Origin of the sequence: Clostridium algifaecis (genome assembly GCF_017874415.1) — a bacterium.
GTDB classification, from domain to species: domain Bacteria; phylum Bacillota; class Clostridia; order Clostridiales; family Clostridiaceae; genus Clostridium_B; species Clostridium_B algifaecis.
Genome location: NZ_JAGGLM010000018.1, coordinates 1 through 48,365, shown reverse-complemented (window position 1 = coordinate 48,365; position 48,365 = coordinate 1). Strand labels below are relative to the sequence as shown.

The following is a 48,365-nucleotide window of genomic DNA, read 5'->3' as shown; positions in this document are numbered from 1 at the left end:
AAAATCGGAATTTATTAATTCTACTAAAAATGCTCATAAACCTTTATAATCTAGAGGACTACCGTCCTAAAAATTTTTTAAGTGCTAAACTTCTGACTAATATGTTTGCCTCCTGATCACTCAGTTCATCTTTTAAAGATTTTTCCATTTCAAGGATGAAATAATATACCTTTTTTTGAATTTCCAAACCCTTTTCTGTAATTATTATCTTCTTAAGTCTTGCATCTTTTGAAACACTTATTCTATTTATATATCCATTTTTCTCCATTAGTTGGAGTACGCTAGTTACTGAAGAACGTCTAATATCAAGTTCTTCTTCTATATCCCTTTGGAATATATCTTTTTTATTCGACTTGCAATATATAAAACCAAGTATTCTAGCTTGAACCGCAGTTAGTCCATACTGTGATGCCTCTTTATCTATTCCCCTATGAATTCTCCTAGCAAGTATGCTAATTTTTTTTCCAATGTATATTTCTATTTTATCGTTCATTTTCATACCTCTGATGTTTGTTAGATTTCTAATTGTAAGATTTCTAACTAATTATAATTTTAATTATCCTTAGTGTCAATAAGTTTTTTACAAAAGCATAAGACTGGTTTTCGACACCAGTCTTCTCTAGGTTATATTTGGCGAAAGATAACCTTGAACTAAAGCGCACTTTATCACTTTATCTACTTTTATTAGTATCAACGTAAGCTGCTGCTTCTGATTTTGTATAGTCTATATTCCACTGTTTATAGTTTTTATCATTACGATGATCTTTTAAATTATAATTTTCATTTAAATAATTTCCAAAGTTCATAGTAACTTTATAAGCACCCCAAATGTTCAAATGTCCCAAATTATTCATGTCATTTTTAAAATCTAAACCTATCTTATTCATTTCATCATTATAATTTATGAATGGAATATTATTTTTTTTAGCAATTTCTGAAACCTTATTATACATTTTAGCCTGCTCTTGAACCCAGCCTGCTTCACCTTTCTCTTCATTATAATCAAATGGAAGGTTTACCAAAATTAATTTCAAATTATTTTGCTTACATAAATCTATAATTTTATTTAAATACTCTAATGACTTAGTTGGAACATCTACTGTTCCAGAAACTGTATGTGAAGTTTGGTTGGCAGTTGAATCCTGTTTTCCATATTTATCGGTTCCAGAATCAAAGCCTTTTAAATAATAATATTCAGCACTATTGTAATTGAAATCATTTTGAGTTAACTCATTCCATCTATAATGATATTTTAAAAATGGAAAGAAGTAACTTAACCTGTCCCAAAATGGCACACAATTAGTAATAGCCTCTATTTTATTTATAGAAAATTTCATATTATCAATAGTATTACTTATATAGCCTTGATCTCCATATTCAGCACTTTGCGCTAAATAACCCGCATCAACTACAACAATGGGGTTTTTATGATTTTTTAAAACTTCTTTTAGCATATAATAAGTTACATCTATAGATTGCCCTCCTGTTGCATAGTTAAAGCTGGTTATTCCATAGTTATGCCATAGCACATTTGGATCAATGCCCCCATTCATATGGCTGCCTCCCATTAGGACAACATCATATACATCTCCTGTATGGTTATATAGGCCTTCAATTAATTGACTACGATGTTCCATTTTTAATATAAATATAGGAGAGGCAAGAAATTATAATCGCTAATAAAGCTAAAAAAATTATACCTTTTATTACTGCTTTTCTAACCATAGATATTCCTCCTAAAATTGAGTATAAATAAAATTTTGAGGAGCGTACTGATCTCCATATATCCCTAACATCAATATACCTACTACGAATGTCAAATATACAAACCATCTAAATTCCATATTTTTTCTGCATAATTCACTTCGTAGGTTTCGAGTTCTTTGCAGCAAATTAACAGCTAGAATTGCACATATACCTAATAATGCTACTAAAAAATTCAGTGGATCTAATCCAAGCTTATATATAGAACCATCAGTAAATACCCATGGATTAAAATAAGTCATATTCCTAATTAATGTTATTGCATCTTTAAATGAGTTTGCTCTGAAAAATATCCACGCAAAATCAACTAAAGCAAATGTAATCAACACCTGAATCAACTTATAGCTGAAAACATTTGTTTTAATTTTAAGTGTTTTTATAAAATTTTTCTTAATAGGCTTTAGCAAGTTTCCAGTTATATGATATATACCATGTAAAGCCCCCCAAATCACAAAAGTAAGAGCTGCACCATGCCATAGACCACTTACTACAAATACAACCATTACATTAAAATAAGTTCTTAACTTACTACATCTACTTCCACCCAGAGGAAAATATAAGTAATCCATAAACCAATAAGTAAGTGACATATGCCATCTTGTCCAAAACTCCTTTATTGATTTTGAAAAATATGGTCTTTCAAAGTTCTTAGATAATTTAAAGCCCATAACCTCTGCTGCACCAACTGCTATATCTGAGAGTGATGAAAAATCACAATAAATCTGGAAAGCATAAAATACTACAGCTATTATTACTTCAAATCCCTTATATTTTGCAGGGTTATCAAATACAGTATTCACAAACTGACCTAATCTGTCAGCAATTATAACTTTCTGAAAATACCCCCATAACATTAAAAGTAATCCGTTTTTCACTCTATCATAATCAAAATGATGTTTTTCATCAATCTGATGCAGATAATTTTTTGACTTTTGAATAGGACCTGCTATCAATTGTGGGAAGAATGATACAAATAAAGCATATTTGACTAAATTTCTTTCCACCTTAACATCATTTCTATAAACATCTATGACATAGCTTAAAGCTTGAAATGTATAGAACGAAATTCCTATAGGCAGCAGATGGTCAAAAAGCGGCATATTTATTGAAATATGAAAATATGAAAAAAGCTCTTTCAAAATAGTACTAAAAAAATTATAATACTTAAACATAAACAAAATACCTAAGTTACTGAATATACTTAGGAAAAGCAATAATTTACTTATCTTAATTGATTGCTTTTCATCTTTTATTTCCTTTGCTTTTCCCATTAATAAGCCGCCAACATATGTTATTATTGTAGAAGTAGCAATTAAAAGTACATATTTTGGATTCCAGCACATATAAAAAAAATAACTTGCTATAAGTAGCCAAACCAAACGCACTTTATGTGGTATTGCAAAATAGAAAATAGCGACAATTGGGAAAAATAATAAAAATTGTATTGAGTTGAACGACAAATCCGCGTACCTCCTATTTGCTACAAAAAATTAAACACTATTTTTATAATATTAAATAGTGTTTTAGCTTAATAAAATATATATTAACTTAACTATATTTCAAGTATGTGTCAATTACGCAATAATAGTATTAATAAAATGTTAATACAAATAATGCCAATAGGTTTTGTTATTAGCAAACCCTATCTACATTATATCCATGATCATTCAATGCTTTAACTATTGCTTCTATGTGTTCATATCCATTTGTTTCTACTGTTACTTCCAAAACAACATGTTTTAATCTATCAACAGCCTTAAATTGATTGTGATCTAATTTTATTACATTAGCTCCTTTTTCTGCTAGTATTTGAGATATTTTAAGAAGTTGTCCTGGAGTATCCTTAAGCTTAACTGAAAAGCAAAATATTCTTCCCCTTGAAAATAATCCATTATTTAAAAGTGATGCCATTGTTACTACATCTATATTTCCTCCGCTTATTAAAGAGACTACCTTCTTTCCTTTAAAGTTCAATCTCTTTAATGCTGCAAGTGACATTACTCCTGTTGCTTCTGCCACAAGTTTGTGTTTTTCCAAAACAACAAACACAGCTTCCATAAGCTCCCTGTCACTTACTGTAACAATTTCATCTACATATTTCTTTATCACTTCAAAAGTAAGATCTCCAGGTTGTTTTACTGCTGCACCATCAGCAATGGTATCAACTTCATCTGCATAAGTAAGTTTTCCTGTATCAAAAGAAATTTTCATAGGATTTGCACCTTCAGCCTGAACTCCTATTATTTTTATATTAGGATTGATGGATTTAGCAGCTACTGCTATTCCACTTATTAATCCGCCGCCACCTATTGGTACTAATATGGCATCTACATCCTTTAGTTCTTCTATTATCTCAAGTGCTATGGTTCCCTGACCTGCCATTACATCTACATCATTAAAAGGATGAACAAAGGTATACCCATTTTCTTTTTCTAATCTTTTAGCTTCTTCATAAGCTTCATCATAAACTTTTCCTTTAAGTACTACATTAGCCCCATAATTTTTAGTAGCTTGGACCTTTATAAGTGGTGTGCTTTCAGGCATAACAATTGTTGCCTTAATTCCAAATTTTTGTGCAGAATATGCCACACCCTGAGCATGATTTCCTGCAGATGATGCTATCAATCCTTTTGCTTTTTGTTCGTCACTTAATTTAGCGACTTTATTTGATGCCCCTCTTAACTTGAATGCACCGGTAATCTGAAGATTTTCCGGTTTTATGTATACATCATTACCACTTTCCCTACTGAATTCTGAACTATATATCAATTTAGTTTTTACACATATTCCTTCTATTCTTTTGCTAGCCTCTACTACATCCTTTAATGTCAAATTTACTTTCATAATTTTAAAGCCCCCTTGTTTTATGTAACCATATTATTAAAACTTTTCCATTACAAAATTAAAATCACCTCCATTATTCTCTTCAGCCTCATAAATAAAAAAATCTTTCATTCTTATAAACATATATTTAATATGCTTATAAGGACGAAAGATTATATTTCCGTGGTACCACCTCATTTGCAATTAGCTGTATATACCAATTGCCTCTCAATTTCAGGTCAACATTTAATCAATTGTGAACCCTAACCATATATCGCTGGTATACGTCTTTGTTTACTTGGCAAAAGCCTTTCTACTTGGAAGCTCCGGAGTGATAATTACATATTCACATTAACACCAGCTTACACCAACGCTGACTCTCTATAGTTAATATATTGAATATTCCCTTCTCCATCAAAGCTCATATTATTTTTAATATAATTTTAAGTATATTATCTTTTTTACAAGTTGTCAAATTATTTTTTTATTTTATAAATATTCTACTTACCAATTTGTATAAGTTCATCTTTTACCCAATCTTTTTTAAAGAAATATGTAGCTCCAAGTGCTTCGCATATTCCAAGTTCATTTGAGAAATTCTGTTTTCCTCCATCAGAAAGAACAATTATTTTTAAATCTTTATATTCTTTCTTTAATTCTATTACAACTTCCAATCCACTTTTTTTAGGCATATATATATCAGTAATTATCAGATCAATATTGCCATTTGACTTAAATACTTCAATTCCTTCTTCACCATCACCCGCCTCATATACTTTATAGCCTGCTTCTTCTAAAATTTCTCTTATAAATTTTCTAACACTTACAGAATCATCAATAACTAATATATTTTTTTGACTCATTTTTCTTTAAGCCCCCATTTTTATAAATTTTGTCTATATGCTATATTTCTATTCCATTAAGAATTTATTTATTTTTAAAGTAATTATAAAAGTTACCTCAACATACAAATAATCACAGAATTATAATATAATTATACAAAATATTAACATAATTTTCTACACATTAACTGCAGTAATTTTAATATGCATCTCACATACTCCATATTGCATCTTAAAGAAAACACATAGTTTAAATTTTAAAAAGTTAATACAATAGAATTGTAATGAATAGGAGATGAATTTGTTTTATGTTCAAAGGCTTTATTTTAGGATTTTTAACAGGTATAAATGTATGTCCACCATTTATTTTAGCTTTTTCTGATGCTGCTTTCTTCACTAATATCTTAAGCAGTATTTTATACTTTATTGCTTTTTTCATAGGTACTGCTGTTTATTTTATGCCTATTCCATAAATCAATATTAGCTTGTATACCAATATTATTATTAAGTCTTGTTTTATTAAGCGGTGGCAGTTCCCTTCCAAAGGAACCTTTAATGGAAATTTCTTTCTTCATAGGCTATATATTTATAAATATAGGAAAATATTTATTGATTTTGATGGTAATGGTAAAAATGATTTTCATATTAAATATGATACCATAAATAATAAATCTGAATTTAAATCTGAATTTAAATCTTTAAATAAGAACGTAACTTCTCTGCAGAGAGTTTATAAAGTAAAAACTGGCTATGCTGTAAAAGTAATTTTAAAGAAGTAGCTAATATTTACTTTAGATAATTGTGTTAACTTTTTGTTCTTATTTTATCATATTGTCTTTAATAATTGATTTACTCCTTGTATGTAGTAACTCAATCGTAAAATTCCATATAGGTAAAGCATAAAGATATACAGCATAAATTAAGCAACCAGACGTTGCTCCAATCGTAGCAATTGGCACAGCACCAGCAATACTCCATGGAATTAATGGTGCAATTATAATAGCAGTATTTTCAAGTACCATAGCAAACTCATTCTGATCATTATAGAGCTCATTGCCCATCTGTGCAGTTAGAATAACAGCTAACGTCTGATTGCAGCTTACCCCACTTGCAAAAATTGATGTAACACTAACTCCACCAAACGGAGTTATATATTGCGCAATTCTCTGAATCAAATGTTTCACACCATTCAATAACCTAGTATGTGAAAAAATACCAGAATAAGAAGACGAAATCATAACAATAGCTCCAACACGAAGCATAGATATTAATCCTCCACCATTAAGAAGTTTCGCAAGTTGTGGATTATTTACTGCATGATATCCAAAAATCAAACAATAAATCAATTTTGAAACCGTCAATCCCTGTACTGTAACACAAATTACGCAGCATATCAAAATACTTACCCCCATTGCATATTTCACATCTATATGTAAAACTGCCAGCAATAAAATCACTGCAGCAGGAATAACAGTAATCCAGTGAAGGTTAAATGATTTCGGAAATAATTCTGCTTGAGAAATATCCACCACATTTAGGCCACTACCCCCGGATGCAAATGCATAAAATATACATGTAAATAATAGTGGTACAATAGAAATTTTCATCATGCCTTTTATATTCTCATAAATATCTGTTTGTGTAAGAGTGCATACAAGCTGGGCACTGGAAGACATAGGAGAACATCGGTCTCCAAAGTATATTCCAGATAATACTGCACCACCAGTAACAAGTGGATTAAGTCCCGCTGAATTAGAAAGCATCATGCAAATTACACCCATAGTACTTGCCGTACCAAATGATGTCCCTGTTAAAAATGACATTATACAGCATAGTAGAAATGTACAAAGGATAAAAATTTTTGGATGAATCATGTTAATTGCATAATAAAGAATAAAAGGTATTGTTCCACCAGCACGCCACACAGCAGTTAGAAATCCAATCAATATAAAAACGATTAAAATAGTTTTTATATTTTCGATACCTTCCCAAAGCATGTCCAATGTTTCTCTTAGAGAATTTCCCTGTTGAATACTATATCCAGTAAAACAAAGCAGCCCAAATATTAATGCATACAATACTTGTATATTACCAATAATACAAATGCACAGTCCTATGAGAAACATACCTAAAGTTGTAATTTCCGCCATTCTATTTCCTCTTTTCATTTTTATATACTCTAATCTTCACCACTACATAAAACAATTCTTTTACAGTCTTATTGTACCAAACTACACAAGCTAAGACTATAGGCTTCTTTTAACTTGCAATATTTAATATTTATAATACATTATAAATCAGTATGCAAAAGCAAAAACAATTAAAGCAGCTAATAATAACTTAAGATATTATTAAGCTGCTTTAATTGTTTTTATTTTATAGCTATATATATATCTAATTCAGATTTTTCACTACCATCACATTTTCTTCCATAAAGTTCAAAATCTCCTGTGTATGTTCTTTCAATATCTGAATTCCATATATGTGCCCATGCTCTTCCTATGCTTTCTGGCATTTTTCCTTTTGCAGTTACCACATAATATTTTGATGCTGGTATTACTTTAACTGTCATTCCTTCTGGCAAAGAACTTGCACTTGACACCTGAAAACCAACTACATAAGAATATAATCCAAACTCTTTATTTTCATAATCAGTGTATAGCCCTAAAATCTCTTTATCATTTATTTTATTTTGTATCTTGTCTCCAAGTTTTTCTTTCATAAACTCTCTCCACAATTTTTCAATTGCAACTTTACATTGACAACCTTCATTATTTGTTCTTATTTCCTTTCCAACTAATATAATTTTATCTTTGTTTACTATTTTAGAGACTACCTCGTTTTTATTCCATCTTTTTAAATTAGGTAAGCAATTTTTCATTAACTCTCTTGCTTCCTCTTCTTTCATACCCTTTTGTTTCATAAAAGGTATGCTTACTTCAATCATTTCATCCATAGTTAAATTTGGCTGCTTAAACTTTCCATTTTCATAACAGTAAATACAATAATCATGGCTTTTGCTATTATCCTTTTCAGTTCCATAAAGTTCCTCATTCATTGGCATGCCGCAGCTCTGACAATATCTCTGTTCCATAAAACATTTCTCCTTCCACATATTTATAAACCTATTATATAGGAAGGGTTTGACATCATTATGTCATGTTTAAATTTATTTATATATATTACTAATTTTTTTGCATTTTTCCTTTATAATATTTCTTATACGCTGCGGTTTAAGTACTTCTACACCCTCACCATAGCTCAGTATCATTGAGTAAACCCAGTCATCTTCAATAACTTCAGTATTTACTATAACGTTCCCGTCTTCAAGAAATTTAATATCATCATCATCAAAGTAATCCTGTATTCTATATCTAGATTTACTAGAAAATTTCAATGAAATCTTTGTAGGTTTTTTTTCAATCTCATCTGCATTTTTATATTCCTCATACGAAATTCTATATTTATTAACTTTTTCATTTAAAATCTTTAGATTGTCCATTCTTGATAATTTAAATATTCTATAGTCATTTCTCAACTTACAAAATGAAAATAAATACCATGCAAAGCCTTTAAAAACAAGAGTGCTTGGCTCTACTTTTCTTGAAATATATTCACCTTTTGCATTTCTATAATTAAAGCCTATACACTTATTTTCTTTCAACGCCTCATATATAATATTATATTTTGCATTTTCTTTTTCAGATTTCTTAAATCCCCAAGGCAGAGTGTCTATAAATATGTGCTTGAAATGTAAATCAAATACATTCTTTTTATTGCAGGGTATAATGTTTTTAACCTTTTCCATAGCTATCTCCACATTTTTATTATTCAAAACACCACTGATATTTTTTAACGCTTCTACTATAGAAATCATATCTTCGAATGTTAAAAACTGATGATTTATTTTATAATTATCCAAAATATAAAATCCTCCATCATTTCCCTGCTTTGAAACTACAGGAATCCCTGACATATTAATTGCTTCCATATCTCTATAAATTGTTCTCACAGAAACTTCAAATTTTTCAGCTAGTTCTAGTGCAGATATTTTTTCTCTATTTAAAAGCATAATGACAATTGCCAGCAATCTATTTATTTTCAAAATTTATAAACCCCCGCATATTCTTTAAATCAAATTTTTACATTTTACAAATAAATAACAAAAAGCCCCCATCTCTAGGGGTATACATTTTTTTCAATTATTCACCTGTAAGTTCTACATGTTTTTCTTCAACCTTAGAAAGTACACCAAATATCTTTACAATGTTTTCTTCATGAATTTCTTTTTCATACTTTTTATAATACTCTACAGCATGCTTTTCTCTTTGACAAGCTGCAGCAAGCAAGGCCTCATCTGTATTATATTTTGAATAATCCATATCTTTAAGTACTGGCATTTCTTTGATACCTGCTATTTTCTTATGAATTCTAGCATGCATATATTCTACGCTTGATAAAGCCTTAAACATACTTTTTATTTTTTCATCTTCTGCCATATCTGAAGCTTTCTTATAAAAGTCTCCATTAAAGACTTCCAATTTAACTGCATGATCTATTATTTTCAAATCATTTTGATTCAATTTATTTCTATCATATTTTATTTCTTGTCCATTTTTTATTAAATATTCAATTGGTGCTCCACAAAATGGGCAATACATTATTTTTTCTTTACTATTTGAATTTATAAATGCTTCTTTATTAAAGTTATAATTTTTTTCATTTATCTCCATACCACAAACGATACAAGTCATTTTAACCATGATAAACATTCCTTTCTAAATAACTTTTAATCTTAGTATAGCACAAAATAAGTATTACATAGTTATGTCATTTTACACAAAATTTTTTAATATTAAAATGCCACCAACTTTTAACTAAAGTCAGCAGCATTTTTATTTCACCTAATAAGGTCTGTTAAATCTAAATTTATATTGGCTTTCTTCCTTGAATCCACATTTTTCATAAAACTTTTGAGCATACGTTGTCCAAAGAACTTTGCTGGTACTTTTTATACTTGGGTAATTAACAATAATTTCAATAAGTTTTTCTCCAAGTCCCTTATCTCTATATCTTTCATCAATTATTACATCTGATATCAAGCTATATACTGCATAATCACTTACTACTCTGGCAAATCCTACCTGAACATCTTTTCTAAATATCCCAAAGCAAAGTGAATTTTTAATAGTTCTTTCAATAATTTCTTTAGGTCTATCCTTGGCCCAATGCGATTGTCTTAATAAATTACAAACTGCATCTAATTTAATTTTAGTTATATCATCAGTAATTATATATTCTCCCTCTATAATTTCCATGAAACAGGACTCCCTAATAAAAACTTTTATAATAATATTTAAGCCATTATTTTTTCTCCCATCATATTAATAATCTTTCTCATATCTCCTATCATGTAAAGAGAACCTGATATTAATATGATATCATCCTCCGAAGCACATGAAAGTGCCTTCTTGTAAGCTTCTTCATAGCTTTCAAAATACTCACAATTTGGATTGTACTCAGATACAATTTTGCTTAATTCGGCTGCAGTTTCAGCCCTGTCACTGTTAGGTGTAACACATATTACTCTATCTGAAATAGGAACTATACAATCTGCCATCTTGTGCACTTCTTTATCCGCTAATATGCCAAGTACAAGTATAAGCTTTCTATACTTAAAATAGTGCTGGACATTATATTTAAGCTTTTCTATTCCATCAATATTATGTGCTCCATCTATCACAACAATCGGCTTCCTATTTAAAACTTCAAGCCTTCCTATCCATTTGACCCTAGACAGTGCATAAATTGTCTTTTCTTTTTTAATATCTACTCCCATACTTTTTAATTCATCTATAGCAAATAATGCTGTAGCACAGTTTAGGAGCTGGTGTTTTCCAAGAAGTGAAAGCTCTACATCATATATATCATTTTTGACTGAGACTTCTATATGCTGACAAAAATTTTCACTATTTTTGTCTATCCTTTTACACCCAATGATTTTAACTGAATCCTCTTCCACCTTTATTAGCTTGGAATTTCTTTTTCTGCATATATCTTCTATAACTTTTTCTGCCTCAGGCTTTTGAGGATAAAGCACCACTGGAATTCCATTCTTTATTATCCCTGCTTTTTCATAGGCGATTTTTTCTAAAGTATCACCTAAAATATGCATATGGTCATAGCTTATGGAGGCAATTATACTGAGCATAACTCCCCCACCAGACTTTTTATCAAAACCAGGCATCGCATTTGTTGCATCAAGTCTTCCTCCAAGTCCAACCTCAACTACAGCAAAATCAACTTTCTTAATATAGAAATAGTAAAACATAGCTGCTGTCTCTATTTCAAATTCAGTTGGATTATCATAACCGGCATCAAGAACTTTATCAACAGCCTTTGATACTTCAGTTACACAATATGCCAGATCTTCTTTTGATATATTTTCTCCATTTATCTGAATCCTCTCTTCAAATACTTCCAGATGTGGTGAAGTATACATTCCAACTTTATATCCATTTTCTTGAAGTATTCTGGCTGTCATTGAAACTATAGAACCTTTGCCATTCGTACCAGCTGCATGTATAGTTTTTATTTTCTTATGTTGATTGCCTAAAAATTCAAGTATTTTCTCCACTCGTTCAAGTCCTAAGTTGGTTCCAAATTTAGCTGTACTCTGTATATAATTTAATGATTCTTCATAATTCATTTTTTTCACATCCTGCTTAATTTAAGCTGTCTATTCTATCCAAAACTGCCTGAAGCATCTGCTCGTATTTTTTACCCTTTTCTCTTTCAGCATCTACTACATCTTTAGGTGCCTTGGATACAAATTTTTCATTCTTTAATTTTTTATCTACCCTCTGTATTTCTCCATTAAGTTTATCTTTTTCCTTGTTAAGTCTCTCTATTTCCTTATCTTTATCTACTAAATCCAAAAGTGGAATAAATAATTCTGCTCCTCTTGTAACTGCTGATACTGCATTTTCAGGTGCTTCATTTTTATCCTTTAAGAATTCAACTTCACTAGCTGAAGCTAATTTTTTAAAGTAATCTTCACCATTTTTAAATGCTTCTGCTGCATCTTGTTCAGTTATATATGCCATTACCTTAGCCTTTCTTGAAAATGGTACGTTCATATCAATTCTTATATTTCTTACAGATTTAATAGCTTCTATAACATAATCCATATCCTGCTCTGCCTTTTTGTCTTCCAGCTTTTCATCATACTCAGGCCATTTTGATATAACTATAGATTCATACTCAGTATTATAAAGATGAGTGTATATTTCCTCTGTTATAAAAGGCATTATAGGGTGCAGAAGCTGCAAACTTACAGTTAATACTTTATTGAGTACGTTATAAGCTACCCCTTTTGCTTCTTCATCTTCACCATACATAATAGGCTTTACAAGTTCTATATACCAATCACAGAATTCTCCCCAGATGAAATCATATATTTTCTGTGCTGCTATTCCAAGTTCGAATTTTTCTATATTATCTGTAATTTCTTTTACAAGAGTATTTAATTTAGAAAGTATCCACTTATCAGCTGCAGTGTAATTTTTGCAATCTTTATACTTATTTATTATGTCTTCATCCATATTCATAAGTACAAATCTTGAAGCATTCCATATCTTGTTTGCAAAATTTCTTGAAGCTTCTACTCTTTCTGGATAATATCTTGTATCATTTCCTGGGGCATTTCCTGTTATAAGTGTAAATCTAAGTGCATCTGAACCATACTTATCTATAACATCTATTGGATCAACACCATTTCCAAGTGATTTTGACATTTTTCTTCCCTCTGAATCCCTTACTATACCATGAATAAGTACATTTTCAAATGGAATATCATCCATGCAGTAAAGTCCTGAGAATACCATTCTAGCTACCCAGAAGAATATTATATCATAACCTGTAACAAGTGTATTTGTAGGATAATAATACTTTAAATCCTCTGTTTTATCTGGCCAGCCAAGTGTTGAAAATGGCCAAAGTGCAGAACTAAACCAGGTATCTAGTACATCTTTATCCTGCTCTAAATTAGTTGAACCACATTTTGTACACTTCTTTGGTTCATCTACAGAAACTATAACTTCTCCGCAATCTTTACAGTACCATACAGGAATTCTGTGTCCCCACCAAAGCTGTCTTGATATACACCAGTCTTGAATATTCTCCATCCAGTTGAAATAAGTTTTTTCAAATCTTTCAGGTACAAATTTAACTTTTTTATTTTTTACTACATCAATAGCAGGTTTTGCTAGTGACTTCATTTTTACAAACCACTGTTTTGAAAGCATTGGTTCAATAGTAGTTCCACATCTATCGTGGCAGCCTACATTATGTGAATGTTCTTTTATCTTAACTAAATATCCCTGCTCCTTTAAATCCTCTACAACTAATTTTCTAGCTTCATATCTATCAAGCCCATCGTATTTAGTACCAGAAAGTTTTATAGTTCCATCTTCATTCATTATTATAATTTCAGGTAAATTGTGTCTCTTTCCTACATTATAATCGTTAGGGTCATGAGCTGGAGTTATCTTAACTGCTCCTGTTCCAAATTCCATATCAACATAATCATCTGAAACTATAGGAATTTCTCTATTTATTATTGGAAGTATTGCCTTTTTTCCTACCAAATGCTTATATCTATCATCTTTAGGATTTACGGCAATAGCTGTATCACCAAATAATGTTTCTGGTCTCGTTGTTGCTATCTCTAAGAATTCATCACTGCCTACTATAGGATATTTTATATGCCAGAAATGTCCTGCCTGTTCTTCATATTCTATTTCTGCATCAGATATTGCTGTCTGACATTTAGGGCACCAGTTTATTATTCTATTTCCTTGATATATTAATCCTTCATTATATAATTTAACGAAAAAGTTTCTTACGGCCTTGTTTAATCCCTCATCCATAGTAAATCTTTCTCTTGTAAAATCTACGGATGATCCAAGCTTGCTTATCTGATTTCTTATTCTACTCCTGTATTCATGAGTCCAATCCCATGTCTTTTCTAAGAATTTTTCTCTTCCTATTTCATTTTTCTTAATTCCATCTTTAAGAAGTTCTTTCTCAACTTTTACTTCTGTAGCTATACTCGCATGATCCTCACCAGGAAGCCATAGTGTGCTATAACCCTGCATTCTTTTTGTTCTTATAAGAATATCCTGTATGGTTTCATCAAGTGCATGACCTATGTGAAGCTTTCCTGTAATATTTGGTGGTGGTATTACTATAGTATATGGTTTTTTATTTTTATCCGGCTTAGGTGTAAAATACTTTTTTTCCTGCCAGTTTTTATAAATTCTGTCTTCGAATTCTTTTGGGTTATATGTAGTTGCTATTTCTTTCTTTTGTGACATAAAAACTCCTCCTAAAATATTTTAAACTTGAACTAATTATCAATCTTAATTATTCCTATATAAATAAAAAGAGCCTTCATCCATACAATAAAGGACGAAGACCCGCGTTACCACCTTTTTTTCTGCAAAATGCAGACTCTTATACCTAACGATTAAAAACCGTCTTTACCTACTTGATTCGGAAAAGAAACTCCAAAGCTACTTTCAAGACAACTCATATAGAAAATTTCTCAACTAACAAATTTTCCTCTCTTTATACTACACTGCCCTTACTCCTCTTTTTCACAGCCGATTATATTTATTTCAATTTATACTATATAATTATAACGTTAAAATAAATACTGTCAACAATTTTTAAAAATTTAATTTCCTATTTTCTATTACTTGAAATCTTCTATTCTTATTATATTCTCTATTTTATCTACGCACTTCAAATTAGTAATTTCTTTAATTGCAGCATTTATATCCGCTTCCATGGTCTTATGCGTAACAAGTACAATCATTACTTCACATTCTGAATTTTTGCTTCCTCTTTGTATTACCGAACGCAAACTTACATTATGTCTTCCAAGAACTGTTGTTATTTCCGCAAGTACTCCCGGTTGATCCAATACAGTAGCCCTAATATAAAATTTGCTCTGACTTTCTTCTATATTTTTTATTTTTCTGTGCCATAGATTATTTTTCACTACCGGATTATCATTTTCTATATCAACATTGCTTCTAAGTATGGCAATAATATCACTTACTACTGCACTGCCTGTAGGTAAGCTTCCTGCACCTCTTCCATAAAACATTAAATCTCCAACAGCATTACCTTTTATAAATATTGCATTAAAAGAATCATATACATTTGCAAGCGGATGCTCTTTAGGAATCATTGTAGGATGAACTTTAAGTTCAAGCTCGCCATCGCTCTCTTTTGCAATTGCAAGCAGTTTAATTACAAGATTAAACTTTTTTGCATATTTCATATCTACAGATTTAATCTTCGTAATGCCTTCTCTATAGACATTATTTACATTAATTTTAGTTCCAAATGCTAAAGATGATAGTATTGCCAATTTATATTGTGCGTCAAACCCTTCAATATCCGATGTAGGATCGGCTTCGGCATATCCCTTGTCCTGTGCTTGTTTCAAAGCTATATCAAAATTCAAGCCATCAAGCTGCATTTTAGTTAAAATATAATTTGTAGTACCATTTACTATACCATATAATTCTTCAATCTTATTCGCCGTCAAGCTTTCATCTATTCCATTTATTATTGGAATTCCGCCTGCTACACTTGCTTCATAATTAAACATTACGCCCATGCTGTCTGCCTTTTCAAAAAGTTCATCACCGCCAGTTGCAAGTAACATTTTGTTTGCAGTTACTATATGCTTTTTTCTGTCCATGCATTTAAGCATATATTCCCTTGCAGGCTCCAATCCTCCCATAACTTCAACCACAATTTTGATTGAATCATCCTCCAGTATGTCATTAAAATTAGTAGTTATAATTTCACCAGGGACTTCAACATCTCTTGGCTTATTCTTATCTCTTACAAGTATTTTTGCAACTTCTACCTCGTAGCCGGACCTTTTCATTATTTCTTTTTTATTGGAGTTTAAAATCATCCAGACTCCCTTACCAACGTTTCCAAGCCCCATTAACGCTATTCTAACCTTTTTCATCTTTTGCCCTCCTGATTATTTATCCTAAACTTCTTTCTCAAGTATGATTTCAAAATATGCAGCAGCAACCATAAGCACCTGTCGGAGGAGTTAAAATTTGAACAAGTCTCCATCCTTCCCGAGCTTTTTCATCTATTATTTGATGATAATCTTCTCTAGTTTAATAAACTGATATTGATACATATAATCATCCATTTGTTTAGTACATTATATCATAATATAAATCACAAAAATACTGACTCTATCAGCACAATTATATAAAGTTAAACTGAATCAGTATTTTTGCATAATTTTAAAATAAATACTTTTCTATTTTATGGCTTCCTTTGAAAAAGAGTTGTTTACTATTTTATCAAAAGGAGGTCTTGCAGTTATTAGACTTGCTTTATAGGTCTGAATTATATCCATAAGTCTATTTAAATTTTCCTGTTTTATCTCTGGTGTAACTGCAAAAGCATTTATACTCCTGTAATTCTTGACAACAGATGTAAGTATTCCAGTATCTGTTCCCGGGAAAAATGATTTTATAGACTTTGCTACTTCCTCATCACTGTGTTTTTGAACCCAAATCTGTCCTTCATAAATAGCTTTAGTGAATTTCTTGATTACATCTGGATTTTTAGCCATATATGATTTAGTTGAAAAATAGCATGTATATGGTAAAGATCCTGATTCTTTTCCAACTGAACCAACAATATATCCATTTTTATCTTTCTCAAGCATACTTCCCGTAGGTTCAAATAATGCAGCGTAGTCTCCTGTTCCTGCTTTAAATGCTCCAGCAGTTGCTGTAAAAGCAAGGTTTGTTATTAAATTTACATCCTTACCTGGTTTTAGGTTATTTTTCTTTAGAGCATATTCAAGTGCCATTTCAGGAACTCCTCCAGGTCTTCCACCTATTATGGTTTTTCCTTTTAAGCTCTTCCAATCAAAGTTTTTTTCAGCCTTTCTTCCAACTAAAAATGAACCATCAGTTGTAGTTAACTGTGCAAATAATACAGGATAGTCTTCTCTTTTTTGATTATATATATATACTACCTGCTCTGGTCCACAAAAACCTATGTCAGCATTTTTACTAAGTACAGTTTGCATAGTCTTATCTGCTCCTTGACCTGTTGTAAGATCAATTTCCAATCCCTGTTCTTTGAACATACCTTGATTTATAGCTACATACATAGGTGCATAGAATACAGATCTTGCTACTTCGTTCAATCTAACTTTTTTCAGTGCCTTTCCACTACTTTTACTACCACAGCCAGCAAACATAACAGCCACAAATATAAAGCTCAAACACAATACTAAAATACTAAGTTTGTTTTTCTTCATATTGTCCCCCAAAATAATTTTTATATCAATTTATATTATGAAATGCACTGTATTTTTGTTAAAAATTAAAAATGGCCTATAAAGTCAGAATCACTCTATAAGACCATCTTTAATTTTGATATTATTTATTTAAATCATGTGCCAGCACTGGTTCACCTACAAATTCTTTTCTTCTAACTTTAACCTCTTTTTCATCTTTAAAAGATTTAAAGGCTACAGAAAGCATAAGTTTTAATCTATTTAGCTGGTTTACTTCACTTGCACCAGGGTCATAATCAATAGCAGCTATGTTGCTTCCTGGATATTTTCTCTTAAGTTCCTTTATCATTCCTTTTCCTGTAACATGGTTTGGAAGGCATGCAAAAGGCTGCATACATACTATATTTTTTGTTCCGCTTTTTATAAGTTCTATCATTTCTGCAGTCAAGAACCAGCCTTCTCCTGTTTGATTTCCAAGAGATAATACCTGTGATGCTCCATCTGCAAGTTCTTCTATTTGAGATGGTGGTGAAAATCTTTTACTGTTTTTAAGTGCATTTTTCATATGTTTTCTAAAGTGTTCAATAAACTTTATACCTGCACCTTTTAAAATACTGCTTCCAAGTGTTCCTGATAAATATTCATGTTTAAACTTGGCATCATATGCACAATAAAGTAGAAAGTCTGTTAAGTCAGGTACTACTGCCTCCGCCCCTTCACTTTCAAGTACATGTACAATATTATTATTTGCTGTCGGATGGAATTTAACAAGTATTTCTCCTACTACTCCAACCTTTGGCTTTTTAATATCGCTTATTTCAAGATTATCAAAATCTTCCACTATAGCATATATGTTTTTCTTAAATTCATTATGGTTTCCATTTCTAACATTTTCCTTGCATTTTTCAATCCAATTGTTGTAAAGCATATTTGCAGAACCAGGTATCTTTTCATATGGTCTCACTCTGTAGAGAACTCTCATAAACAAGTCTCCATAAATAAGTCCCATAATGGATTTATTCACAAGACCTGGTGATATTTTAAAGCCAGGGTTTTTTTCCATTCCAACTACATTTAAGGATATTACAGGGACTTTCTCCATTCCAGCTTCTTTTAATGCCTTCCTTATAAATCCAATATAGTTTGTAGCTCTACATCCTCCTCCTGTTTGAGATATTAAAACAGATGTATTATCAATGTCATATTTTCCGGATTTAAGTGCTTCTATTATTTGTCCTACAACCATTATAGAAGGATAACAAGCATCATTATTTACATATTTAAGTCCTTCATCCACTGCTTTTTTATCTACAGATGGAAGAATTTTTAATTTATAACCAGATGCATTGAAAGCTTCTTCAATAAACTGAAAATGAATTGGTGCCATTTGAGGACATAATATAGTATGTTTCTTCCTCATTTCTTTTGTAAAAATAACCTTTTTATCAACCTCAGTGATTTTATGAGGCTTAAATCCTGACGCATTTCTCTCATCAAGAGCAGCCTTTAACGAACGTATTCTTATAGTTATAGCGCCTAAGTTGCTTACCTCGTCTATTTTAAGAACTGTATATAGTTTTTCGTATCTATTAAGTATTTCCTGTGTCTGGTCTGTTGTAACTGCGTCAAGTCCACATCCGAATGAATTAAGTTGAATAAGCTCTAAATTGTTCTGTTTAGCTACAAAGCTTGCAGCTGCATACAATCTTGAGTGATAAACCCATTGATCTACTACTCTAAGAGGTCTTTCTACCTCTCCAAAGCTTGCGACAGAATCCTCAGTTAAAACAGCCATACCATATGAGGTTATTATATTAGGTATACCATGATTAATCTCAGGATCTATGTGATATGGTCTTCCAGCAAGCACTATTCCCTTCTTACCCGTTTTATTTAAATATTCTACTACTTCTTTTCCTTTATTTTTGATATCCTGTTTTACTTTTCTATCTTCTGCGTAGGCAGCTTCAACAGCACCTTTAATCTCTTTTTCACTTATATTAAAAGCACTTAATTCCTCAGTTAACCTCTTTATAAGCCTATTTTTGTTGTCTAGTGGTAAAAATGGATTCCTAAAATCTACATTTTGTTCAGCAAGTACATCCATATTATTTTTTATAACCTCTGGATAAGAAGTTACCATTGGACAATTATAGTGGTTGTCAGCTTCTGCCTGTTCCTTCTGTTCATATGGTATACATGGATAAAATATAAATTTAACTCCTCTATTTACAAGACTCATTATATGTCCATGTACTAATTTTGCAGGATAGCATGCTGATTCAGATGGTATAGTCTCCATTCCAAGAGAATAAAGCCTTTTTGTAGAACGCGGTGATATTTCCACTCTGAATTTTAATTTTGTAAAAAATGTAAACCAAAATGGATAATTTTCATAAAGGTTTAATACCCTAGGTATTCCAACTTGTCCTCTAATTGCTTCCTCTTTTTTTAGTGGGATGTAATTAAAAATTCTCTTATATTTATAGTCAAAAATATTAGGAATATCGCTGTGTGCATTTTCAACTCCTGCTCCTCTTTCACACCTGTTGCCCGAAATAAATTTATTTCCATCTGAAAATTCATTTATTGTAAGAAGACAATTATTTGCACACTTTCCGCATCTTCTCATATTGACTTCTGTATGAAAACTTTCTAATTCTTCTAATTTTAAAAGAGTACTTTCATAACCTTCTTCAAATCTTTCCTTGGAAATAATAGCAGCTCCAAAAGCTCCCATAAGTCCAGCTATATCAGGTCTTATTACTTCCCTTTCTGATATAAGTTCAAAAGCTCTCAAAACTGCATCATTATAAAATGTTCCTCCCTGGACTATTATCTTCTTTCCAAGCGCTTTAGGATCTCTTATTTTTATAACTTTAAAAAGTGCATTTTTTATAACTGAATAAGAAAGTCCTGCAGAAATATCTCCTACCGATAATCCTTCTTTTTGAGCTTGTTTAACTTTTGAATTCATAAATACTGTACATCTTGATCCAAGATCTACAGGCATTTTTGATGATTCAGCGGCTTTTGCAAAATCTTCTATTTTCATATTTAATGAGTTTGCAAAAGTTTCAATAAAAGAGCCGCATCCTGATGAACAAGCTTCATTTAACATTATGTTGTCTATTACACCATCTTTTACTTTGATGCATTTCATATCTTGTCCACCAATATCTAGTATAAAGTCCACTCCAGGCTGAAAAAATTCAGCAGCTTTATAATGTGATACAGTTTCAACTTCTCCAATATCCATAGAAAGTGCAGCCTTTATGAGCCCTTCACCATAACCTGTAACTGCAGAATTTGCTATTTTACAAGTTTTTGGAAGTTTGCTATAAACATCTTTTAATATTTTTATTGAAGCATTTAGTGGATTTCCATGGTTGCTTCCATAAAATGAATATAAAAGCGTTCCTTCCTCATCTATGAGTACAGCCTTTGTAGTTGTTGAACCTGCATCTATACCAAGATAGCAATTACCACTATAATTATTTAAGTCTTTTCTTTTTACTACACTGGTTGCATGTCTCTTCTTAAACTCTGACAGTTCATTTTCATCAATAAAAAGAGGCCTTAATGTTTGAACATCATCACTTACAAAATCATTTAAATGACCAAGTCTGTCTATTAAGCTTTCAAATGATTTAATTTCACCATCTTTAGATGATATAGCTGCTCCATGTGCTACAAATAGCTGTGAATTTTTAGGGAAAATGACCTGATCCTTTGTTAATTTAAGTGTGTCGATAAATCTCTTCCTAAGTTCAGATAAAAAATATAATGGGCCGCCTAAAAAAGCTACATTCCCTTTAATAGTTTTTCCACAAGCAAGTCCACTAATGGTTTGATTCACTACCGATTGAAATACAGATACTGCAATATCTTCTTTTGCTGCACCTTCATTCAAAAGCGGTTGTATATCTGTTTTTGCAAATACACCACATCTTGCAGCTATAGGATATATAACCTTATAATTTTTAGCAAGTTCATTTAATCCCATCGCATCTGTTTGAAGAAGTGATGCCATCTGGTCTATAAAAGCACCCGTACCTCCAGCACATGTACCATTCATTCTTTGATCTATTCCGGCATCAAAAAATGTTATCTTTGCATCCTCGCCGCCAAGTTCTATGGCAACATCAGTTTTCGGAATAAATCTCTCTATAGTATTGGTACAAGCTACTACTTCTTGAATAAAAGGTATATTTAACCATTTTGATACAGATAATCCTCCTGATCCTGTAACCATTATGGTGATATCTGAATCTTTTAGTTTTTCATAAGCCTCTTTAATAACTTTAGCTATAGTACTTTTAATATCAGAAAAATGTCTTTGATATTTACTATAAATTACACTGTCTTTAATATCTGATACAACTATCTTTACTGTAGTTGAACCTACATCAAGACCTACATGAAATAAATTTTTCATAAGCAATCACCTTTTAATAAATAATTTAAAATAAATAAGAATCCTTAAATTTATAAATGTATACTACAATTATGTAGTTTCAATTTAAATCAGTTTTACAAACCTAATTTATAATTATATTATAACATATGTCAATGTGCAAATAGTTCATGTATTTTAATATACAATAAACTTACAGTAAATATTACAGTCTTTTCATGTGGAACAATACATTGAAATTTTTCATATAATAAATCATAGTTTGTAATAGTTAACTATTTATAAAAAGTTAACCGGGAGATGATACTTTGATTAAGTTAACAGTAAAAGATATTTATATGAATTATCATTCACTTAAAGGTTCTACAGAAGCTTTAAAAGATATTAATTTTTCAGTAAATGAAGGCGAATTTTTAAGTATAGTTGGTCCATCTGGATGTGGCAAATCTACACTTTTAAATATAATAGCGGGTCTTATAAAACCCTCTTCTGGTGATATATATATGGATGATAAAAAATTAACTTCTGTCTCATCAAAAATGGGGTATATGTTTCAAAAAGATCAATTATTTGAATGGTCCAGCGTATGGAATAATATAATCTTAGGTATAAAGATACAACACAAATCTCCAGATTTATATAAGAATAAAATAAATTCACTCCTCAAAAATTACGGTCTTATAAATTTTGTGAATTATTATCCAGATGAACTGTCCGGAGGTATGAGACAAAAGGTTGCCTTGATAAGAACTTTATCTTTAAACCCTGAAATTTTACTTTTAGATGAACCTTTTTCTGCACTGGATTACCAGACAAGGCTAAACATAAGTGATGAAATATTTAAAATAATAAAAAAAGAAGGTAAAACGGTAATAATGGTAACTCATGATATAGCAGAGGCTATTTCTATGTCAAATAGAATTCTGGTACTTTCGAATAGACCGGCTAAAATCAAAAAAATATTTGATATAAAATTTTCTCAATCCTATAATTCTCCATTAAAGTGCAGAGAGGATCCAGAGTTTAGAATATATTTTAATAAAGTCTGGAAGGAGCTGAATGTATAGTGGTTAATAATTTAAAAGAGCAAGAGCTTTATATAAAGGATATTAATAATAGAAAGAAAAAAATTATTATATGCAGGTTTGTAATCTTGATAGCTTTTTTTGTCTTATGGGAAATAGCAGGTGACCTAAAGTGGATAGATCCATTTCTGACAAGTACTCCATCTAGAATGGTTAAAAATTTAGTCAAGCTATATGGAGAGGGTTCTTTATTTAAACATATTGGAATAACATGTTTGGAAACTATAGTAGGATTTCTTTTAAGTACAGTTTTAGGAACTTTAATTGCAATACTTCTATGGCTATCGGATTTTGTATCTGAAGTTTTAGATCCTTATCTGGTTGTATTAAATGCTCTCCCAAAGATAGCACTCGCCCCTATAATAATATTCTGGGTAGGGAATGGAATGTCAGCTATTATTATGGTAGCAGTTTTAATATGCATAGTTGTCACTATACTTACTGTGTTAAATGGTTTTAGAGAAGTTGATAAAGATAAGATAAGATTATTAAAAACTTTCGGTGCTTCAAAATTTCAAATTTTAATACACCTTGTAATTCCATCTTCAATTCCAACTTTAGTATCTACTTTAAAGATAAATGTTGGGCTTTCATGGGTAGGCGTAATCATGGGAGAATTTCTTGTGGCAAAAGAAGGTCTTGGATTCCTTATAATATTTGGAGGACAGATATCTCAATTAGATACAGTCATGGTAAGTATATTGATACTTTCAATATTAGCTTATGTTATGTACAAACTTGTAGAAATTGCTGAAAAGCAAGTTAAAAAGAAACTATTTCATTAATTAAATTTATAATTTTAAAAGTTTTAATTCTGCGGTATATTTTTTTTGCAATATGGATATAAATTACTATATGAATATATTTTACTAAATTTTAAAAACGTACCAGGGAGGATTAAAATGAAATACTTTCAAAGAGCTAATGAATACTATAATGAAAGAGATTATAAAAAGGCAATAGAATTATATGAAAAAGCAATAAAATTAAAAGACAATGAGGTATCTGCATTATATAATTCTGCAGTATGTCTTATAAAATTAAGAGAATATTTAAAAGCAATACCTAAATTAAAAGAAGCAATAAGATTAAAAAGGGAAAGTAAATACTTTTTTAATTTAGGTTATTGCTATGCTATGTTAAAAAACACCAAGAAAGCTTTAATATCATTCAATACTGCCTGGTGCCTGAATAATTCAGACAAAGATTGCGAAATAGCAATAAATATCTTATTAAAGAATTACATATCTAAATCCAAATAGTTTTCAAAACATATTGAATTAAATTATCTTACCACTGTCCTGCTATCTGTGCATCTTTATGGTCAATACTAAATCTAGGATTGTCAAAATAATTTCCACCTTTATAAAAAGTAGTATCTACATTTATCCATTTGCCACTTTCAGGTATATATACCTGATTCCACGCATGGCTTACCCAGCTTATTCCATTAAATCCTTCTCCAGTCACAAGTCTAACCTTAATATTATTTGTTCTCGCCATCGCTACATACAAACACGAATAATCAAAGCATATACCTTTTCGTGTTTCAAAAGCAGATATTGCACCAGATCTTACATTGAAATCATTATTTAAAACTTTATTTGCCTTATCATGATCATAGGATATATTTGTTCCTATCCAATTGTACAACATCTGTGCCTTTTCTGTAGTATTTGTTCCTTCAGAGCCAAGTGCTACCGCAAGTTTGTCTATTTGAGGATCTGATTTTACTCCCTGATCCAGGGTTACACCATTATAATATACTACAGTTTTTCTGCCATTAGTCTGATTTAAAGTGGCAGGGGTATCTGAATTAGGCTCAATCTGTCTACCAGAATCTGCCTCTCTTATTACTATTCTAAATGAATTGTTTAGTATATTAGGCAGTTTTTTTGCGATGTTAGAATTTGTTACCGGCATAATAATACTCTTACAAATAGATTTATATGGTTTTGACCCTTCCAAATATCCGTTCAGCTTGCTGCTTACATTAAGTACAGACATTATATTAAGTGCAAATGCGACTAAAAGTACATAACATAATCCCTTAGGTATCTGGAATATCATTCCTGTTGTTCTTTTAAATATATTTCCTTTAGAGCTTAAAAACTTTTCTATACTGTCTAATGCTGGATAAGTTGTAACATAATTTAATAGATCCAAAATTAATTTTATAACTCTATATATAATAAAAACAATTATAGGTATTACAATTGCATATATTATCAAATTGTTATTTTCCAGGTAATCAAGTATCTGTTGAGGAATATGATTATATATGTTTCTATATATTCCATCATCGTGCTGTATAAATATCTTCTTTCCAAAATAAGTACCTGATATTATAGCTATAATAAAAGATATATTTCTACTTAAATCATCTATATCACACTTTAAATCCCTCGATGAAAATTTAAATAAAAATCCTTTTAAAATAGGATATAAAAATACCAATACAATTATAAGTGTTATGGGATTCATTTTCATGATAACAACCACCTTTTAAATTACATTAATTATAAAAGAAATCCCTCTTTTAAATGTCTTCCATTAAAACTTTTTTCAAAATTGGTTTTATTTCTTCCCACAAATATCCCTTTCTCATCAAATATTGACTGAGTTTTATGCTTATTTTATTAACATTGCTTTCAGACTTTGTTATTATATTATACCTTTTTTTTGCGATAGAGTATAGGCTGTTTATATCTTTTTTGTAAATTTTTTCTTTTAATTCCAGCTCTTCTTTATTTATTGTACTGTCTAAAATTTTTTTAACCAGCGCAGAATCATATCCATTTCTAATTAAATAATTTCCAAGCCTTCTATAAATATTCTTTACATTATTTTCATTTTTAATCAAGCTATTATACTTCTTCTCCGCAAATTTAAATGCATTTTCCTCATATGCCCCGCTATCTAAAATTTCCAGCTGTTTTTCTATAACTTGTTCAGATATTCCTTTCTTTTTAAGATCATACATTATCTTTTTTTTGCCACAATGATTTATTTTTTCTTCTATATATAATCTTGTGAATTTAAAATCGTCAATAAATTTATATTCCTTTAAAAAATTTACAGTTTTTTTAATCGTATCCGTATCGTATTGTTTTTCAATAAGCTTATCTGCAATTTGTCTTTCAGTCTTATATCTTCTCTCAATAATTCTTAAAGCTGAATTTTTACATTTGATATAATTGTCTTCTGTAATTATACTTTTTATATAATCCAAATCTATAGATTTTCCCTTACATATATTATTGGAATATACAATTTCTTTACTGCAGGAAAATGAAAATTCATCATTTATATATATGTTAACCCTATCCTTGTTTTTACTTTGTAATTTTACTTCCGTTACTATATTTTCATTCATATTAAACTTAAAAAATTTCTCCTCTCTTATATTCAAATATAATTTCAAATTAATAAAATTATTTATGTTTTTTCAAAATATAAATGGTAGGATCATTAAACACCTTTCTTGCCACTTCATATATAGTTGTATTTTTAATATTTTCAATTTCCTTCATATCTTCATTAAATTTAAATATACTCTGTCCTTCAATACATTGGGTAAGTACATAATTTCCAATATCCGTGCTGTCCTCAAGTGTAAATACTACAGCTGTTTTTAGAGATTTTTTCATGATATCAATGCTTTTATCGTCAAATGTTATTTTTTCATCTTTTATATCCTGAATGCATTTTAAAATTATATTTATAGTATTATCTATATTTTCTTCACTTACAGCTGTGTATATATATATTGTTTTTATATTTTCCGTTAAATCCAAGTCAGTATATATATCATACGTAAACCCTTTTTCTTCTCTTAACTTTCTAAACAATATTGAATTTGGACTTTCTCCTAATTTATGATTTAATATTCTAAGTGCCAGTTCCTCTTTTTTATTGAGTCCACAAATTGTATATAAAAATACTATACTATTCTGTTCAATATCCCTTCTATATGAAGTTTTTATGCAGGGTAAATTATTTTCAGGTTGAATTTTTCTTTTTTCAAACTTTTTGTATTCCCAGCTTTTAAAGTATTTTAAAATCAAATTCAAAACATATTCATGTTCATATGATGATACAACTGATATAACACAGTTATTAGGTACATAATAATTATGATAAAACTCAAGTAAATCTTTCCTTGTAAAACTATTTACAGTCTTTTCGCTTCCACATATATCATATTTAAGTGGACTATTTTTAAATGCAATCTCATTTATCTTTCTAAAGCTAAACTGCTCTATATCATCATTGCCCGCTTTTATTTCAGACAATATAACTTTCCTTTCTTTTTCAATTTCGTGTTCATCAAATTTAGAATTAAGCACCATATCAGAAAGAAGTTCTATTGACTTTTCTAATTCTTCACCTAAACTTGTAATACTATACACTGTAGATGTATTTTCAGTATATGCATTATATTCTCCGCCCAAATTTTCAAGATCCTCATTTAATGTTTCATTACTTCTTGATTTAGTTCCTTTAAAAAGCATATGCTCTATAAAATGAGATATCCCTTTTTCCTGTAAGCTTTCATATATTGATCCCATTTTTATTCCAACATGCAGAGCCGCAATCTGTGTATCCTTTTTTATAGTAATAAGTTTTATTCCATTTGATAAAACCTTCTCTACTGCATCAAACATATATTTCTCTCCTAATGAATTTTAAGTAATAATACGAATTTTTATAATTATAACAATTATATCATAGTTTAGTGAATAAAGTTTGATATTATTATAATACTATGTTATGATAGGATTTGTTTTGTAATATAAAAAAGAAAGAGGAATTTTAATGAGTAATATTAATTTCAGCAATTTAAATTTGCACCCCAAAGTGCTTCAATCTATAGATGCTATGGGATTTGAGGAGCCATCCCAAATTCAGGCGGAATCCATACCTGTAATATTAGAAGGACATGATGTAATAGGTCAGGCACAAACAGGTACAGGTAAAACTCTTGCCTTTGGTGCTCCAATGTTAAGTAAAATAAACAACGACAGAAAAAATATATCGGCACTTATACTTACTCCTACAAGAGAACTTGCAATTCAGGTAAATGATGAATTAAGCAAGATTGCAAAGTTCAGGAAAGTACGTCTTATGCCAATATACGGAGGACAGCCAATTGACAGACAAATAAGATCACTTAAAAGTGGTGTAGATGTAGTAGTTGGTACTCCAGGTAGAATTCTCGATCACATAAGCAGGAAAACTATAGATTTAAGTAAAATACAATTTTTAATAATAGATGAAGCAGATGAAATGCTGGATATGGGTTTTATAGATGATATAGAAGATATTATTAAAAAAGTCAATTCAGATAGACAGACTCTACTGTTTTCAGCTACAATGCCAGATCAGATAAATAAATTAGCCTCAAAATATATGAGCAAAGATGTAAAAATCATCAAAATTGAAAAAAATACTTTGACTGTAGAAAAAATAAAACAGTATTATTATGAAATAAAGCACAAGGATAGATTTGAATCACTTTGCAGGATATTAGACGTAGATGAACCTTCAAGTGCTATAATATTTTGTAAAACAAAAAGAGGCGTGGATGAATTAGTAGAATCTATGCAGGCTAGAGGTTACAGCGTAGAAGGTATGCACGGAGATATGAGTCAAAACCAGAGACTTGGCACTCTCAGAAAGTTTAAAAACGGTAGTTTGGATTTTCTAGTTGCTACAGATGTAGCTGCAAGAGGTATAGATGTAGAAAATGTAACTCACGTTATAAATTATGATCTTCCACAAGATACGGAATATTATGTTCATAGAATTGGAAGAACTGGCCGAGCAAATAAAGAGGGAATAGCTTATTCACTTGTAACACCAAGGGAATACATACTTTTAAAACAAATAGAAAAATATACAAAGAGCAAAATAAAAAGAAAAGAGATACCTACAATAGATGATATATTTGAAGCAAAATACAAACATATCTCTGAAAAGATAAGAACTACTCTTTCTGAAAATAACTTTAAAAATTTCATTCCAATAGCTACAGAGCTTGATGAAGAGTATAACCTGGTGGATGTAGCTGCTGCGCTTATGAAAATGCTTTTTGAAAATGAAATAAGTTTTGATTATAAAGAAAACTCTTTAAACACAAATGTAGATCAGGAAATACGATTATTTTTATCCATAGGACGACTTGATAATATAACTCCAAGAAAGCTAATTAAGTTTATACATGAAACTTCATCCATTGAAGCCCATGAAATTGGAGATATTGATATATTAAATAAATTTACTTTTATAAATGTATCGGAGAGTGTAGCTTCTGTTATATTAAAGAAAACAAATGGAAAGAAATTTCAGGGAAGACGTGTTTCTGTAGAAGTTGCTAAAAGCAAAAAGAAAAAATAAGTAATACCATGAGAAAACTCCTTAATTCAAACTATAACATTGTGAATTTTCTCATGTATAATAACCCACAAATAAGTTTTTTGTGGGTACTATTATTGTAGAATTTGAGGGAGTGAACACTTTTATGAAAAAAATATCTTTTAAAGGAAGCTGTATGCTAAATCCTGTACCAGCTGTACTCGTAACTTCAAAAAGTAAAAGTGGAAAAGTAAATGTATTTACCGTGGCCTGGATAGGAACAATATGTACAAAACCGCCTATGATATCAATATCCATAAGACCGGAAAGATTATCATATAAATACATTAAAGAAACTGGAGAATTTATTGTAAACCTCCCTAATGTATCTATGACAAAGACTCTTGATTTTTGTGGAGTTAAATCTGGAAAAGACATCGACAAAATAAAGCACTGCAAACTAACTTTAAAAAACAGCTCCAAAATAAATGTTCCCTACATTGAAAATTGTCCTGTAAATTTGGAATGCAAGGTTAAAAATATAATTCATCTTGGAAGCCATGATCTTTTTATATCTGAAGTGTTGTCTGTAAATGTTAATGAAAACCTCATAGACAAAAGCGGTAAAATTCATCTTGAGAAAGCAGGACTTTTGTGTTATTCCCACGGCGAATATTTTGAAATTTCATCAAAGCCAGAAGGTAAATTTGGTTACTCAATTAGAAAGAAAAAATAGTTTACTCAGGATCTTTACATACATCAACCCACTGTGCATTAGTTAAATTGTACATTTCATCAGGTGAAATTTTTAAAGCATAATCCCTGGATCCTGCTGCAGGGTATACATAATCAAAATCTTTTATGGAAATATCCACATAAATCTTAATTTCATTTTTTAATCCAAAAGGACATAATCCTCCTACTGGATGGCCTATCTCATTTAATACTTTATCATGATCTACCATCTTTGCTTTAATCCTGAAAAGATCTTTAAACTTTCTATTGCTGACTTTAAGATCACCGCGTACAACTATAAGTATATCTTCATCTTTCAATTTAAATGCCAATGTTTTTGCTATGTACTTAGGCTCAATCTGCAATGTTTCTGCCGCCTCATCTACTGTCGCACCACTAGCCTGCAATTTAAAAACCGGATTTTCAATATTCCTATCATTAAAATATTTTACCACATTCTCTACACTCATTTTAATACCTCCATTTATTTTTTGTTCAATATTTCAAATAAAAAAAATCTTCCTGTAAATAGATACAGGAAGTTGCATACTTTTATCCTCTTATCTATCAGGCAAAGTATACCTGCTGGAATTAGCACCTTAAATTATATTTTAGGTTGCTGGACATCATAGGGCCAGTCCCTCAGTCTCTCGTGATAAGAACTCTTTTCAATTGTACAATAATGATATCAGAATAACTTTTATTTGTCAATATTTCTGATCTCTTCTAAAAGTTTTATTGCAGCTCTTTTAGGACCATCTTTTTCTTTGCCAGGTATACCAAGTCTTGTCCTAAGTTGTCCAACCTTTATTCCGTTTTCAAAGAATTTCTTAAAATATCTATTTAATAGTTTTTCCGTATCTTCAGATTTTTGGGCAGGTCCAAAAGGATTTGCAAAGTAAGTCCTGACAAGCCCTTTTTCAGTAGTTGTACCTTTGGCAACTCTTGCTCCTTCTCTGAATACAGATATAGCTTCACTATAGGATTCAAAAAATTCCAGTTCACTTCCATCTTCATAATTATTTGCATATAAGAACAAATTAACAGGATAACCTTTTGTTATTTCATCATAACTTGATACCGGAACGACAAGCCTTGCATTTATTTTATCCGGATTCATAAATATACTCCTATCTATTTCTCTGAAAGCATATCCTGTATCCAAATCATCCAATCTCACAAAAGCTCCTATTTCAGTTCCATAAGATAGTATTTCATCATCAGCATTAAGTCTTATAGTTCCCATATCATCAAATATTACTTTCATATCACTTATATAATTATCTCCAAGCTCTCTAAATGCTTCAAGGCTCTCAGATTTTCCTGCCCCACTATCTCCCATTATAATTATATTAGCCGTTTTTTTATCTTTAGTCACTATATTTACCATAGCTCCATGAATAGGAAGATATCCTCTCTTTATCATTATAAGATTGTGAAGTGTGAGAGTCATTTTTTTCATATACCCAAAATAATCTATATTTTCATTGTAATTTATATACCCTAACATTATACCGTTTTCAGTATCATCATAAAAAACAGTTTTCATTTTTTCGCAGCTATCTTTCATGCCAAATACATATACTATATCAGGTTTTCTATTTTCGTACTCATCTTCTTTTGCTATCTGAAATAAATTACACATTGTAACTCCATGTGCCATGAAATCCCTGTGAAAATATATATAAGCTAGCAGGTCACCTACTTTAGCAGGGTAACAAAACCAATGATTTACATTTATATTACAACCTTTAATAGGATTTTCAAAACATTCACTAAACATGCCATCTCTAGTATTTTTTTTAGGATATATTATAAATGGAGGATCAATCATTATTGATTTAATAAATGGTACATTTTCAAGACATTTGTAATCTTTAGGGCATGGCCATTTTACAGTATTTAATATTAGGCCTGCATTTCCGCCTGCCGGCAATTGTCTATATATTTGTGGTTTACAGTTCAAAATATTTTCTTCTATCTTTCTATACGTATACAGAATAAGTTGTGAAAATCTATTATTTGCTTCTATAAAACTTACATTTTGAAATCCTTCACCTGGTTTGTTATCCTGTATAATAGTATACCTTTCAATCTTTCTCCAGAATTTATAAAAATCTTCTATAAATAATATAAAGCTATCTTTTTTTAAAAATAAATCCTTGTACTTCAAATTTAATTTTTCAATATCTTCCGATTTAAATACCATAAGTAATTTAAATACGTTTATTATTGATTTCATTAATATTTCAACTTCATCGATTTTTGTACCTCCATAGATGTATTCATATACTGCAGTATCCTTATATTTTATTTTTTTTAAATATTTCAAAAGAACTGCCTTGAAAGTAGAACTTTCAAATAATTTTTCTGGAGTATCACAATACTTTGCAGTAAGATTAATCATTACTTTACCATTTTTTAAATAAAATTCTTTTTGCATAATTCTCCTCCCCCTAAAACAATTAATTTGCCCTTTAATGTATATTATAAATATAATAGTATAAATTAACAGCAAATTCAATTAATCTACTTAATTAATTTCTTGTATTATTACACCAGTAATACTATAATAATATAGTAACTAAAGTACGATAATATAAGTAGGTGAATTTTTATGCAGAACATAATATTAACAGAATCAGGTAAGAAAAAATTAGAAGATGAACTTGAATATTTAAAAACAGTTAAACGAGTAGAAATTAAAGCTGCTCTTAAATCTGCCCGTGCACAAGGTGATCTTAGTGAAAATGCAGACTATAGTGCTGCTAAAGATGACCAATCCATGACTGAAACTAGAATACAGGAATTAGAAAATCAACTTAAAAATGCTGTAATAATAGAAAGTTCAGATGATGCAGACATATTTGATATAAACAAAACTGCATTGGTAAAGTTTTATGATATAGGTGATACAGAAGAGGTTACGCTTGTAAGTTCTGTAGAAGCAGATGCAAAAAATATGAAAATAAGCATAGAATCTCCTCTCGGAAAAGCACTATTTAAATTGAGAATAGGTGAAAAAGCAACAGTAGAATCTCCTGATGGGAACTATGATGTAGAAGTTGAAAAATTATTGTAGGCAAATTCACTCCATGATACAGGAGTGAATTTGTTTTATATATGGATATATTGACATATTAATATTTAAGATTATATAATATGATTGTAGTTGTTAAAAGACGTTCATGCATTTTTAACTGCATGTATGAGAGCATATATAAATCTAAGAAATATTTCACTTGGATTTTATGTGCTTTTTTTAGTTTAACATATATTATTTAGTAAAAACTAATATATAATAAATTTTGTAAAATGGGAGGGAATTTTGTTTGAAAAAAAATATATATGATATATTAATATTAATATTTGCTTGTTTTTTAGTCGCTTTCGGAACTTATTTTTTTCTTGCCCCCTGCAATATAGCAGCTGGGGGCATAAGTGGTGCAGCTATAATTGTAAATAGTATTTTTCCTTCTATACCTATAGGATTATTTATGATGTTTGTTGAAATATTCCTTTTTATAATTGGTATTATAATAATAGGCCCCGTTTTTGGCGGAAAAACTATATTTTGTAGTTTTTCAATTTCGGGCATGATACTTGTAATGCAGAAAGTATATCCCGTAGTAAAGCCCTTCAGCAAGGATACTTTAATGCAATTGATATTTGGAATACTCATATGTGGTGCAGGAATGGGAATTGTATTCAATAAAAACGCATCTACAGGTGGAACAGATATAATAGGTAAGATAATAAATAAATACACAAAAATAAGTATAGGAAAATGTGTACTTATTCCAGATATTATAGTGGTTACAGCAGCCTCCATTGTGTTTGGAATAGATAAAGGTATGTATTCAATTTTAGGTATACTTTTAAATGCTACAATTATAGACAGAGTCATTTTGACTTTAAATACATACAAACACGTAGCTATAATAAGCTCTAATGGTACAGATATAAAAAATTACATAGTAGATGTCCTTGATAGAAGTGCAACCATATACTATGCCAAAGGTGCTTATAAAAATAATGATAATGAAGTTATAACTACTGTACTCAACAGGAAAGAATTTCTTAAATTAAAAGAATATATAGTAAAAGTTGATGATAGGGCCTTTATCACTGTAAATGAGGTAAACGAAGTCCTTGGAGAAGGATTTTCAAGTATACTATAATAATTAAATTATTACAGCATTAATTTTTTTATTAAAATTTGATATAATAGGATATAATAGAATATAATAGAATATAAAGTTAATATAATATTAATGAATACTTTGAGTTAGCATTCACTAAAGAGGAGGACTAACTTATGAAAATTCCAAAACATATAGGTATAATTCCTGATGGAAACAGACGTTGGGCAGTAAAAAATGGTATGAGTAAAGAAAATGGTTACATATCAGGGCTGAAGCCAGGTATGGAAATATTTAATATCTGTCAAAAGTTAGGAGTACAGGAATTAACTTATTACGGATTTACAACTGATAATACTAAAAGACCTCAAGTGCAAAGAAAAGCTTTTACTGATGCATGTATAAAAGCAGTAAAATTATTATCAAAGAAAAATGCTTCACTTTTAGTAGTTGGAAATTCAGATTCGCCTATGTTTCCAAAAGAACTTTTTCCTTATACTAATAGAAAGAACTTTGGAAATGGTGGTATGAAAATTAACTTCCTTGTCAACTATGGTTGGGATTGGGATTTAAAAAACATGGCTAACTCTGGTGCATCAAACAGAAATTCAATTATATCGAACTTAAATTCCTATGATATAAGTAGAATTGATCTTATAATACGCTGGGGTGGAAGAAGGAGATTGAGTGGGTTCCTTCCAGTTCAATCAGTTTATTCTGATTTCTACATAGTAGATGATTACTGGCCAGATTTCAAGCCTTCCCATTTATTAGATGCTTTAAATTGGTACAACAAGCAGGATATAACTCTTGGAGGTTAGCTGCATAAAATGCTCTAAGTAAAATAACATAAATTGAGTGTAATAAAAATAAGTAACTTTTTACTACACTCAATCTTATAGAATATCTTAACATTATCTTTACAGATTCTTATGTACTTTTCTGCTATTTAGCTTTATATACTCTTCCAATCACATTAAGTTAAGTTTTGACTTCATAACAGATTCGTTCAAGATTATATTAATTAAAGAAATCACAGCTTCAACTTTATCATAATCAATATATGGAGTATCCCAGAAATCTTTTAAGAAATCAGGATCTTTTACCCATGATTTAAAATTACAATTTAAATTTTCGGTGCGCTTGAGCTTGTCATTTTTTGTTCTAACTTTTCCAAATGTAATTGCTCCAACATAATTATCATTTACAATAATAGGAAAAACAACCTCTAATAAACCTGCATGACATATAAAAATATAAGGTTTCTGTGATGAAGACGCTTGCATGGCTGCATTTACAATCGCAGCATGACATAAAATCCTACCTTTTGGGGTATTTATCATTCTTTTGCAAAATTTGCACATATTATAACAATCATTTATAGAATTTCCCTTAAAATCTATTGCACTATAAGTAAATTTAGTGACTTTGCTCAATGTATTCTGTATTTCTTTTAATAAATTAATATTTAATATATCATTTAAATCTAAACTTCTACTATCCAAAAAAACACCCCTCTATAACTACTTACATAACCAATTAAGTTAATATAATAAAATCTAAGTTAATTTTACCATATTTTTTTGAATTAATAAATTGATAGCAGAACTATTATAAATTTTCTACTCATATATTAAAAATTTTTGAAAATAATATATGTAGAGGTGATATAGAAATGCCAAATAATAAAAAATCTCATAAAAAAATTTCTATTGAGAATCATGAAACTGCTGCTTTTGCAAACATAAAAAAAGTAAAGCCCGTAACAAATGTACCTATAACAGGTGAGTTTTCAGCAAGCAATGCTAAAGACTGGGTAGACGAAAATGAAAAATAATATATTATAAATATGCTATTTTTAAAAAGGACTATTTTCCTATAGGAATCACTTTCTATATGGAAACAGTCCTTCTTATTTATTACTTTTTATTTTAATATTTTATTTCTGATAATTTTTTGTATATTTCGTATCTTTCCTTGGCATTTTTTTCAGCTAGATTAAATAATTCATCTGCCTTCTGAGGGAATATTTTCTTTAGAGATGAATATCTTATTTCTCCTTCTATATGATCTCTAAAAGAAGTTTTTGGTTCTTTAGAATCCAATATAAATGGATTTTTTCCCTCAAGCTTCAATGTAGGATTAAATCTATAGAGCTGCCAGTATCCAGCATCTACTGCTTTTTTCTCTTGAGCTATACTTGTTCCCATGCCAGTCTTTATACCATGATTTATACATGGAGCATACGCTATTATAAGAGATGGACCTTTATAACTTTCTGCTTCAGCTATAGCTTTAAGTGCATGGTTCATATTAGATCCAAGTGATATCTGTGCTACATACACATATCCATAGCTCATGGCCATAAGTCCAAGATCCTTCTTTTTAATTTTCTTGCCTTGTGCTGCAAATTTTGCAACCGCACCAGTCTGAGTTGATTTAGATGACTGCCCTCCTGTGTTTGAATAAACTTCTGTATCCATAACAAATAAATTTACATCATCTCCTGATGCAATAACATGATCAAGTCCGCCAAAACCAATATCATAAGCCCATCCATCTCCACCTAATATCCATTGGGACTTCTTAACTAAAAAATCTTTTTTATCCATTATTTCTTTTAGTATGGCATTATTTTTGTAATCTCCATAAGACAAAATTGAATCTATAACTTTCTTCGATGACAATTTAGAAAGGTTGCCCTCTTCCATAGTATTTATCCATTCATTAAATGCCTCTATTACACTTCCTGCTTCACTTCTTTCTTTAGAGTTTTCAATATAACAAAGCATAATCCTTCGTATTCTTTCTCTCATATGTTTTACAGCTAAAAACATCCCATATCCATATTCAGCATTGTCTTCAAATAAGGAATTTCCCCAGGAAGGTCCTTTTCCTTCGCTATTTTTTGTATAAGCAATGGATGGTGCACTGGCAGACCATATGGAAGAACATCCTGTAGCATTCGCTATCATCATCCTCTCCCCAAATAACTGTGTAAGAAGCTTTACATATGGAGTTTCGCCGCATCCCGGGCAAGCACCATTAAATTCCAAAAGTGGAGTTACAAACTGACTTCCCTTTAAAGTATTTCTATCAATCAAATCTTCTTTCTTCTCAAGGCTTAAAGCATAATCCCAATTTTTACACTCGACATCCACCTGTTCTTCCCATGGTTTCATAATAAGTGCCTTTCCAGGTGCAGGACAAATATCAGCACAGTTCCCACATCCAGTACAGTCCATAGGGCTTACCTGTATTTTAAAATTAAGATTTTCAAGTCCCTTTCCAACCGCTTTTTTGCTCTTGAAACCATCTGGTGAATTTTTAACTTCTTGTTCATTTAAAAGGAAAGATCTTATAGTTGCATGAGGACATACATATGAACATTGATTACATTGTATGCATTTGTCAATTTGCCATTCTGGAACAGTCACAGCTATCCCTCTCTTTTCATAAGCTGTTGTACCAACAGGATAAGTTCCATCCGGCATATTCAAAAATGCACTTACGGGAAGTGTATCTCCCTTATCCTTTGACATTGGCAGCTGAATTTTTTTAACAAATTCAGGCTCCTGTGTATTATTGGAAATGTTTTTATCTTCATTGCAGTTTATCCACTCTGCCGGAACATTTACTTTTTTGACTGCATCTATTCCCATATCTACAGCTTTTCTATTCATTTGAACTACTTTCTCGCCTTTTCTTCCATAAGTTTTTTCTATAGAATCCTTTAAATACCTAACTGCATCATCAATTGGAATTACTTTAGCAAGTTTAAAAAATGCTGATTGCATTATCATATTTATTCTTCCACCAAGGCCTATCTCCCTGGCAATTTTAACTCCATCTAATATATAGAAATTTATATTGTTTTCTGCAATGTATTTTTTCATAGAGGAAGGAAGATTATCATCCAGTTCATCTTCATTCCAATTGCAGTTTAAAAGAAAAGTTCCATTCTTTTTAAGTCCATATAATATATCATAGTTATATATAAAAGATTTATTATGGCAGGCAATGTAATCGGCATTATGTACTAAATAAGGAGATTTTATCGGACTTTTTCCAAACCTTAAATGGGATACGGTAGTCCCTCCAGATTTTTTGCTGTCATAAGAAAAATATGCCTGGGCATACAATTCAGTATTGTCCCCTATTATTTTTACAGCAGATTTGTTTGCACCTACCGTTCCGTCTGACCCAAGCCCCCAGAATTTGCAGCTTATAGTTCCTTTAGGCGTAGTTTCAATTCTCTCACCTTCTGCAAGAGACATGTTTGTAACATCATCTATTATTCCAATTGTAAAACGCTTCTTTGGGGTATTTGATTTCATATTTTCAAATACTGACAATATGTTAGAAGGTGTAGTATCTTTTGAACCAAGTCCATACCTTCCTCCAAATATTTCAGGTCTTTTTTCTTTATCATAAAATATTTTACAAACATCTAGATACATTGGTTCTCCAACAGAACCTGGCTCTTTTGTTCTATCAAGAACAGAAACTTTCTTGACTGTAACAGGAAGTACATTTAAAAAATATTTCTCACAAAATGGTCTATAGAGATGAACTTTTATGCATCCTACTTTTTCACCTTTCTCAACCAAATAATCAACTGTTTCTTCTATGGTATCGCATACGGAACCCATTGCAACTATTACGTTTTCAGCATCTTTTGCGCCATAGTATTCAAAAGGTTTGTAATTTTTGCCCGTTATACTATTTATATCATTCATATAACCATCAACTATATCAGGCACCATGTCATAAAATTTATTTGATACTTCTCTGCCTTGAAAATATATATCCGGATTTTGAGCCGTTCCTTTAACTGTAGGATGTTCAGGATTAAGTGCTCTTTTTCTAAATTCGCATATTGCATCATAATCAACCATCTTTTTTACATCATCATAATCTATAACCTGTATTTTCTGATATTCATGAGAAGTCCTAAATCCATCAAAAAAATGTAGAAATGGCACTCTTGCCTTTATAGCACTTAGATGAGCTACAAATCCAAGGTCCATAGCTTCCTGCACATTAGACGATGCCAAAAGTGCAAAACCAGTCTGCCTGCAGGCCATTACATCCTGATGATCTCCAAATATGGAAAGTGCATGGGTTGCCAGTGCACGTGCACTTACATGGAATACTCCAGGAAGATGCTCTCCTGCTATTTTATACATATTAGGAATCATTAAAAGCAATCCCTGGGATGCAGTATAAGTTGTAGTTAACGCACCTGCTGAAAGTGAACCATGTACAGCACCTGCAGCACCCGCCTCAGACTGCATTTCAGTAACTTTAACAGTATCACCGAATATATTCTTCTTGCCTTTTGACGCCCATTCATCTACTGCTTCCGCCATAGGAGTAGATGGTGTAATTGGATATATTGCAGCTACTTCTGTAAAAGCATAAGATGCATAGGCTGCTGCTTCATTTCCATCCATTGTTTTCATTTTTTTTGTCATAATATAATTTCCTCCTTTTATTTTCAATAATCTACCTTTTACTATTATTTGAAATATATAAATTATCATACATAAAACTTTGATTAACTTTTTATATAAAATCACACAATTGATTATTATAATATACTATAATTATGTAAAATTATATTGACATAATAATTGATAATATATACAATTGATATACATTTTAGGTTAGTGTCTATTATCAATTGATAATATATTTCATATCTATTTTCTATTGACTTATGTGATATATTGAACTATTATAGTATGTGTTATGCTTTATCATTTGATAAAGTTTTGATTATTAGGAGATGTTAATATGAATGAAAAAACAAAAGTCGCAAGTCTATCTATACTGTCTAACAGCAGTTTAATAACTATGAAATTAATAGTTGGTATTATCACAGGTTCAGTTAGTATTATATCTGAAGCCATACATTCTACCATAGATTTGGCAGCTTCTTTAATATCATTTTTTTCTGTTAAAATATCATCTAAACCAGCAGATGCAGAACACCCTTATGGTCATGGCAAATTTGAAGATGTGTCTGGTGTTATAGAAGCTATTCTTATTTTTATAGCTTCTATATGGATAATAGCAGAAGCTGTAGATAAATTGATTTTTCCAAAACACATAAATCCATCAAGTACCGGATTTATTGTAATGTTTGTATCATCCTTTATAAATTTTCTTGTATCTAGGAAATTATATAAGGTTGCAAAAGAAAAAGATTCTATGGCCCTTGAGGCAGATGCACTACATTTAAAAACAGATGTTTATACTTCGCTTGGCGTTGGTATAGGTCTTTTTTTAATATGGATTACCAAATTAGAATATCTCGATCCTGTAATAGCTATACTTGTATCGCTATTTATTTTAAAAGAAGCTTTTAGTCTTTTAAAATCAGCTTTTGCTCCTCTTGTGGATGTAAAATTATCTGATAACGAAATTAAAACCATAAAATATATAATAACTAAATACAATTCCGGTTTTTGCGGATTTCACAGACTGAGGACAAGAAAATCAGGAGATAAAAGATATGTAGATCTCCATCTCGTGTTTCCTCAAGATATGCATGTAAAAGATGCACATGATATATGTGATAAAATTGAAAATAAATTATCGAAATGTATTAAAAATACAGAGACCATGATCCACATAGAATCCTGCAACAACGATTGTTCAAATTGTAAATTTAAAGAAATATCAGCTTGTAAAAATGAAGTTAAAAAAAGTGGATAAGCTACTGTAATGTAGTTTATCCATTTTAGTCAATGTTAAACTGGTTCTGAATTTAATGCTTTAATTAATTCATCAACATTTATGCCATGTACCATAGCAGCTTCCTCTACAGTTTCACCTAATGATGATGGACAGCCAATACATCCCATTCCAAAATTCATAAGTGTCTCTGCATATGCAGGATTAATTCTTATTACTTCTCCAATAGTCATATCCTTACTGACTTTAGCCATAGTATACAACCTCATTTCTGTTTAATATTATATTTGCTAAAATATATTTTACAAATACATATATTATAATAATACTAAATTTGTAGTATATCAAGTAAAAAGGCAATAAAAGTATACAATATTAATCTACTATTATAAACCTACCATTAATTCATCAGTTTATAACTGGAATCTACTATCTTAAAATTATTTTTAAGTCCACTTGTTATATATACTTTTTTGTCTTTAGTTATAAATATAGCTTGTAGATTAGGCACTTTTTTTACATAATTTATTCCCTTGTCAATGCCCATATAAAATATATTTTTTGTCATAGCATCTGCATTTATTGAAACATCTGTAATTAAAGTTACACTAGCTAAATTATTGTCCATAGGATATCCTGTAAATGGATTCAATATGTGATGATATATTTTTCCGTCCTTTTTAAAATATCTTTCATATATTCCAGAGGTTACTACTGTTTTATTTGTAACTTCAATAGATGCTAATACATTTCCCCTTGTCTGGAAGGGATCTTGTATGCCTATCTTCCATGGGTCACCATCAGGATTGCTATTAAGTGTCAAAATATTTCCACCTAAATTTATGATAGCATGTTTCACTCCATTTTCTTTAAGTATTCTAGCAGCTTCATCTGCAGCATAACCTTTTGCTATACCGCCCAGGTCCAATGACATACCTTTTCTTTTAAGCATAACTTTTTTATTCTTTTCATCCAATAATAAATCCCTATAATTTATAAGTGACTTCTTATTGTCGATCTCATTCTGTCCCGGCAGTCTGGCATTGTCCGTTCCAATGCCCCAAAGCTTCACAAGTGGTCCAACAGTTATATCAAAAGCTCCTCCTGATTGTTCTGAATAATATTTACCTTTTTTTAAAACATAAAATGTATCATCTGATACCTTAACATAATTCTTTCCTGCAGCATCCGCTACTGCATCAAGTTCAGTTCCCGTTTTATTGACACTCATTTTGTTTTCAATTTGTTTTACTCTTGCAAAAGCCTTATCAATAACATCCTCAGATTTGTCGTCATATACTGTTATAGTACATATTGTACCAAGCATATATTCTGTCTTTGAAATAGGGTCCTGTTGTTTTTTTAATCCACATCCATACAAAGGCAATATGGTTAATATTAAAAAAGCAATTAAAAAAATATGTGTTTTATTTACCGATTTTCTCATAGTTTATCCTCTTTTTAAAATATAAGTTTTAGTTTTATACGCTAATTAAAATTTCATCTATAATAATACTACAATAATTTAATTTTGGGAACAAAATCTATTTCAATCTAAGTGGTATACCACAGAAAACTACGTATACCTTCTCACTATTATCTGCTATAAGCTGATTTACCCTGCCAAGTATATCTGAAAATATCCTTCCAAGTCTGTATTCAGGCACCAAACTCATACCAACCTCATTTGTAATAATTATCACATCTCCAAAACCGTGTTTTACTGCTGAAACTATATCTTTAATTTCACTTAAAATTTTGTACTCCAATTCTTTAACTTCATCTGATGTAATTCGATCAAAATTTTTTTTACTATCGAACATTATATTAGTAACAAGTGTTCCTATACATTCCAGCAATATATACTTGTATTTTGATTTTTTAATTACTTTCGCCAGATTATTATACCCTTCATAAGTATGCCAGCTGTGATTCCTATGTAACTTATGAATTTCTATTCTTTTTTTCATGTCGTCATCTGTAGCTAAAGCAGTCGCTATATAAAGAACACTTGTCTGATTTGTGATCATATTCTCCGCGAACTTGCTTTTTCCACTTCTACTTCCACCGGTTATAAGAGTTAATTTCCCCATAGTCTCATCTCCCTCTCACTTTGCAATAAGTTTATTTAAGCATAATTGCAGATATTAAAATAAGTACCAGTATCTCTACAATTTCATTATTCGCCCCAAGCAAGTCACCAGTTAATCCACCAATTTTTTTATTGCAATATAAATTAAAGACAAATGACATTAAAATTGCTGAAATTATTAATATGACTGAATACCTTGGATTCATAACAACTACAAATAGTAAAATTACAATAGTAATCATTAAACCTATCATAAATTGAACTATTTTTACATTGCCGATAAATAGATTTCCTGTACCTGTATCCTTAGCCGTCTTTCCAATAGTAATTATAAATAAAGTAGATAATCTTGATATTACAGGTGCTGCTATTATAGCTACAGAAAATCTAGGAACTATATAATAAAGTAAATTGTACTTAAAAAAAATATCCATAATAATAGCTATACAGGAAAATGTCCCTACTCTGCTGTCTTTCATTATTTCTATTATCTTGTCCTTGCCATTTCCTTTAAATGCAAAAAAGCCATCACACATATCTCCAAGTCCATCCATATGCATGGCTCCAGTCAATATTATACCAATTAAAATAATAATAAGTACGCATATATTTATAGGAAGAAAGTATTCAACAGCTTTATAGCAAAGCCACTGGATTCCACCAATCAAAAGTCCTATTGCAGGCATAAATATAGAACCCCATTTGAAATTTTCGCTTTCGCAATTTAAATTTTTATTTATACTAATCCTTGTCAAAAATTGAATCATCAGCAAGAAATTATTTATTATTTTCTTCAATCATCAGACCTTCTCCCGGTAAAAATTATTAGCAGAATTTTTTCATAAAATATTATCTAAATGTATTATACTATCAATATACAAATTATTGTACTCATATTTTATAATTGATATATCTCCATTTTGAGATGCAAATTTCCAGAATAAATCCACATTATTATTTAAAACATAGCAATATATTGATTTTATAACTCCAGCATGAGTTACTACCAATATATTCTCATTTTTTAATGTTAATAAATAATCCATGAATTCTTTTACCCTTAAATAAAATTGGGTATAACTTTCACCATCAGGCGGTGAGGCATTTTTCCAATCATTACACCAATTTTTCCATTCTTCCGGATATAACTTTTCTATATCTTTATAATTTTTTCCTTCGAATTTTCCCATATCCATTTCATCTATTCTATTATCAACTATAAATCTTTTAGCATTGCCATTTACAATTATAGATGCTGTTTGCAAGCTTCTCTTTTTCGTACTTAAAAATATACTATCAAACTCAATTTTTTTAAGCATTATGGATGCTTTTTTTGCCTGAGATATACCTTTATGTGTTAAATCTTCATCAATTTTTCCATAATATAACTTCTTATTATTTGCTTCAGTTTCACCATGTCTTACAAAATATAAATTCATAACTTTCCTCCACAATATACTCTATACTCTTGTAGATATTAAAATTAATAAAAAATAAGAGCAGTTATTCTGCCCTTAAAATGAATTGGAAACGAACATATTTTTTTATTGATTAACATACTTATTTTAACACAACAAGGTTAAAAATCAAGTGATTTTGCCTAAATACAACAACACTTTAACCATATTAATATTTTGTTTACTTTTCTGCATATTTTAATATTTCCCCAATTTGTTCATGTGTAAATTTATAGCTTTTATTGCAAAAATCACATTTTAATTCTTCAGTTTTTCCGTCTTCGTATATCTCATGCAAATCTTTAGCTCCTATACTGATAAGTGCCTTTTCTACCCTTTCTCTTGAACAGTCACATTTATAAATTGGCTTAATTTCATCCAATATGTTTACATCTATTCCTTCAAAAATATTCTTTATTATATCTTGGGCATCCATTCCTTTATCTATCATATTTGTTACAGAAGAGATATTTTTAAGTTTATTTTGCAATAAATCAGCAGCACCTTCTTCTGCATCTGGCATCATCTGGATTATAAATCCTCCTGCCGCTTTTATAGTAAGATCTCTATCCACAAGTACACCAACACCGACTGCAGAAGGTGTCTGCTCTGATACAGTAAAATAATAAGCAAGATCATCACCAATTTCTCCTGTAACTATAGGTACCTGACCAACATAAGGCTCTTTTAATCCCATATCCTTTATTACTACAAGATTACCATTCAATCCTATTGCACCACCTACATCCAATTTTCCCCTACTATTAGGAGGCAAATCTACATTAGGATTACCTATATAACCTTTCACATGTCCATCAGAATAGCCTACCACAATTACACCTTTTGCATCTCCTCCACCTGATATCTTTATAGTTAAACTGTCCTTCTCGGATTTAAGCATAGTTCCCATTAAGCTTCCTGCTGTAAGCATTCTTCCAAGAGCTGCCGAAGCCGTAGGCATACATTTATGTATTTTAACTGCCTCATTCACCAAATTTGTAGTTGTAGCAGAAATTATTCTAATACTATCATTTTTTGCCATAGCTCGTACTATTTTATCTTCCATTTTATCTATTGTCTCCTTTATTTAAGATATAAACTATCCTTTGAGAATTTTGAACAGGTGCTTTATCCTCATAATTATCTAATTTATCTAATATGTTAAAACCACATTTTTCAAGAATATCTTCCATGCGGCTGCACTTATATGCTCGTTCTCTATGCTGTTCATCAAATCTTCTATACATATCACCCTCCCTTATAAAAAAAGTAAGATACATATCCACAATTTCATCTTCCAGACTATTATCCCATATATAAGTTATATTCTCATCATCATAGTCATATATATTATTTCCAAGTATTTCAGTCAATTTGTAATATGAATTTATATCAAATATAAATATACCATCCGTTTTTAAATGCTTTGAAACTCTGTTAAAATATTCCAAAAGATCATTTTCACTAAGTATATAATTTGTGGAATCAAGACAGCATGTTATTAAATCAAATTTTCTATTTAAATTCAATTTAATCATATTCTGACACACCAATTTAACATTTAATCCTTTTTTCCTGAATTTTGCCTCTGCTTCTGTGAGCATATCACTCGATAAATCCACGCACCAACATATATCGAAATTTGAAGCTATTTCTTCTGTTAAATTTCCAGTTCCACATCCTATATCCAAATACTCTCTTTTGTTTATATTATATTTTTTGCAAAGCTCAATAATCTTCCCGGACCAACCTTTATAATCAACATCCTTATTTATTAAATCATCATATATATATGCAAAATTGTTATAACAATTCATATTTTTACCTTTATAAAATCATTTATCCTTTCTTTCATTTTCAAGTATAATTTCATTTTTAGGTATGTTAAGCTGTTTTTTTCTTTTGGCCATTATACCTCCAATTCTTCCAGTTTCCTCAGCAGTTAAACCGCTCCATCCATATCTATCCACTTTTTCTTTAAGACCTAGTTCTTCGGATATCTCATATTTTAATTTTTCTCTCAACTTTTCAGCCTCTGTCAACTCTCTGTTAGACTTTAGTTTTGCTTTTATCACTTTTTTCAAAGGTGTCTTTGACATATAAAGCCCTCCCCTCTTTTTATAATTATTTTTTCCTGAAAAGCAAGATTTATACCCACATTTAATTTAATTACTAACTTTTAATATATTTTATCACAATTACTGTTTTTGTAAAATAATAATACAGAACTGGAATTTTGACTTTTTTTTTTCATCAATACTGATATTATAATTTTTTCCTTGCATAATGCTTATTAGCACATATAATAATATGCTAATATATTATTCTAAAAAATCTTTAACTTACTTACCATTTTTCAAATTTTTAGTGTACAATATTTAGTATATTTATAAATATTATTGCGTTAAATTATACAAGGAGTGATTATTAATGAAATTCAACGTAGCTGTAGTTGGATCTACAGGAATGGTAGGAAGAACATTTTTAAAAGTATTAGATGAAAGAAATTTTCCAATAGAAAATTTATATTTATATGCTTCTTCCAGATCTGCAGGCAAAAAGTTAAAATTTAGGAATGTTGATTATACTGTAGAAGAATTAAAAGAGGATAATATAAAAAATAAAAAAATAGATATAGCATTATTTTCTGCTGGTGCTGGTGTAAGCAAAGAGTATGCTCCTATATTTGCACAATATGGTGCTACTGTAATTGATAATAGCAGTTGCTGGAGAATGGATAAAGAAATCCCTCTTGTAGTACCGGAAGTAAATCCTGAAGATATAAAATGGAATAAAGGAATAATTGCAAATCCTAATTGTTCAACTATACAAGCTATGGTTGCTCTAAAGCCTCTACAGGATAAATACGGAATAAAAAGAATAGTATATTCCACTTATCAAGCTGTATCAGGAGCTGGAGTTGGAGGATACAATGATCTTCTAAACGGTTATAAGAAAGAGGCTCCTAAAAAATTTCCTTATGCTATAGCTGGAAATATACTTCCACATATAGATGTATTTTTAGATAACGGATATACTAAAGAAGAAATGAAAATGGTAAATGAAACAAGAAAAATTCTTCACGACGATAATATGAAAATAACTGCTACCACAGCACGAGTTCCAGTTTTTTATGGTCATAGTGAAAGTATAAATATAGAATTTGAAAAGAGCTTTGAAATTGAAGATATATTCAAACTTTATAAAAACACAGAAGGAATCATATTAAAAGATGATGTTAAAAACCTTGTATATCCTATGCCAATAGAAGCTGAAGGTCATGACGAAGTTTACGTTGGAAGAATAAGGCGTGATTTTAGTATAGAAAATGGCTTGAATATATGGGTAGTAGCTGATAATATAAGAAAGGGCGCTGCTTCAAATGCAGTAGAAATAGCAGAATGTATCATAAAAGATAAATAATAATATAATAATTGTATAATTAATATATTATTTATAAATCAAAATGAGGTGTTTTTATGAGTTTGTTTAGTGGTTCGGGAGTTGCACTTATAACACCATTTAAAGATGGTGCAGTAAATTTTGAAAAGCTGGAAGAACTTCTGGATTGGCATATAGAGTCAGGTA

At 30.2% G+C, this 48,365-nt stretch carries 43 protein-coding genes, 1 riboswitch and 2 other annotated features; of the genes, 12 read left to right on the top strand and 31 right to left on the bottom strand.

Going from position 1 to position 48,365, the window contains the following annotated elements; genetic code table 11:
• Positions 1-58 precede the first annotated feature (58 nt).
• The 5 genes from J2Z42_RS11620 to J2Z42_RS11600 all read right to left on the bottom strand — a co-directional run bounded on the left by J2Z42_RS11620 (position 59) and on the right by J2Z42_RS11600 (position 5,450).
• Positions 59-493 (bottom strand): MarR family winged helix-turn-helix transcriptional regulator, encoded by a 435-nt coding sequence (locus J2Z42_RS11620; protein ID WP_209702942.1) that lies wholly within the window; start codon positions 491-493, stop codon positions 59-61.
• A 178-nt stretch (positions 494-671) separates the two neighbouring features.
• The gene (locus J2Z42_RS11615) at positions 672-1,553 is read right to left on the bottom strand and encodes an SGNH/GDSL hydrolase family protein (RefSeq protein WP_245331602.1); all 882 of its coding nucleotides are present in this window, start codon (positions 1,551-1,553) and stop codon (positions 672-674) included.
• A 183-nt stretch (positions 1,554-1,736) separates the two neighbouring features.
• Positions 1,737-3,224 carry an MBOAT family O-acyltransferase gene (locus J2Z42_RS11610; protein WP_209702941.1) on the bottom strand — a complete coding sequence of 496 codons (1,488 nt, stop codon included), beginning with the start codon at positions 3,222-3,224 and terminating at the stop codon, positions 1,737-1,739.
• Between the two features lie 172 nt (positions 3,225-3,396).
• The gene (gene ilvA / locus J2Z42_RS11605; protein ID WP_209702940.1) at positions 3,397-4,608 is read right to left on the bottom strand and encodes a threonine ammonia-lyase; all 1,212 of its coding nucleotides are present in this window, start codon (positions 4,606-4,608) and stop codon (positions 3,397-3,399) included.
• A 137-nt stretch (positions 4,609-4,745) separates the two neighbouring features.
• Positions 4,746-5,014 (bottom strand) — a binding site (T-box leader).
• Between the two features lie 73 nt (positions 5,015-5,087).
• Positions 5,088-5,450, bottom strand: coding sequence for a response regulator (locus tag J2Z42_RS11600; protein WP_209702939.1), 363 nt, complete (start codon positions 5,448-5,450; stop codon positions 5,088-5,090).
• A 287-nt stretch (positions 5,451-5,737) separates the two neighbouring features.
• On the opposite strand from J2Z42_RS11600, the gene J2Z42_RS11595 reads away from it, so the two are divergent.
• A complete protein-coding gene (locus J2Z42_RS11595) occupies positions 5,738-5,902 on the top strand; it encodes an urease accessory protein UreH domain-containing protein (RefSeq protein WP_245331601.1) in 165 nt (54 codons plus the stop codon).
• A gap of 345 nt (positions 5,903-6,247) precedes the next feature.
• Here the strand turns inward: J2Z42_RS11595 and J2Z42_RS11590 are convergent, their stop codons facing one another.
• From J2Z42_RS11590 to J2Z42_RS11540, 11 genes are all read right to left on the bottom strand, one after another.
• Positions 6,248-7,579: a Na+/H+ antiporter NhaC family protein gene (locus J2Z42_RS11590; RefSeq protein ID WP_209702938.1), complete on the bottom strand. Its 1,332-nt coding sequence runs from the start codon at positions 7,577-7,579 to the stop codon at positions 6,248-6,250.
• A 221-nt stretch (positions 7,580-7,800) separates the two neighbouring features.
• Positions 7,801-8,523, bottom strand: coding sequence for an effector binding domain-containing protein (locus J2Z42_RS11585; protein ID WP_209702937.1), 723 nt, complete (start codon positions 8,521-8,523; stop codon positions 7,801-7,803).
• Between the two features lie 75 nt (positions 8,524-8,598).
• Positions 8,599-9,534 carry a helix-turn-helix transcriptional regulator gene (locus tag J2Z42_RS11580; RefSeq protein WP_209702936.1) on the bottom strand — a complete coding sequence of 312 codons (936 nt, stop codon included), beginning with the start codon at positions 9,532-9,534 and terminating at the stop codon, positions 8,599-8,601.
• 97 nt (positions 9,535-9,631) lie between these two features.
• The gene (locus J2Z42_RS11575) at positions 9,632-10,192 is read right to left on the bottom strand and encodes a ferritin family protein (RefSeq protein ID WP_209702935.1); all 561 of its coding nucleotides are present in this window, start codon (positions 10,190-10,192) and stop codon (positions 9,632-9,634) included.
• 141 nt (positions 10,193-10,333) lie between these two features.
• A complete protein-coding gene (locus J2Z42_RS11570) occupies positions 10,334-10,747 on the bottom strand; it encodes a GNAT family N-acetyltransferase (protein ID WP_209702934.1) in 414 nt (137 codons plus the stop codon).
• 38 nt (positions 10,748-10,785) lie between these two features.
• Positions 10,786-12,138 carry a bifunctional folylpolyglutamate synthase/dihydrofolate synthase gene (locus J2Z42_RS11565; RefSeq protein WP_209702933.1) on the bottom strand — a complete coding sequence of 451 codons (1,353 nt, stop codon included), beginning with the start codon at positions 12,136-12,138 and terminating at the stop codon, positions 10,786-10,788.
• A 16-nt stretch (positions 12,139-12,154) separates the two neighbouring features.
• Positions 12,155-14,806, bottom strand: coding sequence for a valine--tRNA ligase (locus J2Z42_RS11560; RefSeq protein WP_209702932.1), 2,652 nt, complete (start codon positions 14,804-14,806; stop codon positions 12,155-12,157).
• 87 nt (positions 14,807-14,893) lie between these two features.
• Positions 14,894-15,101 (bottom strand) — a binding site (T-box leader).
• Positions 15,102-15,186: 85 nt separating this feature from the next.
• Entirely contained in the window at positions 15,187-16,485 is a 1,299-nt protein-coding gene (locus J2Z42_RS11555; RefSeq protein WP_209702931.1) for a homoserine dehydrogenase, read from the bottom strand.
• A gap of 49 nt (positions 16,486-16,534) precedes the next feature.
• Positions 16,535-16,621: a DUF4177 domain-containing protein gene (locus tag J2Z42_RS14810; protein ID WP_369698091.1), complete on the bottom strand. Its 87-nt coding sequence runs from the start codon at positions 16,619-16,621 to the stop codon at positions 16,535-16,537.
• A gap of 173 nt (positions 16,622-16,794) precedes the next feature.
• Positions 16,795-17,811 carry an ABC transporter substrate-binding protein gene (locus J2Z42_RS11545; RefSeq protein ID WP_209702930.1) on the bottom strand — a complete coding sequence of 339 codons (1,017 nt, stop codon included), beginning with the start codon at positions 17,809-17,811 and terminating at the stop codon, positions 16,795-16,797.
• 121 nt (positions 17,812-17,932) lie between these two features.
• Positions 17,933-22,228 carry a 2-hydroxyacyl-CoA dehydratase gene (locus J2Z42_RS11540; protein WP_209702929.1) on the bottom strand — a complete coding sequence of 1,432 codons (4,296 nt, stop codon included), beginning with the start codon at positions 22,226-22,228 and terminating at the stop codon, positions 17,933-17,935.
• A 317-nt stretch (positions 22,229-22,545) separates the two neighbouring features.
• Here J2Z42_RS11540 and J2Z42_RS11535 point away from each other — a divergent pair, with 317 nt between their 5' ends.
• From J2Z42_RS11535 to J2Z42_RS11525, 3 genes are all read left to right on the top strand, one after another.
• Positions 22,546-23,274: an ABC transporter ATP-binding protein gene (locus J2Z42_RS11535; RefSeq protein ID WP_439897329.1), complete on the top strand. Its 729-nt coding sequence runs from the start codon at positions 22,546-22,548 to the stop codon at positions 23,272-23,274.
• Entirely contained in the window at positions 23,274-24,077 is an 804-nt protein-coding gene (locus tag J2Z42_RS11530; RefSeq protein WP_209702927.1) for an ABC transporter permease, read from the top strand. Before J2Z42_RS11535 ends, J2Z42_RS11530 begins: the two co-directional genes overlap by 1 nt.
• 117 nt (positions 24,078-24,194) lie before the next feature.
• The gene (locus tag J2Z42_RS11525; RefSeq protein ID WP_209702926.1) at positions 24,195-24,554 is read left to right on the top strand and encodes a tetratricopeptide repeat protein; all 360 of its coding nucleotides are present in this window, start codon (positions 24,195-24,197) and stop codon (positions 24,552-24,554) included.
• Between the two features lie 28 nt (positions 24,555-24,582).
• Here J2Z42_RS11525 and J2Z42_RS11520 read toward each other — a convergent pair whose 3' ends face one another.
• The 3 genes from J2Z42_RS11520 to J2Z42_RS11510 are packed head-to-tail and all read right to left on the bottom strand — an operon-like array spanning position 24,583 to position 27,959.
• Positions 24,583-25,782, bottom strand: a complete 1,200-nt coding sequence (locus J2Z42_RS11520) for a transglutaminase-like domain-containing protein (RefSeq protein WP_209702925.1) — start codon at positions 25,780-25,782, stop codon at positions 24,583-24,585.
• Between the two features lie 49 nt (positions 25,783-25,831).
• A complete protein-coding gene (gene recX / locus J2Z42_RS11515; protein ID WP_209702924.1) occupies positions 25,832-26,668 on the bottom strand; it encodes a recombination regulator RecX in 837 nt (278 codons plus the stop codon).
• A gap of 58 nt (positions 26,669-26,726) precedes the next feature.
• Positions 26,727-27,959 (bottom strand): M16 family metallopeptidase, encoded by a 1,233-nt coding sequence (locus J2Z42_RS11510; RefSeq protein WP_209702923.1) that lies wholly within the window; start codon positions 27,957-27,959, stop codon positions 26,727-26,729.
• 151 nt (positions 27,960-28,110) lie between these two features.
• Between J2Z42_RS11510 and J2Z42_RS11505 the strand changes: the two genes are divergently transcribed.
• Both J2Z42_RS11505 and J2Z42_RS11500 read left to right on the top strand, forming a co-directional pair.
• The gene (locus J2Z42_RS11505; RefSeq protein ID WP_209702922.1) at positions 28,111-29,691 is read left to right on the top strand and encodes a DEAD/DEAH box helicase; all 1,581 of its coding nucleotides are present in this window, start codon (positions 28,111-28,113) and stop codon (positions 29,689-29,691) included.
• 124 nt (positions 29,692-29,815) lie between these two features.
• The gene (locus J2Z42_RS11500; protein ID WP_209702921.1) at positions 29,816-30,385 is read left to right on the top strand and encodes a flavin reductase family protein; all 570 of its coding nucleotides are present in this window, start codon (positions 29,816-29,818) and stop codon (positions 30,383-30,385) included.
• A gap of 1 nt (position 30,386) precedes the next feature.
• Here the strand turns inward: J2Z42_RS11500 and J2Z42_RS11495 are convergent, their stop codons facing one another.
• Positions 30,387-30,854 (bottom strand): YbaK/EbsC family protein, encoded by a 468-nt coding sequence (locus J2Z42_RS11495; protein WP_209702920.1) that lies wholly within the window; start codon positions 30,852-30,854, stop codon positions 30,387-30,389.
• A gap of 87 nt (positions 30,855-30,941) precedes the next feature.
• A riboswitch (SAM riboswitch) is annotated at positions 30,942-31,046 on the bottom strand.
• A 38-nt stretch (positions 31,047-31,084) separates the two neighbouring features.
• On the bottom strand, positions 31,085-32,827 hold the full coding sequence (locus J2Z42_RS11490; protein WP_209702919.1) for a phosphoenolpyruvate carboxykinase: 1,743 nt from the start codon (positions 32,825-32,827) through the stop codon (positions 31,085-31,087).
• 174 nt (positions 32,828-33,001) lie between these two features.
• On the opposite strand from J2Z42_RS11490, the gene greA reads away from it, so the two are divergent.
• The 3 genes from greA to J2Z42_RS11475 all read left to right on the top strand — a co-directional run bounded on the left by greA (position 33,002) and on the right by J2Z42_RS11475 (position 35,347).
• Complete coding sequence (greA, locus tag J2Z42_RS11485; RefSeq protein WP_209702918.1) at positions 33,002-33,466, top strand: transcription elongation factor GreA; 465 nt, start codon at positions 33,002-33,004, stop codon at positions 33,464-33,466.
• Positions 33,467-33,716: 250 nt separating this feature from the next.
• Positions 33,717-34,565 (top strand): YitT family protein, encoded by an 849-nt coding sequence (locus J2Z42_RS11480; RefSeq protein ID WP_209702917.1) that lies wholly within the window; start codon positions 33,717-33,719, stop codon positions 34,563-34,565.
• A 137-nt stretch (positions 34,566-34,702) separates the two neighbouring features.
• Positions 34,703-35,347 carry an undecaprenyl diphosphate synthase family protein gene (locus J2Z42_RS11475; protein WP_209702916.1) on the top strand — a complete coding sequence of 215 codons (645 nt, stop codon included), beginning with the start codon at positions 34,703-34,705 and terminating at the stop codon, positions 35,345-35,347.
• A 150-nt stretch (positions 35,348-35,497) separates the two neighbouring features.
• Here the strand turns inward: J2Z42_RS11475 and J2Z42_RS11470 are convergent, their stop codons facing one another.
• A complete protein-coding gene (locus tag J2Z42_RS11470) occupies positions 35,498-36,031 on the bottom strand; it encodes a PocR ligand-binding domain-containing protein (protein WP_209702915.1) in 534 nt (177 codons plus the stop codon).
• 170 nt (positions 36,032-36,201) lie between these two features.
• Between J2Z42_RS11470 and J2Z42_RS11465 the strand changes: the two genes are divergently transcribed.
• Entirely contained in the window at positions 36,202-36,363 is a 162-nt protein-coding gene (locus tag J2Z42_RS11465) for a CDIF630_02480 family spore surface protein (protein ID WP_209702914.1), read from the top strand.
• A 94-nt stretch (positions 36,364-36,457) separates the two neighbouring features.
• Here the strand turns inward: J2Z42_RS11465 and nifJ are convergent, their stop codons facing one another.
• Complete coding sequence (nifJ, locus tag J2Z42_RS11460) at positions 36,458-40,003, bottom strand: pyruvate:ferredoxin (flavodoxin) oxidoreductase (RefSeq protein ID WP_209702913.1); 3,546 nt, start codon at positions 40,001-40,003, stop codon at positions 36,458-36,460.
• A 322-nt stretch (positions 40,004-40,325) separates the two neighbouring features.
• Here nifJ and J2Z42_RS11455 point away from each other — a divergent pair, with 322 nt between their 5' ends.
• Positions 40,326-41,249: a cation diffusion facilitator family transporter gene (locus J2Z42_RS11455; protein WP_209702912.1), complete on the top strand. Its 924-nt coding sequence runs from the start codon at positions 40,326-40,328 to the stop codon at positions 41,247-41,249.
• A 35-nt stretch (positions 41,250-41,284) separates the two neighbouring features.
• Here J2Z42_RS11455 and J2Z42_RS11450 read toward each other — a convergent pair whose 3' ends face one another.
• The 8 genes from J2Z42_RS11450 to J2Z42_RS11415 all read right to left on the bottom strand — a co-directional run bounded on the left by J2Z42_RS11450 (position 41,285) and on the right by J2Z42_RS11415 (position 46,876).
• Positions 41,285-41,482, bottom strand: a complete 198-nt coding sequence (locus J2Z42_RS11450; protein ID WP_209702911.1) for a DUF1858 domain-containing protein — start codon at positions 41,480-41,482, stop codon at positions 41,285-41,287.
• A 146-nt stretch (positions 41,483-41,628) separates the two neighbouring features.
• A complete protein-coding gene (locus tag J2Z42_RS11445) occupies positions 41,629-42,675 on the bottom strand; it encodes an FAD:protein FMN transferase (RefSeq protein WP_209702910.1) in 1,047 nt (348 codons plus the stop codon).
• Between the two features lie 97 nt (positions 42,676-42,772).
• Positions 42,773-43,321 carry a bifunctional adenosylcobinamide kinase/adenosylcobinamide-phosphate guanylyltransferase gene (gene cobU, locus J2Z42_RS11440; protein WP_209702909.1) on the bottom strand — a complete coding sequence of 183 codons (549 nt, stop codon included), beginning with the start codon at positions 43,319-43,321 and terminating at the stop codon, positions 42,773-42,775.
• Positions 43,322-43,352: 31 nt separating this feature from the next.
• The gene (cobS, locus tag J2Z42_RS11435; protein ID WP_209702908.1) at positions 43,353-44,117 is read right to left on the bottom strand and encodes an adenosylcobinamide-GDP ribazoletransferase; all 765 of its coding nucleotides are present in this window, start codon (positions 44,115-44,117) and stop codon (positions 43,353-43,355) included.
• A gap of 42 nt (positions 44,118-44,159) precedes the next feature.
• Positions 44,160-44,759 carry an alpha-ribazole phosphatase gene (cobC, locus tag J2Z42_RS11430; protein WP_209702907.1) on the bottom strand — a complete coding sequence of 200 codons (600 nt, stop codon included), beginning with the start codon at positions 44,757-44,759 and terminating at the stop codon, positions 44,160-44,162.
• A 199-nt stretch (positions 44,760-44,958) separates the two neighbouring features.
• Entirely contained in the window at positions 44,959-45,843 is an 885-nt protein-coding gene (hslO, locus tag J2Z42_RS11425) for an Hsp33 family molecular chaperone HslO (protein WP_209702906.1), read from the bottom strand.
• Between the two features lies 1 nt (position 45,844).
• Positions 45,845-46,594 carry a class I SAM-dependent DNA methyltransferase gene (locus J2Z42_RS11420; RefSeq protein WP_209702905.1) on the bottom strand — a complete coding sequence of 250 codons (750 nt, stop codon included), beginning with the start codon at positions 46,592-46,594 and terminating at the stop codon, positions 45,845-45,847.
• Positions 46,595-46,612: 18 nt separating this feature from the next.
• Positions 46,613-46,876 (bottom strand): alpha/beta-type small acid-soluble spore protein, encoded by a 264-nt coding sequence (locus J2Z42_RS11415; protein ID WP_209702904.1) that lies wholly within the window; start codon positions 46,874-46,876, stop codon positions 46,613-46,615.
• Between the two features lie 331 nt (positions 46,877-47,207).
• Here J2Z42_RS11415 and J2Z42_RS11410 point away from each other — a divergent pair, with 331 nt between their 5' ends.
• A complete protein-coding gene (locus J2Z42_RS11410) occupies positions 47,208-48,200 on the top strand; it encodes an aspartate-semialdehyde dehydrogenase (RefSeq protein ID WP_209702903.1) in 993 nt (330 codons plus the stop codon).
• Positions 48,201-48,365 lie beyond the last annotated feature (165 nt).

Coding starts and splice junctions, on each gene's coding strand:
- J2Z42_RS11570 (WP_209702934.1), bottom strand. CDS start 10,747: ATGGAAATTATAGAGGGAGAATATATAATTACTGATGATATAACTAAA.
- J2Z42_RS11495 (WP_209702920.1), bottom strand. CDS start 30,854: ATGAGTGTAGAGAATGTGGTAAAATATTTTAATGATAGGAATATTGAA.
- J2Z42_RS11520 (WP_209702925.1), bottom strand. CDS start 25,782: ATGAAAATGAATCCCATAACACTTATAATTGTATTGGTATTTTTATAT.
- cobU (WP_209702909.1), bottom strand. CDS start 43,321: ATGGGGAAATTAACTCTTATAACCGGTGGAAGTAGAAGTGGAAAAAGC.
- J2Z42_RS11505 (WP_209702922.1), top strand. CDS start 28,111: ATGAGTAATATTAATTTCAGCAATTTAAATTTGCACCCCAAAGTGCTT.
- J2Z42_RS11490 (WP_209702919.1), bottom strand. CDS start 32,827: ATGCAAAAAGAATTTTATTTAAAAAATGGTAAAGTAATGATTAATCTT.
- J2Z42_RS11410 (WP_209702903.1), top strand. CDS start 47,208: ATGAAATTCAACGTAGCTGTAGTTGGATCTACAGGAATGGTAGGAAGA.
- J2Z42_RS11545 (WP_209702930.1), bottom strand. CDS start 17,811: ATGAAGAAAAACAAACTTAGTATTTTAGTATTGTGTTTGAGCTTTATA.
- J2Z42_RS11465 (WP_209702914.1), top strand. CDS start 36,202: ATGCCAAATAATAAAAAATCTCATAAAAAAATTTCTATTGAGAATCAT.
- recX (WP_209702924.1), bottom strand. CDS start 26,668: ATGAATGAAAATATAGTAACGGAAGTAAAATTACAAAGTAAAAACAAG.
- J2Z42_RS11455 (WP_209702912.1), top strand. CDS start 40,326: ATGAATGAAAAAACAAAAGTCGCAAGTCTATCTATACTGTCTAACAGC.
- J2Z42_RS11565 (WP_209702933.1), bottom strand. CDS start 12,138: ATGAATTATGAAGAATCATTAAATTATATACAGAGTACAGCTAAATTT.
- J2Z42_RS11475 (WP_209702916.1), top strand. CDS start 34,703: ATGAAAATTCCAAAACATATAGGTATAATTCCTGATGGAAACAGACGT.
- J2Z42_RS11500 (WP_209702921.1), top strand. CDS start 29,816: ATGAAAAAAATATCTTTTAAAGGAAGCTGTATGCTAAATCCTGTACCA.
- J2Z42_RS11575 (WP_209702935.1), bottom strand. CDS start 10,192: ATGGTTAAAATGACTTGTATCGTTTGTGGTATGGAGATAAATGAAAAA.
- J2Z42_RS11595 (WP_245331601.1), top strand. CDS start 5,738: ATGTTCAAAGGCTTTATTTTAGGATTTTTAACAGGTATAAATGTATGT.
- J2Z42_RS11535 (WP_439897329.1), top strand. CDS start 22,546: ATGAATTATCATTCACTTAAAGGTTCTACAGAAGCTTTAAAAGATATT.
- J2Z42_RS11560 (WP_209702932.1), bottom strand. CDS start 14,806: ATGTCACAAAAGAAAGAAATAGCAACTACATATAACCCAAAAGAATTC.
- J2Z42_RS11555 (WP_209702931.1), bottom strand. CDS start 16,485: ATGAAAAAGGTTAGAATAGCGTTAATGGGGCTTGGAAACGTTGGTAAG.
- J2Z42_RS11585 (WP_209702937.1), bottom strand. CDS start 8,523: ATGGAACAGAGATATTGTCAGAGCTGCGGCATGCCAATGAATGAGGAA.
- J2Z42_RS11420 (WP_209702905.1), bottom strand. CDS start 46,594: ATGAATTGTTATAACAATTTTGCATATATATATGATGATTTAATAAAT.
- J2Z42_RS11525 (WP_209702926.1), top strand. CDS start 24,195: ATGAAATACTTTCAAAGAGCTAATGAATACTATAATGAAAGAGATTAT.
- J2Z42_RS11510 (WP_209702923.1), bottom strand. CDS start 27,959: ATGTTTGATGCAGTAGAGAAGGTTTTATCAAATGGAATAAAACTTATT.
- J2Z42_RS11450 (WP_209702911.1), bottom strand. CDS start 41,482: ATGGCTAAAGTCAGTAAGGATATGACTATTGGAGAAGTAATAAGAATT.
- cobC (WP_209702907.1), bottom strand. CDS start 44,759: ATGAATTTATATTTTGTAAGACATGGTGAAACTGAAGCAAATAATAAG.
- hslO (WP_209702906.1), bottom strand. CDS start 45,843: ATGGAAGATAAAATAGTACGAGCTATGGCAAAAAATGATAGTATTAGA.
- J2Z42_RS11620 (WP_209702942.1), bottom strand. CDS start 493: ATGAACGATAAAATAGAAATATACATTGGAAAAAAAATTAGCATACTT.
- J2Z42_RS11540 (WP_209702929.1), bottom strand. CDS start 22,228: ATGAAAAATTTATTTCATGTAGGTCTTGATGTAGGTTCAACTACAGTA.
- nifJ (WP_209702913.1), bottom strand. CDS start 40,003: ATGACAAAAAAAATGAAAACAATGGATGGAAATGAAGCAGCAGCCTAT.
- ilvA (WP_209702940.1), bottom strand. CDS start 4,608: ATGAAAGTAAATTTGACATTAAAGGATGTAGTAGAGGCTAGCAAAAGA.
- J2Z42_RS11615 (WP_245331602.1), bottom strand. CDS start 1,553: ATGAATGGGGGCATTGATCCAAATGTGCTATGGCATAACTATGGAATA.
- J2Z42_RS11590 (WP_209702938.1), bottom strand. CDS start 7,579: ATGGCGGAAATTACAACTTTAGGTATGTTTCTCATAGGACTGTGCATT.
- J2Z42_RS11415 (WP_209702904.1), bottom strand. CDS start 46,876: ATGTCAAAGACACCTTTGAAAAAAGTGATAAAAGCAAAACTAAAGTCT.
- J2Z42_RS11600 (WP_209702939.1), bottom strand. CDS start 5,450: ATGAGTCAAAAAAATATATTAGTTATTGATGATTCTGTAAGTGTTAGA.
- J2Z42_RS11445 (WP_209702910.1), bottom strand. CDS start 42,675: ATGAGAAAATCGGTAAATAAAACACATATTTTTTTAATTGCTTTTTTA.
- greA (WP_209702918.1), top strand. CDS start 33,002: ATGCAGAACATAATATTAACAGAATCAGGTAAGAAAAAATTAGAAGAT.